The following is a 57634-nucleotide window of genomic DNA, read 5'->3' as shown; positions in this document are numbered from 1 at the left end:
ACAAGATCACTTTAAACGCTGTCTGTCAGGTGCAAGTCCGACAGGCTGCTAGGGCAAAGAATTGGTTGAACTGGTAACCGAGGCCAGCACCGTAGAGATCATTCGAATCGTCGAACTCTCCACCATGCGCTTTATAACCACCGTAGCTACCCTTGATGTACGGGCCGGCTTCATCGCGGTCGGGGGAGCCTTGAGCAAACGCCGCGGGAGCTGCGAATACGCTGGCAGACAATACAGTTGCACAAGCAATGCGAGCTTTATAGTTCATAGCGCTTCATCCTCACTGGTTAAAATCCAATCGTCATTGCATTCTCGGAGAAGCTGAATTGATTCGTTCAGCGCCCTGAATTGCATGGATCTACCCTAAGTGCCTAAACGCATAAACTTAAGTTAAAACCGCACTACATTCTGTTCACTATTTCTTAATTATTTTCGAGGCTAAGCCAATAAAACAAAAATACATCAAACACCTACAAACTTAACAAATACACGGAAAAACGGTTTGAGACGTCAAGCCTGTAGGGGTTTTCCATAACAGCCAAAGAGGCATGAAAGACTATTTTGCGAGCGTTTCATGGGCGGGAGCGCCCGTCGTTTTATTCAAATCGTCCGTTTTCGGGGACGTGGAGCCAGCGGACTGACGCATCATCGACATACCGCCTTGAAGCAACAATTCTTTTAACCGTGGATCACTCTGTTCTGCCACCCCCGCTGCGAAAGCCAATGCGGCCGCTTCCAGTGGGTTACGGGCAATCAGCGAGCGCAACACAGCAACGGGCGACTCGGAACCCGAGCCTGATTCACTTTTTTGAGTACTTCGCGAGGTTCTGGCAGTACGGGTCATGCGGTAGAAAAATAGCGCCAGCAAACACAGGCATGCCAGCCCCGTGATGGCCATAGCGCCTGGCTCGCCCACGAGGGGCGCCAAGGCTAGAGTCGCTGAACCGGCCAACATATAAAAGCCGGTAATCAGCAGCGCCGTAAGCAAGACCATCGCCAGCATCACTCCAATAATAGCTGCAATTGCCTTACGAATAGCGCCTTTGATAGCTGCAGAATCTGGCAACATCAGCGATCGAGCATCTTGCCTACAATAACGCCGGCCAGGAACATGAGGATAATACTAAGAAACGGCCTTTCCTCAATTTTGTGCTCCACACTCTCCACGCCTTTCGATCCAGCTTCAGTGGCACGAGTAAATACTTCATCGCCACGCTTGCGCAGCTGATCCAATACCGAGCGAGTTTCGCGGCTGATCTCGTCTTTCAAGCTATTGGCGCGATCCTTCTGACCTTCCGCGACTGATTTTGTCAGCGCCGCAATGTCGTCGCGCAGCACCTGAAGATCCTCTTTAACATTGGCATAATCGCCTTGTGCTGTTTGCTTATCCATGGCCTGTCTCCTGAACGAATCACTTATATTTTTATTGAAAACGGCCCGCGGGGCCATTTTCTGATCACAACCAATAAGGCTGCTCACAAATTACTCTAGCACACACATGAAAATCCGTAACTGTACACGGATGCCGCAGGCACCCGAATTGCTGCATCAGGGCCTCTGCCCTGATAATTCTGGCTCGTCGTTTCGCACACGCAAAAAGCTTGCGAAACGCGGCAGGCCGGTTGCCGTGAGTCCGTAGTATTTGAAGGTTATACGAGTTCCTGGTGCGGGTGGCCGGGCACGCAGCTCATCACTGAATCCTGTTCCTATCCGAAAGCGACGCCCGCTCGGAAGTTCTACCCGTAAGGCGCCCATCATCCCCTGAAGACGGCCTTTTCCATCTAAGTGTTCAACCACCACCGCTTCTGCATCCTCAAAGGTTTTTACCTTCAACAGGTCGTCGGATCGGCCTGCCTCATAACGGCTTCCTCGCCGTTTGAGCATCAACCCTTCACCTCCTTCAGCGACCAACTTATCCAGTCGAACCATCAGCGCGGAGTGAGACGTGGCGGGCTCCTGCTCTACAAGTTTCAGGTAACGGGAATCCGTGCTTTCTACCAAGGCCTTCAGCTGCCCGTACCGTTCGTGAAACGGCCCCGAAGCTGGCAAATCGAAGGCATGAAACTGGATATCACGCCACTCGCGATCGACCGGTATCCGTTTGCGCACAGCCCCGGAAAGCTCTGCGAAGCGCTGGCGCCCCATCCATAGCTCCCCATCAAGAGGTATGGATGGAAAGCCTTCAACAAACCAGTTCGGCGCCTCATAAATATTGCCGTTGCGAGATAAAAACCTTTGGCCGTCCCAGTAGGCCCTTACGCCATCAAACTTCTCACTGACCCAATAGCCTTTCAGTCCAATGCCTTGCTGGTAGGTATTGGCAAGGGGCACCGGGGGCTGACTGGCATGGCCGGGCCGGGCTGCGGCCAACAGCAAGCCCAGCAGCACAGCCGGTAGCAATACCCTGAAAGCAATACCTCCGGATTTATCCAGCATCTGCCATCTCCTGCCGCCAACAAACGGGTTATTCAGTACAGGCTACGGGGAATTCGGTATCCCGATAGCAGCTGTTGGGTGAATGGGTTGGTATTGCTGGCCGCGTGTAGGCGGTAACGCATCTCGCCGTCATCAACCTGAAAACGCACATCCACCGCGCTGCCGCTGACACCGGTTATGTCGGCTTTGTCCAGCAACCGGAACAGCGCCCAAGGGCCGCTCTGGGAAATGCTGCGCGGCGAGCGGTTTACTTGCACCGGAACCAGTGTTATCCGGCTTTCAACCGTGTCTCTCAGGGTGTTGGGCCATACCAATGGAATACTCTGGCGGGGGCCGTGACTGAACTCCACCAACTGGCCATCCAGGTTCACAACGCTGCGGCGCTTGTTAGAAGACAAGTTTAGGGGCTCTAGGGCAAACTCCACATCCAGCGCGCCGCCGCGAGTGAAGTAAGCGCTGCGAATTTTATCGGCGTTACCCAGAGCCGCCAGCACATCCCGACGCACCAGGCCGGCCCGACGGGCATCCCCCACCTGTTCCGGATGATCCTCCAGAAACAGTTTCAGGTTCTCTTCATAGAACGTATCCAATACGCCACCCGGCGCAAAAAAACGCTCAAAATCCTGCAGGGCGACATCGCGGCCGGCATTGGCATTAAACGGATAGTGCCTGGCCAGATTTTGCTGGAAAGGCTGATAAACTTCTCGATACCACTCCCGTTCAAGCTGCGCCACAGCTTGATCCAGCAGCACACGCCAGCTTTCCGTTGCCAATCGGTTGAGCAGCCGGTTAAGGGGCTCGGGTTGGTGGCCTGCCATCCGTTGTAGGGTGAAAATCGGGTCAGCACCCTGCAACCCCATTCTCGCTCGAGCCGCACCAAGAGCTGCCTTACCCTTGTCTGGCGACTCTTGAATAGTGCGCATGTATTCGTGCAGGTCGCTCACCACCAACATAACTTGTTCTAACCCGGTAGGTTGATCTTCGTGCTTGCGGGTAAGCTGATTGAGATCCGTAAACTGTCGTTCTATGTTCTGCAGCATGCGGAAGTGGGCAGATTGCTCAAGCAGTTCCCGAGCTGCTGAGTTATCCCCTTCAGCGCCGGGTATCAGTTGCGTATTTCGGCGAACCTGCCCAAGCAACTGCGCAAGCGGCTCATGGCCACCGGTAAGGCTCTCCAGTATGCGAACCCCGTGGTTCAAATCCTCAAACTGTTGAATATCGACCCGGCTCAAAGCTGTGCGCCAGGCGTTGGCATAGTGCTCGGCATAAAGGTTTTGCAAGCTGGCTTGCAGCTGGGCTTCATCGGCTTTGCTGAAGTCCACATTATCTCTGCGCCCGAGTACCCAGGCGTCTACCAGGGCCAGTTCTGTCACCGTGGCAGATTTGCGCAGAAACCACTTCTCCAGGCCGTCCCGGGTCAGCAGTGCAGGAATGCTCAAAGGATCCGACAATGGCTGGTCGGCGTCTTCTCCTTTGTGCCCTCCGGCAGGCTCACCGTATTGATCCACACGTACAAAGACGTTGCTGAACGCCGGGCCAGATGTACGAGCCAGATCGGTTGGCTGGCTGAACTCCCGGCCGGCCTCTATTTCCAAATCCCGATACACACGATCTGGAGTCGACATCCGCCCCAGCTCATGCTGCGACCACTGCACGCTGCTTTTGAATGGTGCAAGCGCCATATCTGCAGTTACGTCACCGCTGCCTGCCTGATCAGCCAAGTCGGTATAAGCCATGGCATAGTCAAGATGCGCCAAAAGTCTTTGCTGGACATCGCGCTGGCCCGGAAAGGCTCGCTGCCAGTATTCGCTCATGTAGGTGGTTACAATATCGTTGCGCCGGCCACTGGCATCGTAGAGCATTCTCAGCACACGCAGGTGTTCAAGCCGCTCCGGGCTGTTGTCCGGCGCGCGGCTCATGTCACCCATCACACCGAACATCAGTGCTGGCAAGTATTGGTAGGCCAGCATATCCAGATAGGACGCTTCCACTTCCGGCCCAACTTTGTGTCCCTGGTACAGCCCCATGTCACTGAGCAGCGTCCACTGTTTTCGATGATCCCCAAACGCCAGCGTGGCCTGGCGTAGCTGATCCAGTGGTTCAAGCAGATTACGGCCAGTGGTATCCGGCTCGTAACCTACCGGTTGCCAGTTATCGATGAAGCTTTGCACCCGTGTTTCAACCGAGGCGGCCGCGTCGGCGTTCTGAATAAAGTAGTGCTGCCAGCCTGAGGTCATGCCCGCGCCCGCACACACGGCAACGACGGCGGCGATTGCCACCCGGCGCTGACGGCCACGCACAACCCGGCGGTTGTCCCCTGCAAGCCCAGCTTCGGGATAGATAATCCCGGGGAACAACGATTGGGTAAACAAGTTTGTAGACTGACCCGTGCGCTGGGCCGGCTGAATTGGGCCGGATACTTGATAATGGTTGGCAGCGGCAGAGACAAAGGCATCTTCCGGCACGCCTTCTTGCACAACAGAGGTAAAGTAAGTACCGCGAACCAGGGCGGGCGTGGAGAAAGCATCCGCTGACAGCAGGCTGCTCAAAAAGGTCTCAAGCACCGGCTTCATGCCGGCGAGCTGGCGCGTAAATGAGTAGGCAGCCGCTCTGTCTTCAGCGTCCCGGGTGCTGGCAAGTACGCAAGGCAAACGCTCATTCAGCCGTGTGACCATCTCGCTCAAGCGCGCTGAGAATTCATTTAGCCAGTCATCGTTATCTAGCTGGCCTTCCAGCTGGAAGGTAAACCCAAGAGCCTGCTCTTTCTCTTGCTTACTGAAAGTACGAACAAACGGCCCAAAGCCATAAAGCAGATCCATTTTGGTAAAGGACACATACACCGGAAGACGCGAGCCTATCTGCTCCATCAGCTCTCTAAGACGCGTTCGCAGTAGAATGGCATGAGCCTCGCGCTGTTCTTCGCTGGCTGTGCTCAACTTCGCCAGGTCCACCGCAAGAATTACTCCGTTGAGAGGGCGCTGGGGGCGACTGCACTCAAGCCAATGGATGAAGTGCGCCCAGAGCCGCTGCTGTATTTCCCCTGCAGCTCCTTGGCTTTGGCTTAGTAGTTCGCCATCGGGATCAATCAATACGCCGTTATCGCCTATCCACCAATCGAACCCAAACGGGTTTCGATCCGCACGATTATTGCGAGTAACGTTGGTTAGGGTATACGTCTGCCCGGAACGCTGGATAAGGCTGGTTTTTCCCGCATCTTCCAGCCCCATGACCAGGTACCAAGGTAAACGATACACACCCCGACGTCCGGGCAGGTTGTTCTTCAGCGCGGCAAGTTGGCGGTCCAGCAACCGCTGCTGCCGCCGTTCCATAGGCAAAACCGGGTCTTCCTGCTCTTGCTGCTCTTCGGCTTTAGACGCATTAACCTTGCCTAAACGGCGAGCCAACACGGTGCCCCAGATCATGGCGACCAACAACACAACACCCAACGTAACCAGCGCCCGCATTTGCCAAGCCGCCAGCGGGAATGCTCCGCCAATCTCCCACTTTGGCCCAAGCCACCAGGTGGCAACCAACAGCGCGACTAAACCCAAGGCTAGGGTATAGGGTGCCGCGTTTCGAACGTATGGCAGTAGCCAGCGGCCGATAAGTAAAGCTTTTCTCCACATGGTATCCATTCCTGCTGTTTATCCGTAATCAGTCAGTATTTCGACTGGTTGGCTCGCTAATCTGGTTTTGACACTGCGGGCTATGAGCCCTCAGGCCAGTCGTTCAAGTTGTTTCAGTAAAGCCGGCTCCCAGTCTTCAATCGCCCGTCCACCTACCTGCTGCTGCAGATCCTGAATCTGCTGGGTGGCCAGACTGACCAAACCGATGTCTTTCATCAAACGTGCCGAGGCCAGACGCCAATAGAATTGCTCCCGGGGCTCACGGGCTTCCCCCAACCCCTCTTCCAAAATCTGCATCGCAGGTGCCAGACCTTTCTGGCCAACCAGCTCTCGAGCCGTGTTATAAGCCTGCTCCCAAGGGCTGGCACTGCCGCCAGCTTGCCCAGATGTAGATGCCGACCAGAGCCAACCCTGTGCGTCTGGGGACAGAAATGGGGTGCCATCGTTAAAGGTCAGTTCCGTTAATTGAGGCAGTCTTTCTACAAATTCATCAACGGCGGCGCGAATGGCCTCAGCGCAGCTTTCGCATCCCAAAGCCGAGGCCACGCTGGCACTGAGCCAGTGGCCATCTAGCCAGAACGGGCTTACTGAAAGACTCTGTTCAATGCGTTGCCACAGTGCTGGATCCGGCGACTTTTCCAAGGCTTCACGGTATTCCGCCACTCGATCCGCACTGACTGCCGCCAGATCGGAGCGCTTACCATCCCGGGTTGGCGGCACCGATGTTATGCTCTGCCAGATGGCATACCGGCGAATCTGGTAACCCAGTGGACGCTCCGGCTCGGTTCCAGTCAGCATATCTGCCACTTTTAACAGGCTCTGGCGGGTAGCCCGCTCATTACCTGGATCTAGTGTAAGGGCACCGAGCGATGAACTGGCTGACGTTGCCGAAGGCGCTGCGCTTGCCCGAGCACTATCACCTACCGCTTCGGAATAACTGGCAGACGGCGCCTCTGAGCCTTTACCTGTGCTGGCGCCGGCTTCTTGGGGCTGGGGTAGTTTTTCAACTGAACGCTTTAGATCCGCCAGTGCGTCGTCGGGCAATTCTCTTTCTTGCGCCTGGGCCTGGAGTTTTATCAGTATCTCAAGGCAGAAACTGCGGCCATCCCCCACGCTGGCATCGAAGGATATTCCCGCAACGCCCTTGCTTGCGCGCTGAAGCATTTGAGTAAACATCATTTTGCGCGCACGTTTGCCTTTATCACCGGGGTACGGCCAGCCTTCTTCCCACCAGGTTTCCAGCACCCGGTTCAGCAGGTAAATCGACAGTGCAAAACGCTCACCGTCACCACCACGCTGCAGAGCAATCAGAAGGAAACCAAGAACTTTCAGATCCTTGCTGCGGGCAGACAGAATTTTCAGGGATTCGCTCTCAACTTTGCCCCAGTCAATCTCGGTATGGGCAAGCGAGCCGATTTTCATGATTTCGTCTTCAAGGAACGCGAGGGCGTCGTCCTCTCCCAACCCGTGACCTGTGGCTGACTCGCCGTCCAATGGCGTGATGACCTGTTCAACGTAAGGATGCTGTTCGATAACCTGCATAGTTCTGTCCTTGCTTGTTCGCTGCCCAACTACCAGCCGCAACGCTCGCGAAGCGGACGAATGGCATTTTGAAAACCCGTTAAGTCGAACAACAAGCCGTCGATGCGGCTGCTTTCGGAGTAAACACGGATATCGGTTCCCTGCCCTATCTCTTTGACCGCTCGAATAGCCGGCAAACCGCGCCCGATGCTAAGCACATAACCGTTATCACGCACTCTCCAGGCGCTTTGGCCCGTTGCCTCAGTGGTTCCAAGCGCAAGATTTACACGTTCGGCATCCAGTGGTTCAGGTAGCATCAGGGTAAGTTCGGTGATGTTGTTGTGACACTGCAGAGCCAGCAAAGGCCGGGGCGGCTGTGCGCCCAGCGCCGACACTGTGATCAAAAGACCAGCGGCCTGCCCGGTATCGCGGTAGCCAACACCGCCCGCAACGGGCGCAGCTTCTACTTGTGCGTAGGCCTCACGCCAGCGCCCTGAGCGCGTTAACACCCGTAATCCAGAGTCTGTCTCGGTACTGGTTTCCGGCTCTGCCAAAGGCGTACCGAATACTTCATCAAAACAGGCCAACCGCTCTAGGCGTTGGGTTTCAACGGTGCATCGCCGAGCGTCGTCCAACGGCCCTGCCTGAACTGACGCGCACACAGCTGTCAGGCTCAACGCCACTGCGCCTATGGCCAGTGAAACGATTTTCGAATACCTCATGCTTCGGCTACCTGATACTTCAGACACTTATGGGCAAGCGTGCGCTTTGGTAGGCCAAGGCTCTCCGCAGCTTGGGCGCGGTTGCCGCCGTATTGGCGCAAACGGTCCCGGATAACGGCGGCCTCAAACGCTTGGGCGGCTGCTTTGAGATCGCGGATATTGTCTGCTTCGGGTGCAATGGGGGTGCCTGGGCAATCCGATACAGTAACCGGCGTCTCTGGGCCGCCCTGCTCCGAAAAGAAATCTGTAAGCCTGAGCGCTTCTGGTTGAATGTCATCTCCGGCCGGGGTCTGCAAGCAAGCCAACTCGATGATGTTACGCAACTCCCGGGCATTGCCGGGAAAGTCATAGCTTAAGAACGTTCGCAGAGCATGGCTGCTGATACCCAGTGGCCCGGTGCCTTCGCGCTCGGTATATAGGCGAATGAAGTGGCGGCTGAGAGATTCAAGGTCGTCCAACCGTTCACGTAGAGGCGTGACGTGTAACGGAAACTGGCCCAGGCGATAAAACAGATCCTGGCGGAAACTACCGTCTTTGATGCTCTGGTGAAGAGGCTGGTGGGTAGCTGCAACCAATCGGAAATCAGAATGCTGCTCCTGGCGGGCGCCAAGGGGCCGAAACTCGCGGCTTTCCAGAACCCGCAACAGTTTGGACTGCAGGGCCAGGGGCATGTCGCCGATTTCGTCCAAAAAGAGCGTGCCGCCATCAGCTTGAGCCAAAAGCCCTTCTTTGGCTTGATCGGCGCCGGAAAACGCGCCTTTGGTATGGCCGAAGAGTTCGCTTTCCAGAAGACTGTCTGGAATGGCGGCACAGTTGACCACGACCATGGGGCCTTCGGCGCGGTCCGAGAGTTCGTGAATGCCTCGGGCAACTACGTCTTTGCCGCAGCCGGTTTCGCCCTGAACCAGCACGGACAGCTGGCTGCCAGCGGCACGGACAACCTGAGCCCGCAGTTTGGTCATGGTTTCTGAGGGGCCGACGAGGGTTTGAGCCAGTATTTCGCAACGTTTGCGAACAGTTTCTGCATCATGCAAGTTGTCTAGGGAGCGTTTGAGTAGGCGGCGCTGCCAGACCTGGTCGCGGCTTTGCAGTTGCGATACCCACTGATGCGTGAGCAGTTGCAGTAAGCCGCAATACAGGGGTTGAGCGGTTATGCCACTCCAGTCGGATTCGTCCCGGCAGAGTACGAGTATGCCGAGGGTTCGGCCGTCGTCGCCACGAAGAGGCTCGAGCCACAGGGATTTTGGCCGGTCACTGGCTTCGATCAGACTTTGGAATCCTGGGTGATCGAGGCGGTAGCTGGCGGCGCGGGTGAGTTCGCGGGCTTTGCCAGTTTGCAGCAGGTGGGCGAAGGGGTGGCTGAAGTCGCCACAGTCGAATTCGCCGGGCTCGGGCAGGTCGCTGCAGTGCAGTGTGCGGCCACTAAGATCGAGTTCCAGTGCCCAACAGCGGGTTAGGCCGAAGGCGTTTTCCAGCTGTGTTGTGGCGGTTTTCAGCAAATCCGGCAGTGTTGTTTGATGGGTCAGTGCGACCGCAAGTTCAATGCCGGTGTGCAGTTCCATCTGCATCCGTCCCATTTTTTTCTTCCCAGTATTGTTAAAACGGAGATTGCCATTCGCGCACCCTGCGGGGCGGCTACGCTAGGTTTCAGTTACCCTCAGATCACAATGCCTGAAAACTTATTTTCGGAAACGCCCAGCGTTACCTGTGTAACCGGCTCTTTCGCGGCCAACTTTTCCAGCAGCGCTAGCGAGATCGGCGGCAGCAATTCGCCTTCAATGATCGATTCCAGCATTCGCGCACCATTTTCACTACGCGTTGCGCGGCTTCGGATGGCTTCAACCAGGCCGTCTTCCATAACCACTTCTGTGTGGTAGCGGTCGCGAATCTGGTCGGCCAGGCGCTCCAGTTTGTCGCCGACGATGCGGTTTAGGGTGTCTTCGCCCAGTGGCAAGAACGGCACCACTTCCATTCGGGCCAGCAGGGCTGGTTTGAAGAAGTCGGCCAGTTCCGGGTATAGGGCTTCTTCGATTTTCTCAGGTTGTTCGGCGTGGTGGACGATGGTCTGATAGCCGAGATTGGAGGTCAGGAAAAAGACGATGTTTTTGCAGTCGATTAATCGGCCTTCTCCGTCTGCCAACTCGCCTTTGTCGAAGGCTTGGTAGAATAGGTTAAGCACTTCCGGGTGGGCTTTTTCTACTTCGTCCAGCAGCACCACGGAGTAGGGTTTTTGGCGGATGGCTTCGGTGAGAATGCCGCCTTCGCCATAACCAACGTAGCCAGGTGGTGAGCCGATCAGGCGGGAGACGGTGTGTTTCTCCTGATACTCGGACATGTTGATGGTGGTGAGAAACTGGCGGCCGCCGTAGAGCAGGTCTGCCAGCTGTACAACAGTTTCAGTTTTGCCTACGCCGCTAGGGCCAACCAGCAGGAAGGCGCCCATAGGGCGACCGGGGCGGCGAAGGTCTGCGCGAGCGGTGAGCAGGTGCTGGTGCAGGCAATCAATGGCGGTGTTTTGGCCTTTGATGTGGGCTTGCAGGTACGATGGCAAGTGGGTGATTTTTTGCAGTTCGTCGGTGGTCATGCTGTTGACGGGGATGCCGGTCCAATCAGCGATAACTTCGGCAATCTGGCGGGCGTCTACCCGGGCGTGCACCAATGGCTCGTCGGCCTGCAACTCGGTCAGTTCCTGCTCGATGGCAGCGGCTTCGCTTTGTAAGTCTGGATGCTCTTCCAGGCCAAACGCTTCTGTCGTGCTTTCGCTTTCGGCCATTGCGTCGTCGACCTCTGCAGGGTTCAGCAGCTGCTCCCGAACCTCAACCAAGCGCGCAACCAGGTCACGCTGGGCATTCCAGCTCTGTTCCAGCTCCGCAGCCTGCTCGTTCAATTCGGCGATGCGCTGTTGCAGTTCGGTTTCCCGGTCGGCATCGACGTTCTGGCCGAGGGTGTGCTCGCGACTGAGCAGTTCCTGCTCCATGGAGAGCTGGTGCAGTTCGCTGCGTACGTGGCTAAGCCGGCGTGGCGGAGTGCTCAGGTTTAGGCTAACCCGGGCACAAGCCGTATCCAGCACGTCGATGGCTTTATCCGGAAGCTGCCGACCAGCCAGGTAGCGGGCAGACATTTCGGAGGCGGCTTTCAGGGCGCTGTCGGCGATGAGTACTTGGTGAGATTTTTCATACACGGTGCGCAGGCCACGAAGAATGTGCACAGCCTGTGCCGGGCTGGGTTCGTCCAGCGCCACTGGCTGGAAGCGGCGGCTGAGGGCCGGGTCTTTCTCAAAGTATTTTTTATACTCGCGCCAAGTTGTGGCAGCGATGGTGCGCAGCTCGCCACGGGCCAGTGCGGGCTTGAGCAGGTTGGCAGCATCCGACCCGCCTTCACTATTGCCGGCGCCAATCAAAGTATGGGCTTCGTCGATGAACAGAATAATAGGGGTGGCTGAGCCTTTCACCGCCTCTATAACACCTTTTAAGCGCTTCTCGAACTCGCCTTTTACCGAGGCGCCGGCCTGCAGTGCGCCCATGTCCAGAGTCCAGAGTTCTACTTTTTTAAGGCGTTCGGGCACCTCGCCGTTAACGATGCGCAAGGCCAGGCCTTCCACTACGGCGCTTTTGCCAACGCCGGCATCCCCCACCACGATTGGGTTGTTTTTGCGCCGGCGGCAGAGGATATCAATCATCTGATCGATTTCAGCATCACGGCACACCACCGGGTCCAACTTTCCGGCACGGGCCAGCGCGGTAAAATCGGTAGCGTAGCGTTTGAGCGGATCCATATCCGCCTCGGCCTGGGGTGCACCTGTTTCGCCCTGCGCCATTTTCGGGCGTTCGGCAGAACCGGCGGTCATGGTGTCAAACTGACGGCGCAGGTGCTCCCGGTTAATATCCCGGAGTTGCTGGCTAACCTGTAGCATGAGGTAGCGGTCGGCGTTCATCAACAAGGCCAGGAATACAGCGCCGGAGCGCAAATCCTGATGGCCTAGCTCGGTGGAAGCCAGCAGCCAGGCGTCCTGCAGCAGGTCGATCAGCAGCGGCGAAAAAGATGGATACGGCTCTGCGGTCTGCAGTTCACCGTTCAGGCTTTCACCAACAAGCGGCTGAAATTCTTGATGGTTAATTCCGGCTTGCTCCAGAATCTGGCGCACGTCAGAAAATGGCGTTTCCAGTAATTTGAACAACAGGTGGGCCGGGGTGATTTCTGCTCCCTGGCGGCTGATACACAGGGCCGCAGAGGCTTCCAGCCCGTTGCGACAAATGTCGTTGAGGCGCCCGATCAGCGCCGGCAGTTCTACCCGAATCACAGTGATATCCTTATTTCGGTAGTTGTTCCAATACGCTGAGCACATCCCTGATGCGTTCTTCCAGCGCTATGTTGTAAAGACTGTAAATTCCCGCCATGGCCACCAAAAATAGCCCGGCAATACCCCAGATCGGCAGGCCGCTACGCAGGCGATTACGCGCCGGCGTTACATTAATGAGCGCATCTGCCAGGGGTTCCTGATCTTGGCCTACCTCGAGTGACAGGAGTTGCTCATGAAGCCCACGCAGAATCTGCTCGTACTCATCGCGGCCGTTTTCCATTACTTTGTAACGGCCTTCAAAGCCCAGGCACAGACACAGGTAGATAAACGCCAGCATGTCCTTGTAGCGCGCCGGCTCCTGCTCCATGCGCGCGAGAATGGCAAATACCTTCTCGCCACCCCAGGTTTCGTTGTGAAAGCGCGACAGCAACGAGTGCTGCGACCAGACACTGTGGGCGCCCCAATCCGTACCCAGCACCGCTTCATCAATGAAGGCACAAAGCACATAGCGATACGCCACCACCGTCGGGCGTTCGTAACCCTGCTCGATCAACTCGCGATCTATAGCCGCCACCTCGTCCACTACCTGTTGATAGAGGCTTTCAACGGCGCGATAATCCGCCAGCCGACGAATTCGAATCACCAGCCCAAGCAAGGGCGTGGCGGCGTCGATCAGGCGATTGTCTTCCAACCCCCGTAGCTGGAACTGCTCATTGCCAAAGTCGCTGTCGGAAAGACCGCTTTGGGTAGGCTCATCAGCAAACAACAAGTCACTGAATGCACTGCCGCCGGAATGACTGCTGCCATTGGGTAAATCCATTACCGGTGCATCTGTCATGGTTTAGCTCCTGATTGCCCAGAACTGCATTTCCAGCCCTGGAAAACTACCCGCTACGTGAAAGGCAAAACCGCTGGCGTTGTCGAGCATTTGCCAGGCCTGGCTTTGATCGTCCAGCCGGAAGTACACAAACCCGGCATGATACGGCAACTGGCGCGGAGCCACGGGCAGAGCCGACAGCGGAATACCCGGCAGTTGCAGGCTGATGAGATCGCGGATTTTTTCTACCGAGGCCACTTTGCACTGCTGGGTGAACTGCTTGCGCAGATCGTCCAGCGGCATGTCGGCCTTGACCGCCAGAATAAATTCGGCGCCCTGAATCAGCTGGCCGTCTTGCACCGGTGCGACGGTCAGACCGTACTGGCGCTGCTGCAGTTGAATAGCCAATGCGCGGGGCTCCAGTACCGTGCTGAGAGATTGCCGCAAGACCTGCATCAAAGGTGTAAAGCAGTCTTCGGGCAGGTCGTGATCGTAGGCCAGGTATTCCCGGGGCAAACGGCCTTCATCTGTGAAGGTCACCAACTCACCGCAAAGTTCCAACAAAGCCTCGTAGAGTCGTTCCGGGTGCAATTGCCGTAAGCGGGCCAAGTGCATAAACCTCGGGTGGGCCCGGTTAAGCATCTGCAACAGCATGAAATCCGCCACATCGGCAACGCCGCCTTGCCCAGGCGCGCCAACACGTTCCGCAATATTGCGGGCACGTTCGCGCATCAGGCCCGCCATTTCGCCGACGAATCTCTGCAACCTAGGCGCGGAGCGAACGCTGAGCATGGTCGGCATAAAGTTGGGATCCATCACCAGGCTGCCATCCGGGCGCTTTTCCAGAATCCGGCCAATGGCCAGTGCGGCATAGGCGCTGCGGTCATCCCGCTCCAGCATCAGGCGTGGCGCTACACGGGCCACGTCGATGGTGTGGGCGTCGCCATCAATGGAATGCAGGTCTCGGATTTCCTCACTCTGGGCCCGAAACCTTCCTGCCATCGACGTATCTGGCCACTCAACTTCTGCCAGACTGTCGCTGCCTAAAGGCAGAGCCAAGTACACAACCTGGTTGGCCACCGACGCGTCGGCGATTTCCAGGGGCTCTGGCATCACGTCGTCCTGGGGTAAATTGAAGCGGGTACCATCGGGAAACAGCCCACTGGCTCGTACCAGCCCCACGCGCCCGAAGCTTAGGTACTCCGCATTCAATTCCAGATCGCTGAAGCCATACAGGTAATCCGAAACGGCCAGGGACCGTTCATTAATCTGGTGCTCCAGGTACCGCTGCTGCTGTTGGAAGTGCTGGGGCTTGATAAACAAACCATCACTCCAAACGACTCGATTTGTAACTGCCATCAGGTTTCTTCCGACCGCTTGAGTTGCACTTCTCTATCCCGCAGATTCACCAGCAAATGATAGCGACCCCCGACCGGATCCACTCTGACCACTTTCTTCCACTGGGACATGTTCGGGTAGGCGTAGAACGCAATCACGCCGATGAACCGGGTGTCTTTACTGATCTCGAACGGTTCCACAAACTTGAACTGGTTGGGCACGAGGGTGTAATCACTGTGATCGATATAATTCCGACCCAGAGACGCCTTCAGGTCGTTCAATAGCTGGTCGAAATCACCTGCCATCAGCAATGAACTGTCACGCATTTCAATAATCTGAAAGGCAATGGGCGTGGGTGCCAGAGACTCGTTCGGGTTCACGCCTGGCTCAGCAACCATGGTCAGATCCACCCGGCTGGGAAGATCCTCGGCATAGCCCACAGGAATGTCCGGATCCCAGAGCACTTTCGCGGTCTTGGTCACGGCGTTATAGGGCGTGCTGCACCCCGCAAGCACAAGTACCATCGCCAGCAAACTCCATTTGCAGATGTTCACAACACGTTCTCCCTTTGTAGTTGGCGCAGATGTTGGTCGTAAGCCTGATCGAACACCTCTTGGAACAGACGCTCAAAGCCCTGCTGACGACTCGATTTCAATTCCCGGTAATAGTGCTGGTACATGTCCCAGGCCCAGCGGCCTTCGTCTTCATTCTGCTGCAAGCCACGGCGGTAGCCATGAAAGCGACGGAGTAATGCTTCTGGTGAAAACGCGTGGAGAATGGCTTCCAGTGCTTCGCTGATGGCCTCACCAGTGGCCCGCTGGTGGTGATTCAAGCTCTGCAGGCTTTCCTGCACGGCGGCGGGCGCCGACAAGTGCACTGGGCTGCGCTGGCTGGCGAACAACGTTTGAACAGTTTCTTCGTAATCGCCGCCAAGGCGCAACGGGTTGTCCTCAATGGGCTGCAACCGGGTGCGCAACGCCTGATGCCGGCTATCTTCCCCCTGGTGTAGAGTCAGCAACCCTTCTATCGCCGCCTTGAGCGTTTGCCCGGCCTCTTCCAGAAACAACTGCATGCCATCACTGTCAGCAAAGTGAAGCCCGGCTTCCATGCCCTGCATCAACGGGGTGGCACTGATGTGTTTGCGGCTTTTATCGCTCGAGTGGTCATTCTTCTCACCAGATCCCTGATCCAGTGCACTGGTATTGATCTGCGACATCCTGTCTCTCTCTCCTTTTCTTACTGGAAGACCCATCGCAACGTCGCGACTTTCACGGTATTCATCTGTTACGTCGGTTTCAGCCGCAAACCAGGTCCGCTCGCTTGCCATCAGCGTGCTTTCTTCCTGATCAGCACGGGGTGGCTCACTCCGCCAGTGCAACATGGGATCCGTGCTGACAGTTTCTGCCGCTGTTGGCGCCAGCCCCTCCAGAGGCTCAGTGAGCTGCAGATCGCTATCTCCCCCGGCCCCCCGGCTCAGTTCGCCTTCTGCCACATCCACCAGCCGTCTATCTTCTGCAGCCTCTCGATGCTCCAGCTCCGGATCAGCCGGTACGGCTGACAGCGCTCCTGCTAATAATTCTGCCCGTATGCGGTAACGGCCAATGCTGACGGTATCGCCCTGGTTCAGCCGTGCCCGGCGACCACGCCCCACCGGCTGGGTGGCGCTGTTAATGTAGGTTCGGCCACTGCGATCGATCAGACAGAAGCCGCCATCAAGAAGCCGGATTTCTGCATGCCCAGGAACGGCACCGGTGCGGTGTGCCGCCAGTTGCCAGGTATCGTTCTCGGCGGTGCCGATGGAGCCACCTTGCAAGCCAAAACTGTGCTCAATGCTGGCGCCACTGCGTGTGGTGCCAGGATTGGTAACCGTTAGCTTCAGTTTGATTATCTGCCGCTCTTCCATGATGTTGGTCCTTTTCCCTGTTAACGGCGTATTTGAATTCGAACGGCCGGCCGACACGGGGATTTCTCCGGCGTCACAAATGAGTTCCAACCCAAACGCACATCTTCTCCCAGCTGCATTGGGCGAATATCCTGTGCCCGCATCTGCAGCTCTAGGTCATAGGCCAGCTGCTCGCGAGTGGCAAACTCAACCAGTTTCACCAAGCGCTGGTGATCCTGTCCGTTGGGTAGAAAATCCGCGAAACGCTGACGGCTCAGGTTACGAATCCGCAGGATAAACTTGCCGCTGCGATCGCGAACCTGAGAGCCAACCAACGTGTCATTTCCCAGCGTAGCGTTGCTCTGGCCAAGACGTGTTTGCTGATCGACGCCAATAGCTACCTTGCGCAAAACCCACTGTTCGATGCTGACATCGTCCAGATCGAAACAGTGACCCACGATGCCACTGACCACTTCCGGAGAGCGGCTGCGGCCAGCCATCAACCCGGAATACGCCAGCATCTTTGACCAGTTAACCGGCGTAGCTTCGCGCAACCGGCTATCGCCAAGGCCTACAAGCGCGTATATAAGATCGGAAAAGCCATCCGAAGCGCCGGGGCGAAAACGCACGTAATAGCGGTATTTGCGCCACGACCGGTGAAACAAAGTGACCAGCCGGTGATTAAAAAAATCCAGAAAGTGCCGACGTATCCCGAGATCCTGGCCGGCCTCCCAAGCAAGATCCTCAAGGTAATAGCCGGGCAGCGGCGACTGTGAACCGTGCAGACCCAGAAAGCTGACTTCCATCTGATAAGGCGCATGTTCGTGCTCTGGCGACAACGCAGAAACCACATCACTACCGGGAAATCCCAACCCTGCCGATGCAGAAAACCGGATGCGCTCCCGCTGAGGCTGATCGTCCCGACCACGTTCCTGATCATCACCGTGGTGACGGTGAATCAGGTCCACCAGCTGAAAAAAACTGTATCTCCGCGCATTACCCAGAACGGGTTGCAGGCCGGCTACATCAGCGGCTGCTGACCTTGCTGTAACGTCCATGTATACCGTTCCTGGTTGTCTGTATTCACCACTTCCAGTTGGTGAAATGCGTTGATACTGGCATAAAGTGCAAAGAACTGGCTAAGCACTGTTCCGAACAGGTACAAATCGCCTTCTGAGGCAAAAGCCTGCTGATCCAGCTTCATCACCGAGCGAATGCCCCGCACCGGCAGCCCCCGAATCATCTTGTCTACCGGGTTGGTTTCAATGGCGCTGATACCGGCAAGGCGCTTTTGGGACACCCGCTCAGCCTGGCGATCCACCAATGCTCGGAAGTCATACACCCGCAATACCGTGCGCAGAGCATCCACATCCAGCATGGAGAGGTAGTTCAGCGAAAGATTGGAGATCAGCGTCCACAACAAACTGCCATCAAGGGTCGGCCGCAACGTAGCAGTAGGACGAGTGATATTGCTGAATGACGCAAACGCCGGCGTGGTCTCTGTTGCCATGCATACTTCCCCGACCGCCAGCTGCTGAGGTAATTGCCGGTTGGTGCAGGTCATGGTCAATGAAATCGCTTCCTGACGATCCATGCAGTCAGACTCATCCCCACGAACAAATGACATGTAGTGGTCAAACCCATCGCCCCGAACACTGTCCCGGGCCCGCACCCGGTAATACAGCGCCGTGCGACCACGATCTCGCTCAACCTCATGCTGAAAGCTCTCAAACGCGGTATAAATTCGACGCTCACCCCGCCCGGAACGGCCCTCCAACCAGCCTTCAACCTGCTCAATACTAAACACTTCAAAATGATCCGGTGACCGGCTGGATGCCAGAACCCGGTACTCCGTCTGCCGCCCATTAAGATCTACCGGCTCACCCTCGTGGGTAAACAGATTCACAGCGGGCGTGCAGTAAAGCTGCATATTGTCAGCCCGAATTCGCGCATCTGGCGGCAAAATTCGGCTGAAATGGAAACGTAAGCTGACCTCATCCGCCTGAATCGCCGGCAGTCGATTCCCTAGTCCAGCAATATCCACGAACCGGAATGCTTCTGGAAAACTCAGGTATTCCTGCAAAATTCGATACCCTGGATACGCATTCTTGGGATAAGGCAACAAAGCCTCATCGTTGGCAAATCCGACGGGTTTCAACATGGAAGTCGGTAAACTATAGACCGTCTCCCCAACAACCAACTCCATACGGCTAAGGTAATGATTCAGCCAAAGGTAGAGCGTTTCCGCAGTATGGTTATCGCCACCCAAGTAGAAGCGCAGATTATCCAGACCAAGAGCGCTCAATGGTTGATCTGTATGCAGTGCCAGATCCACGGTCATCGACGACACTTCCCGTGAATGCTCTGCAGAGGCGTCGGCTACGCTGATCGGAAACACATCTACTGCCCGGCAAGTGCGAAACCTGCATTGAGTCTGGCGAGTAGCATCACCTAACGGCCGGCTCTTGATCTCCGTATGCCGATCAACCGTCTGCCGTTCACTGATCGCATGTAACTGTGGGTCAAACCGCATAATCGTGCAGCTCGGAACTGGTCGGAGATAGTTTGGCCAAAGCATGTTCAACAAAGAGTGCGTCAGCTCTGGAAACTCGTCCTCAACCTTCTCGCGAAGCTTCCCGGTTAAAAACGCAAAGCCTTCTAATAAACGCTCAACGTCCGGGTCTGTGCTTTGTTCTGACAAGAATCGCGTCAGCTGCGGATGCGCCTCCGCAAACTCGCGCCCCTGCAATCGCAAAAAGCTTAGTTCGTCCCTGTAAAATCGGTTTAACTTCATACAACTACCGCATCCTTGGGAGTATGAGCCGGTCGGTATACTTTTCTTCCGGGAAAAAACAACTCGCTGTGCTCAGACATTTTTTTCCCTGCAGAAAAGCATCCCCACCGGCTCCTTCCATCCTTGGTGTTCGCTGATCTTTTTCGTTACATCACTCGGTAGTAACGTTTGTCATCTAGTAATAAATCTATTGTCGTTTTGTCGTCTTTTGAGCCTACGTTCAGGTATACCGTTACCTGGAAACGCAACTGCAATGGGTCTGGGCCCTGGGGTAATGCCAACACATCGACCCGCTTCACTCTGGGCTCGTACTTTTCAATGCACTGCCGGATCGCGCTTCGGATCTGGATACTCAGATCGTAGGTGCCCAAGGTCGCATCGTTGAAATCCAGCAACCCCAGTTCCGGCACACAAGCACTATTACCGGGATGGGCATTGAGCAGGCGAACCAGGTGACGTTTGATGGAACTCACCACATGGGTCACTTCGCCCATGCCCTGCCCTGCTGGATCGGCAGCCTGTTCCAGTCGTTCGAACAGGCTGCCTCCCATGTTTTGTGGGCTTCCACTGAGCACGGGTTAATCCTTGTCCAGACGGCCCACAAGTGACAACTCGAAGTTTGCCCCCATGTATTTGAAGTGGGGGCGCACAGCCAGGGACACCTGGTACCAGCCTGGATCGCCTTCTACATCGGAAACCGTTACCTGAGCAGCGCGCAGCGGGCGACGGCTGCGTACTTCGGCCGGTGGGTTTTCCTGGTCGGCTACGTATTGGCGAATCCAGGTATTTAGCTCGCGCTCCAGATCCTGACGCTCTTTCCAAGAGCCGATCTGCTCGCGCTGCAGCACCTTGATATAGTGGGCCAGACGGTTAACAATCATCATGTAAGGCAGCTGGGTGCCCAACTTGTAGTTGGTCTCTGCCTCTTTGCCTTCCTTGGTGTTCGGGAACTGCTTGGGCTTCTGGACGGAGTTGGCAGAGAAGAAAGCGGCGTTGTCACTGCCCTTACGCATGGTGAGCGAGATAAAACCTTCGTCTGCCATTTCATATTCGCGACGATCGGTGATCAACACTTCGGTCGGAATCTTGGCTTCCAGCTGGCCGAAAGAATCGAACAGGTGAACCGGCAGGTCTTCAACCGCGCCACCACTTTGTGGGCCAATAATATTCGGGCACCAGCGGTATTTGGCAAAGCTTTCAGTTAAACGGGTAGCTAGCAGATAGGCGGTGTTACCCCATAGGTAGTGCTCGTGGTCGCCCGATACTTCTTCTTTGTAGTTAAAGCTGCTTATCGGGTTCTCGGTGGGGTCGTAGGGCACCCGCAGCAGGAAACGTGGCGACGCAAGGCCCAGGTAACGGGCGTCTTCGGATTCCCGAAGTGAGCGCCACTTGGCGTATTTCGGCCCCTCAAAAACGGCTTTCAGTTCCTTGATGGCCGGCAACTCCTGGTAGCTGTCTACGCCAAAGAACGACGGCGCAACAGAAGACAGGAAGGGCGCGTGGGCCATGGCACCCACAGATGAAACATACTGCAGCAGCTTCATATCTGGGGTAGACGGAGTAAAGGCATAGTTGCCCACAACGGCACCTACGGGCTCACCGCCAAACTGGCCATATTCGGTAGAGTAAATGTGCTTGTAGAAACCGGTCTGGGTAACATCGGGAGCAAACTCGAAGTCTTCCAGCAATTCGGTTTTGGTGGCGTGCAGGATATCCACCTTGATGTTCTCACGGAAATCCGTGCGATCAACCATCAGCTTGAGGCCACGCCAGGATGATTCCAATTCCTGCAGCTTGGGCGCGTGCAGGATTTCATCCATCTGAGCGCTGATTTTTCGATCCAGCTCGACCACCATCTGGTCGACCAGTGCCTTGTTGACCGGCTGGCCTTTTTCATCGCTTTTCAGCAGGTTAGCGATAAACGTTGCAACGCCTTTACGGGCCACATCGTAGCCCTCATCGGCCGGTGCCATGCGGCTATTGGCCATAACCTGGTCAAGCAACGAGCCTTCCATTGCGGATTCGGAGGCAGCAGATTGCTGCGCAGCAGTATCAGACATACCACATCCCTTCAGTACGTGATTGATATTGGGTGTTGTGCACCGCACTCAAGCGGTGGCTTTGATTACTCGCCGTCTGTAGCTAATTCCAACTCAGACAACAGCGTTTCCCGGGCTTCGTCGTTATCCAACAGTTCCTGTAGCTTGGATCGGAACGAAGGCACATTACCCAGCGGCCCCTTTAGAGCAACCAGAGCTTCCCGCAATTCAATCAGCTGTTTCAATTCGGGAACCTGACGGGCAATGCTGTCGGGCGAGAAATCATCCAATGTCTGGAATTCGAGGTTTACCGGCAGTTCGTCGGCTGTCTCTTCCAACTGGTTGGATACGGCGGTGGAAAGCGTGAGGCCCGCTTCTTTCATGACAGAACGGAAGTTGTTCTTGTCGACAGAAATAGCCTTACGTTCTTCGATGGGGGTTTCTTCGGCGTGTCCCTTGAAATCACCCACTACGAACATCTTCAGCGGCAGCTCGGTTTCGGCCTGCTGATCTCCGGTGGCGGGGACATATTTGATATTGATGCGCTCTTTCGGCGCGACAGAACCGTCTTTAGACGACATGGCTTGCTCCCTGTGCAAATCATTTGCAGTTGTTCAATCCTTGGCGCATACCCTCCTGGTACGCAACGGCAAAACTGTACACAGATAGATCTGGTTTCTCAAGCAAAAACTGGCCAGCCCAGCATCAAATTGTGCGGGCAGGCAAACTTTTGCCAAAGCTTTTATGTTTGTGGGTAGCCTGTGTGGATGCCTGCACCTTACAGGCGATAGTAACCGTAGAATCGGTCAATGACGGCGAGCAGCACCGTGGCTATACTCCTGCAAACCCTAGTAAAACTGCACAGCAATATCACAGTAACCAAGGAGGAAATTGACATGAGTGACTTGAAAACCAAATTCGACGAGGCAGTAAACCACATTAAGACGGCGGAAGGTGACTTCAAACCCTCCAACGAAATGAAGCTGGAATTCTACGCTCTTTACAAGCAGGGCACTGAAGGCGATGTGTCGGGCAAGCGCCCAGGCATGATGGATTTTGTTGGTCGCGCCAAGTATGACGCCTGGGAAAAGTACGAAGGCATGTCCAAAGACGACGCCATGCAGCAGTATATCGACAAGCTTGACGCTCTCAAGTAAACCGTTTTGCTGTCTGATCCCGGACGTAGACCCTAGGGGAGCGGCCAAGTCCTCTCCCCTTTTTTGTCGGCTCTTCGCTAAAACATTTTCCTGATGGCGTATATAGCTCAGTCAGCCGAGACAGAGCTTCGACGGGCCCAAGTTGGAATTGCCCGAGTCATGGCTGAGCTGTCAGCCTGAAAAGATCAATGAAATCCTGCGCGACAGCAGTATCGCCATCCACGCCGATAACCTCCTTCGCGTTCAACTGCTCCAGAGGAGCCGCGCCATAGACGGCCATTGCCAGTGAGTTGCCATTACCTGATAGCACAAAGGGCGCATCTGGTCGTGTAACCGAGACGGTATGTAACCGACCGGCTTGCAGTCTCATCTCGAACGCTTCGCTGCCAAAGTCAAAGCCCGCCACTGCCTCGCGCCCCTCGGCACAGTCACGCATCAGGTTCACGCCCATGGATATCATCAACGCTGAGGGGCTGATAAAGCGCGTCGGGTCATGACCTGGTACTGTCAGCGCCCAACGGTCACCGATCAGGTTTAGAGCATGCGAGGCGAGATGACTTATTACACTGGTGTAATCGCAGCGGTTCCGACTGCGAATAAAGACACATATATTGAGCATGTGGAGGCCGCCTGGCCGCTTTTCAAAGCCTATGGTGCAACCCGCATGGTTGAGACTTGGGGCGATGACGTGCCCCAGGGCAAGGTCACTGATTTCTATGGCGCAGTGAAAGCCAAGGATGATGAAACCATCGTATTTTCGTGGATTGAATGGCCTGACAAAGCGACCGCGGACGCCTCCTGGCAAAAAATGGAAAACGACCCGGCGATGAAAGAGATGCCAGAAATGCCTTTCGACGGCATGCGCATGGTATGGGGCGGATTCGAGCCGGTCTTCGACTCGGAGGCAGGATGCTGACGCAGGACTCAGGATGGCTGAAACCAACTGAGTTATCAGGCGATCAGGACTGCGGGCGGTACGGTTCACCACGGCCCCATTGAGGTGCCTGGCCCCGCCTATATCGCCGTTGCCCAAGACCCGAAAGGCACGTGGTTTTCTGTGGTTGGGGGGGCATCCCAATGATGCTGCAAACCCGGGCGCGAAAGCCCGGACTTGCTACGACTTGCCCCGGTCAGTCCTTCAACTCGGGAAAATCGGCTTCAGCATAGGCATATTCGCCGTGATCACTGCCGGCAGCGTGGGCGCGTAGCTCAACACGCCGAATTTTGCCCGAGATGGTCTTAGGCAACTCGGCGAATTCCAGCTCTCGAATCCGCATGTACGGCGCCATGCGCTCACGGGTGAACACGAACAGCGCCTTGGCCGCCTCCGGTCCTGGCTCGTAGTCGCGGCGCAGCACGATATAGGCCTTGGGCACACTCAGCCGCATCTCGTCGGGTGCCGGCACGACAGCGGCCTCTGCCACAGATTCGTGCTCGATGAGAATGGACTCGAGCTCGAACGGGCTAACGCGATAATCCGAGCTCTTGAACACGTCGTCGGCGCGGCCGACGTACCAGTAATAGCCATCGCCGTCGCGGCTGGCCACATCGCCGGTGCGATAAAAGCCGTCGTGCAGCGCTTGAGCCATGCGTTCGGGATCATCACGGTATTCCTGCATCAGGCCCAGCGGACGCTGGTTGCGCACATCTATGGCAATCTCGCCTTCGTCCTGCTCCTGATCGCGGGCATCGAGCAACGCAATTTTGTAGCCCGGCAGCGGCCGGCCCATGGAGCCGGATTTCATTTTCTGGGCGGGCGGATTGCCGATCTGGGCCGTGGTCTCGGTCTGGCCATAGCCGTCCCGAATCCTGAGACCCCAGAGCTTCTCGACCCGCGTAATCACTTCCGGGTTGAGCGGTTCACCCGCACCCACCAGGCTCTTGAGCTTTACATCATAGGCCGACAGATCCTCCTGTATGAGCATGCGCCAAACAGTGGGCGGTGCGCACAGAGAGGTCACGCCCTTATCGGCGATAACTTTCAACGTAGCGGGCGCATCGAAGCGCGGCTGGCGATAAACAAACACCGTGCAGCCGGCGTCCCAGGGCGCGAACAGATTCGACCAGGCGTGTTTGGCCCAGCCGGGCGAACTGATATTGAAATGGATATCGTCCGGCTCCAGGCCGAGCCAGTACATGGTCGACAGAGAGCCCACGGGGTAGCTCTGATGTGTGTGCAGCACGAGCTTGGGCAAGGAGGTGGTGCCCGAAGTAAAGTACAGCAGCATCGGGTCGGTGGCGTGGGTTACGCCCTCCGGCTCAAACTCGACAGATGAATCATACGCCGCCTCGTAGCCAATCCACTGCCCGCTGGGCTCACCGACGACGATACAGGCCCGTTCGCCGGCTACACCCTCAAATTTGGCGACATGCTCGTCGGCGGCAAGAATATGGGTGACACCGCCGCGCGCCAACCGGTCGCCAAGATCCTTCTGCGATAACAGCGTGCTGGCCGGAATAACGACAGCACCTAGCTTGATCGCAGCCAGCATGGTTTCCCAGAGTTCGCTGACGTTATCGAGCATGATTAACAGGGTGTCGCCCCGCCCAAGCCCATGGTCGCGTAGGAAATTCGCTACTTGGTTGGAACGCTGTCGCATCTGTTCAAAGCTGTAAAGGTACTCGCTGCCGTCAGCATCCGCCAGCCAGAGCGCGATCTTGTCGTTGCCATTCGCGTAATCATCGAACCAGTCGAGCGCCCAGTTAAACCGGCCTAGTTCGGGCCATTTGAAGGCCTCGTAGGCGCGGTCGTAGTCTTCGCGCAGATCCAGCAACTGCTGGCGAGCGGCCTTGAATGCGTCTGCCGAGTGCATCGCTTTCTCCCTTCTTGCAGTCAGCGGCTCAAGATCGGCCGCCGTGTTTTTTGGAACCGTGGCTAGCTGTTCAGCACAGCGGCGTCGACACGCCGTTCTAGAGGCTGGCACCCATCGTCACATTTATAGGGTGTCAATCTCGTTATGACACAACAGGCTCACTTTCTCAAACTGCGGAACAAAACGACAAGTTCTCGCTCAAGTGGGGTTAACGACCCGTCATATTCACATTGAGCGTTTCATAAGTGCGGTTTTCCGGCGGGCGGATCACGTAGTTGCTGCTATGGGTCTGCCCAGGAATAGATTTTGGCGTACTAAAGCGGAACTGTACTGGTATTTCTGAGCGCCCAAGATCTGTGCGACCATCACCAGGTTGCAGGGCCAGAGGATCCAGATAAAAATCATCGTTGCCTGCTGGCTGCACCGGGACGCCTTCAGCTGGAGCGGCTAAGCCACCCTCGATCACTGTATTCGACAGAGCATCTTCGGCAATGGAGCGAAACTGGATGGTTTCCAGCGTTGAGCGTTGTTCAATCTCAAACACCGGGTTCTCGCCAGAATGAGTCTGTGCGCTGGCCGATCCTGCTACCATAACTAGAACGGCTACAGGGATAAGTCTAAAACGTATCAATTCAGACGATCCGGCAATACGATGCAAGACATTCATGGCGTCCATCCTGATTTGGGACACGCTTTCTCCGAAAGGTGTCAATTTTTGATCAGTCTATCGCCAAGCTTGTCGTGTTTCTCAGTTGATTGACCGTTTTGTGACAACTTTCACTGGTGTGAATGATCAAATCGTTAGATACACGCCCTGAACTTTGAACTTGCGCAGGTTTTAATAGCCCACCTTCTTTGCAATAACAGGAGCAGCCTTGAAAACACCACTCATTACCAGGCAGGGCTACGATGACCTGCAAAAAGAACACGATGAACTCTGGCGATTCGAGCGCCCTGAGGTCACGAAAAAAGTTACATGGGCCGCCAGCCTGGGCGATCGCAGTGAAAACGCTGATTACCAGTACAACAAGAAACGGCTTCGGGAAATCGATCGTCGGGTGCGCTATCTGAGGCGTTGCCTAGACAAACTCAAGGTGGTTGAGCATCACCCTGAGCAAGAAGGGAAGGTTTTTTTCGGGGCTTGGGTAGAAGTTGAGAACGATGAAGAGAAAACTCTGAAGTTCAAAATCGTGGGCTACGATGAGATATTCAGCCGCAACGATTATATTTCCATCGATTCCCCAATGGCCCGGGCATTGCTAAAAAAAGAAGTGGGCGATGAAGCCGAGGTATGCACCGACTCTGGGTCGATCACCTGGTATATCAATACCATTGAATACGTTAAGTAGTATTATTCAGGCATAAAAAAACCCCGTAAAAACGGGGCAAGGCTAGCGCTGTGCTGGAGGAAGAAGCAAGCGGCTATTGATGCTTGCTTCAATCTACAATATCTATTATCCACACTCAGTGTTACCGCGCCCTTGCCAATGAATTACCTTTTAGTCAGGGTGTATCCTTGAGCTTGGGGGCGGGAAATTAGGTTGTACACTCTAGGGAACGTCGATAGTTTTCACCCATCAAACCTTATATCCGTTCCCAGCTATGGAGATAGCAGAATGAACACTCAAAAGTTCCTGAACATGGCCTTTGAAGGCGTTGATGCCTTAGGCTATCGCCTCGACCAAATGGGGATTACTGCAAAGCTCAACCGCCACAACATTGCGGCCTTTCTAATGGCCGAGCAGAAGCACCTTGAAGGCGAGTGGGACAGCATTCAGGTTCGCATGAACCTTCGTCGCTCGCAGCTTGAGCAGATTACCCAGCAAATTGAAACCCGAACAGGCGCCTTGATTGCGCCGGTGAAGACACAGGTCAATCGGTTCCGCCCGAGCCACTAAGGCTCAGGCACAACGGGTTTTTGTGATGCCGGTGAGTCATCGCTGGCCGTTTCGCTTGCCTGCCCCGTTTGGGTGGCCCTGATGCGTTTACGTACCCGGGTGGGGGCTGGCATTCGTACTGCTACTGTTAAGCCTGGCGGCTCTTCCTCGTAGGTATTGCTAAGAACGATCCGCCCTTTATGAATCCCCGCGACCGCATTCACCAAACTAAGGCCCAACCCATTGCCGGGAAGAGAGCGACTCTTGCCAACCCGATAGAAGCGCTGAAATACCTGATCCTTTTCCTCATCAGGAATGCCAATGCCGCTGTCTCTAACCTCGAAAACAGCCTCTTCGCCTTCCTTTCGGACGCCCACACCAATTGTGCCATGTTCGGGCGTGTATTTGATCGCATTATCAATCAGGTTACTGATCATCTGAAATAACAGGTCCCGATCGCCCTCAATGATGACACCGGCCTCAAGGGATTGCTCAAACGTCTGCTCTTTGTCTTCCGACACTGCCTCATAAAGCTCACACGCATCGGATACCAGTTCGTCCAAGGATACCCGCTTCATATCAGACGAGCTGCCTTTGGTCTCAAGACGCGCGATACGCAATAGCGCGTTAAAGGTCGCCAGCAGCTGATCCGCTTCCGCAACGGCGCGACCAGCCTGCTCGCGAGCTTCGTCGTTGTCGACGGACATCAACGTATTTTCAAGTTGGTTCCGCAACCGCGTAAGGGGTGTACGGAGGTCGTGGGCAATGCTGTCAGACACATGCCGGATACCTTCCATCAGGTACACAATTCGGTCCAGCATCTGGTTCAGGTTTTCCGCCAGCTGATCGAAATCATCCTCGGTACCACGGGTGGGTATACGTAAGGAGAGGTGTCCGTTCATAATTCGTCGGGAGGTGGTGTTGATAATTTCGATGCGGCGGGTTGTACTTCGGCTCATTAAAAACCCGCCAAGCAGCGCCAGCGCGAGGGTGATCCCCATACCCCAATTGATGGCGGTTTCAATAACCCGCTTGAGGGCAGTGAGCTCGTCAACATCGCGCCCAACAAGAAGCCTCAAACCACCCTGAACCTCGAAAATACGGGCGCGGGCGAGGCGCTCTGGGCCAGTCCAACCCACAGCGGAGCTGAGCGTGAAGTTTATCCAGCCACTTTCTGAGCGGGAACCTTCTGGCCAGGTTTCGACATTGCCGGCTAGCTTAAGAAAGTCTTCGGTGGTCAGCAGATAAATGGTTTTTGCATTGGGATCGCGGGCAACCCGCTCACGAATAATCGTGATCAGGCCGTTTACGCCACGTCCTCGGTACTGTTCCGCTAGCCCGGCGATCTCTGCTTCAATGGTTTCGTCGGTTTGAGCGGTCATAAAACCCGCTGTACGCCAATAAATAAAGGCCAGTAATAAAAATACCGAGGTGGCAAACACCACCATGTACAGCAGGGCAAGCTGGAAGGACGATGTCCTGAGCTGGCTAAGCAGTTTCACGTAGCATGTACCCTGCACCACGTATGGTTTGCAGTAAGGGTGTCTCGAACTCCTTGTCGATCTTTGCTCGAAGACGGCTAATGTGCACGTCGATTACGTTGGTCTGGGGATCAAAATGATAGTCCCAAACTTTTTCTAGCAGCATGGTCCGAGTAACCACTTGGCCGGCGTTGCGCATCAAATATTCCAGCAGCCGGAATTCCCGGGGCTGAACATCAATATTCTGGCCTGAGCGCTTCACGGTTCGGGCTAGCAGGTCCATTTCCAGATCCGCCACCCTCAGCACGGTTTCGGTTTCCGCAGACTGGCGGTTCCGGCGTACCAACGATTCAATTCGTGCAAGTAACTCGGTAAAGGAGAAAGGCTTGGTCAGGTAGTCATCACCGCCGCCTCGCAGTCCTTCAACGCGATCATCTACATCACCCAAAGCACTCAAAATCAGAACCGGTACTTGGTTGCCCGTAGCGCGAACGGTTTTGATGATCGACAGACCGTCCATACCCGGAAGCATGCGATCGACAATCATGATGTCGTAATCTTCACTGGCGGCCATCATCATGCCATCTTTGCCATCGGCAGCATGATCGACCACGAAGTCTGATTCTTTCAGCCCTTTTACAAGATAGTTTGCTACGTCCTGATCATCTTCGATTACCAGTGCTTTCACCGGATCCCCTCCCAATAACGGATTACATTAACAACAGAGTACGAATAACTCGGGACACCGGCCAGTTACGATCCTGTAAGAGGGTGTCGCAAACGGCGACGGTCAGCCACAAACAAAAACGCCACCAACCTAAACGGTGGTGGCGTTTCAAGACGTCCCGACGAATACCTGGTTCAGGCAGCTTCTGCCATCTGTAACCGGATTTTCTTCATGGCATTCTTCTCCAGCTGGCGAATACGCTCGGCAGATATGCCGTACCTATCGGCCAACTGATGAAGCGTTGCCTTGTTTTCAGACAGCCAGCGCTCACGCAGAATATCTTGGCTGCGCTCATCCAGCGTGCCCAGAGCCTGCATCAGACGGCCCTTGGAACTTTCAGTCCAGTTCGCGTTTTCAAGCTGAACAGCTGGGTCGTTGCGATGATCTTCCAAGTAATACGCCGGTGCTTTGTAGGCGTTATCGTCGTCATCATCCATCGGGCCATCAAAGGCAGTATCATGGGAAGACAAACGCCCTTCCATTTCCCGCACAACCTTTGGCTCGACACCCAAATCTGCAGCCACAGCATTAAGCTCTTCGTGACTCAGCCACGCCAGCTTTTTCTTCTGGCTACGCAAATTAAAGAACAGTTTACGCTGGGACTTGGTGGTCGCCACTTTCACAATGCGCCAGTTGCGCAATATGAACTCGTGAATCTCCGCCTTGATCCAGTGCACAGCAAACGATACCAGCCGCACACCGTATTCTGGATTAAAGCGTTTAACGGCCTTCATCAGGCCCACATTGCCTTCTTGAATCAGGTCAGCCTGCGCCAACCCATAACCTGAATAGCTGCGGGCAATATGAATAACGAAACGCAGGTGAGACAGCACCAACTGGCGGGCCGCGTCTACGTTTTCTTCGTAGTGAAGGCGTTCGGCCAGTTCCCGCTCTTCATCCACGGTCAATACCGGAATGCGGCTCGCGGCCTGTATATAAGCCTCAAGATTGGCGCCCGGAACCAGTTTTTCAATGAGCTGTAAACTCGTACCCATGCTTTAACCTCCGAACTTAGCAGCCGCAAATATAACGGATAAAGATTAGACTGCCAAGAACCTATAAAGTTCCAAAAACTTCCCAGTAAAACGTTTTAAATCAACAAAATGGGAAATTCGCCCTGACTGTTTCTACATAAGAAGCTACCCTGAAACCCGCTTCCGTTTCAATACGGTTTTACCGTAACTTGGACCATCATCCGCCAGCAATTTCTCCCGGCTCAATATCATCCAAATGGCGCTTTACCGCAACCCAGGCGCCAAGCCAGCCTAGCAGCATCGCGACAATAATCAATGCGAAGGCACCGTCGATACTCAGCCCGTTGAGCGAAAAGTCACTGCGATACAGCTCAGCCAGGCGCACAACCGGCCCGCTCAACCACCACAGGGAAAGCTGCAGTAGTATCCAGGCTACAACCCCGCCGCCCAAGCCAAACCAGGCGCCCGTGTACAAAAACGGCCGGCGCACAAAGGCATCTGTACCGCCCACCAATTTAGCCACCAATATTTCATCACGACGGCTTTCAATCGACAATCTTACGGTGTTGCCAATAACCAGCACTACGGCCGCGGCCAACAGTATAGCCAGTGCCCACACAGCCCGTGCCAGCAGGTCGGTCATGGCATTGAGGCGTTGCAGCCAGCCGAGATCAATCTGAACCCGCTCGACGCTCTCCATGCCTTCAATAAATGTGACCAGCCCTGCCACGCCCTCTGCAGATCGTGCATTCTCTTCAGGGGTGATCAGCAAGGTGTGAGGCAAAGGATTTTCGTCCAGGTAATCCAGCGCGTCATCCAAGCCTGAGGAGGCCCGAAATTCTACCAGTGCCTGGTCACGGTCAATCAATTCCAGCTCCGTTACACGGCCGTCGGCCTCAATTTCACTGGCCAATTCCCGGGTTTGCTCGAGGCTGGTGCTCAATTTCATGTAAGCCGTCACCCGGGCGCTGCTCTCCCAGCCGGCACTTACACCCTGAAGGCTGGTTAACAGAAGCAGTAACGCAATGGGCAACGATAGAGCAACGCCCATGACAGCCCAAGTCATCAGGCTTGCCACAGGCGTTCGCCACATCCGGCCAGCGCTGTCACGAGCGACTTTTCGGTGATGGACAAAATAGGACTCGGCCTGTTCGCGCCAAGGCGACCGGGCGACTTTGGCTCCCCGTGCAGGATCAGGCTTACGAGATCGGGAAGATGGGTCAGCGGCCACGGGCGCCTCCCTGCAGAGGCGTACTGCCAGCAATCAAATTACCGTGATCCAGAGTCAATGTGCGCCGATCCATTTCGTTGATCAGCGCAAGGTCGTGACTGGCGATCAGCACAGTGACTCCTACTTGGCTAAACTGAGCAAACAGATTCATTATGTCTGCCGACAGCTCCGGATCCAGGTTACCCGTAGGCTCATCCGCCAACAGCAGCGGCGGCTTATTCACCACTGCACGGGCAATGCCTACCCTCTGCTGCTCACCGCCGGAGAGCTGTAGTGGGTTCATTTTCTCCTTTTTGAGCAAGCCAACCTTATCCAGCGCCGCTCGCACCCGCCGTCCTACATCACGAGGAGAGGCGCCCATCACTTCCAGCGGCATCGCAACGTTATCGAACACTGTACGATCAAACAGCAGCTGGTGGTTTTGGAACACCACACCGACATGCCGACGGATGTAAGGAATCTGGCGCCTTGGCAGGCTATTGAGAACCTGACCGCCAACGACCACTTCGCCAGCACTGGGGCGCTCCATCACCATGATCAATTTCAGCAGAGTACTTTTGCCCGCACCAGAATGGCCGGTGAGAAACGCCAACTCACCACGACCCAAGCGAAAATTCACCTGGCGCAGTGCGGTATGGTCACTGTCATATCGCTTGGTAACCTGACGAAATTCAATCATGACGGGCTACTGCTCCACAAAGCCGGGCTATTCAGCAAACAAGGCATCCACAAAGGTTTCGGCGTCAAAGGTGCGCAGATCATCAACCTGCTCACCAACGCCGATAAAACGGATAGGTAACTGCAACTGGCGGGCAATAGCAAACACGATACCGCCTTTCGCTGTGCCGTCCAGTTTCGTTAAGGTAATGCCACTTACGCCAACCGCCTGCTGGAAAACCTGAGCTTGGCTCAGGGCATTCTGCCCCGTGCCGGCATCCAGCACTAGCATCACTTCGTGGGGGGCACTGTCGTCAAGTTTTTTCATGACCCGGACAACTTTTTCCAACTCGCCCATCAAGTTGTCTTTGTTCTGCAATCGGCCGGCGGTATCGGCGATCACGACATCCACGCCACGAGATTTGCCTGATTGAATCGCGTCAAAAATCACCGACGCGCTGTCGGCACCTGAATGTTGGGCCACAACCGGAACGTTATTGCGTTCGCCCCAGACTTGCAGTTGCTCCACTGCCGCGGCACGGAACGTATCACCTGCCGCCAACATTACAGACTTGCCTTCACTCTGGAACTTCTTGGTGAGTTTTCCAATGGTGGTCGTTTTACCTACGCCATTTACACCCACCATCAAGATCACGTACGGCTTGGCTTCGGTATCAACGACCAGAGGCTTGGTGGCGTCCTTGAGCAGGCCACGTAGCTCATCACGTAACGCCTTACGCAGTGCCTCGCCATCTTTAAGCTGATTGCGCTCAAGTTTGTCGGTGAGAGATTCAATGATTTCCGACGTAGCGGTTACGCCTACATCTGCCATCAGCAGTGTGGTTTCAATTTCTTCCAGCAAGTCTTCGTCAATCTTCTTACCGACGGAGAACAGATCCGCCATGCCGCCAGTCAAACTTGCACGGGTTTTGCCCAGGCCCTGCTTGATACGCTCAAAAACACTGATCTGAAGCTCTGGCTCTGGCTCTGGCTCTGGAATGGTTTCTGGCCGCGGCACTGGCGCCACATCCGGCTCAGGAGTTGCCGGCGATTCTACTGTTTCAGGTATAGTCTCGGGGGCGGCTTCTGCCGCTTCTTTCTCGACCGGTGGCGTGGGCGCAGGACCTTTTACAGCCTCTGGTTTGCGCTGGGGCACAGGCTTTGGCCGCGGCACACGACGGCGGTTGCTGGCAATATCCAGAACAAATACGAGTACAAGAAGGGCCAGAAGGCCGACTGAAATCCACTCTGCCATCATAAAGTCATACCATCAGTGTGAATGGGCGGGATAAATAAAGCGCACATTCTAGCAGACTGTCCCCGGGAAGTGAGGATGGCGTGGATTATCATGGAAGACCCAGTTTCCGCTAAGATATGCCACGCACAGCGAACCTAATCCGTTTCCGGAGCCAACAACATGCCCCGCAGAAAACCCGCAGGCCAGCACCTTTCAAATAAACCACCCAAGGAACCAGGCCAAAGCAAGGGAACTGCCGGCGAACTGCGCATTATTGGTGGCGACTGGCGTAGCCGAAAGCTCCGCTTTCCAGACGCAGGCGGCGTACGCCCTACCCCAGCTCGCACACGGGAAACCCTGTTTAATTGGCTTTCATTTCATTTGGCAGGAAGCGACTGCCTTGATTTGTTTTCCGGCTCCGGCGCACTTGGGCTGGAAGCACTTTCCAGGGGCGCGGCCCAGGCCACGCTTGTGGATAACAGCGCCGCTCTGACAACCGCACTGCGAGGCAATCTTAGGCTGCTTGGTGCCGAATCCGGCACGGTGGTGTGCACCGGTGCAGATGCCTACCTCAGCCAACGTACACGACAACCGTTTGATATTGTCTTTATGGATCCGCCGTTTCGACAAGGCTGGCTAGCCACACTGTTTCCGCTGCTGGATGTCCAGGGCTGGGTAAAGCCCGGCGGCTGGGTCTATGTTGAGCATGAAAGTGAAATATCTGCACCAGCTACACCTTCCAGCTGGCAACTGCACCGCCAGAAAAGCGCGGGACAGGTCACCTATTGCTTATACCGGGTCGCACACCTAAGTGCCGGCGAAAATACTCAAGAGCCAAAATAAAGAAGGAGTGACAAAAAACCCGCGCGAGCGGGCTTTTGCAAAACAAATGGGTCGTGAAATTTGGCTCAGGCCGCGGGACGCAGAGAGTAAGCTCGTAAATGGGCCGCAAACTCTTCCAGATACCGGATGCCGCTAGCCTCTGCTTCTTTGCACCACTCCATTAGAGCTTGCAGTTTATCCTGGGGCTTTAGCCCTCGCTGGCGCCAAAGGGCCTGCAACTCATGGCTCTTCTCATAAATTTGGCGCAAAACGGCATTGCTCTCCAGAACCGACTCCAACGTTTCCTTTTCCCGTGGCTTTATCAGCGTGACTTCCCGCGAGAGAAGCTGCTTAAGCTTGCGATACCGGGGGCGAATTTCATCATTCATAAGATTCTTTTGCTGACGCAAAACCGGCTCCGTCACCCGCTTGCGGTATTGGCGCATAATATCAAAGCGGTTGTTAGCGATGGCTTGCACGGTTTCCACATCCATTTCCAGCTTGCCCGGCACATAGTGAACAATTGGGCGATACCCTTTAGGTTTAGCAAGTCCAAACAGCTGGAACAGACGAATGTAACCCCAACCGATATCCACTTCATACCAACGCCGCGAGAGCTTGGATGAGTTCGGGTAGGTGTGGTGATTGTTATGCAGCTCTTCACCGCCGACCAGTATCCCCCAAGGAGAAATATTGTGGGCATTGTCGGCACACTCAAAGTTACGGTAGCCCATCCAGTGGCCAACGCCGTTTACTACACCGGCCGCCCAAAAAGGAATCCAAACCATCTGCACAGCCCAAATCCAAATACCATGAACACCAAACAGTGCTAAGTTAATGACCGCCATAAGCGTAATGCCCAGCGTTCTGTAGCGGCTGTATACTTTGCGCTCCACCCAGTCTTCCGGCGTACGCTGGCCGTAGCGCTCAAGGTTCTCTGCGGTGGCCGATGAGGCATATAGCTCTGCGCCTTCAAATAGAACCTTCTTTATGCCAAGCACCACCGGGCTGTGCGGGTCCTCTTCGGTTTCACACTTGGCGTGATGCTTACGGTGGATCGCAGTCCACTCTTTGGTATTCTGTGCTGTCGTCAGCCACAACCAAAAGCGGAAAAAGTGCTTCAGTGCAGGGTGCAAATCCAGTGAGTTGTGAGCCGAATGACGGTGCAAGTAAAGCGTCACACTAACAATAGTGATGTGGGTCATACCCAGTGTCACTAGAATGAGCTGCATCACAGACAGGTCAAGAAGACCGTTAAACCACATAGTTGTTCCTCAAATCAAAATCTATGGCGACCGTAAAACCGCCGGCAACCATACTTTAGCGTACAGGTGTTAGCCAGAACAACAGGCTTTGGAGGCAAATTTGTTACTGTTCACGTTTACCGAACAATATGCCCCAACAGACTTAACCGGAGACCAACTGCGTGCCCGAATTACCCGAGGTTGAAACAACAAGACGCGGTGTTGCGCCATACTGCGAAGGACAAACCGTTGCCCGAGTTAAGGTTCGCAATGGCAACCTGCGCTGGCCGGTGCCCGAGGATCTGGCCGCACAGATGGAAGGCCAAGTTATCCGAACCGTAGACCGGCGCGCAAAATACCTATTTCTAAATTTGGATCATGGCACCGCCATTGTTCATTTGGGCATGTCCGGCAGCCTTCGTGTGGTCACTGACGACACGCCGGAACAAAAACACGACCACATAGACCTGGTTCTGCATTCCGGCATTATTTTGCGCTTTAATGATCCCCGGCGATTTGGCTGCTGGCTATGGGCTGATTCCGCAGCAACGCACCCGCTGATTGCCAGCCTCGGCCCAGAACCACTGTCGGCAGAGTTCAACGGCCGGATGCTCTTCCAGCTGTCTCGAAACAAAAGCACTCCGATAAAATCCTTTATCATGGACAACCACGTGGTTGTGGGAGTGGGCAACATCTACGCCAATGAGGCCTTGTTCAAGGCTGGCATTCACCCCAGGCGCAAAGCTGGACGTATCAGCTTCGACCGCTATAAGCGCCTTGTAGAAGCCACTCAGGAAACCCTAAGCGCCGCCATCTTAATGGGCGGCACTACTTTACGGGACTTCGTGAACAGCGACGGCAAACCGGGCTATTTCGCCCAGTCCCTCCTGGTATACGGCCGAGCCGGGGAGCCTTGTCCTGAGTGCGAAACGCCGCTGAAAGAAATTCGCATGAGCGGTAGATCCACGGTGTACTGCCCCCGGTGTCAACGCTAGCTCTGGGTAACGCTTTGGCCTAACCGCACCGAAATTGCGCGGACATGCACAATTCGCAACGAAAATTCGTTTGAAAATACGTAAATATGATTCATAGTTAACAGAGAATTAATACCCGAGGGTTACAATAAGGTTCGATTTTCCCGATACGAACCCGGCACTGGATGCGTACAGCCAGGTAACAACGGGGCCCAAAAGTTCAGGAGACAGATAATGACCCGCAATATTTCACGCACCCTGGTAGCCACTGTAGCAGCTTGCCTACTGGCTTTTTCATCCCTGGGCCACGCACGCGCGATTGATGAAAGCCCGTCTGCGCTGGCTATGGCAGGTGATGCGGTGTTTGTTCGCCCGGTGCTGCTGGCGACCACCATTGTCGGAAGCGCCGTATATCTGGTGTCCTTGCCATTCTCTTTGCTTGGCGGCAATGCAGAGGAAGCGGGAGAAGTCCTGGTTGTTGGTCCGGCGAAAGCAACCTTCGTTCGGTGCCTGGGTTGCACCAAATCTGGCCGGAAGCCCAAAACAGTCGAACAGTCCGGAAATTAACCCCCCCGACTGCAGCCCTCCCCTGCACACTATCCGTAATATTCCGGCTTGCCTCCGGCCGGAATCTGCGTCAGCCTGACGAAAATTTCTCAGGCTGTTTTTATTTATGATCAACTGGACGTCTCTCGAAACCGTGTTCCTGGACATGGACGGAACACTGCTTGATCTGCATTTTGACAACCACTTCTGGCTGGAACACCTGCCCAAGCGCTATGCGGAGCAGTACGGCCTGCACCCTAGTGAAGCCAAAGACAAACTGATCGGCATGATCATGGCCGAGAAAGGTACCCTTAACTGGTATTGCACCGATTACTGGAGCGAACGGCTGGCCATGGATATCACCGGCCTCAAGTCCGAAGTCGGCGATCGCATTGGCTACCGCCCACATGTGGCAGACTTTCTGCAAGCACTCAAAACAACCGGCTTACAATCGGTGATTGTAACCAATTGCCACCCGGACCCCTTGGAACTGAAGCTGCAACGCACAGGCCTCGACCGTTTTGTGGATGGCATTGTTTCCAGCCATCAGCTGGGCAAACCGAAAGAAGACACCGAATTCTGGCAAGACTTGCATCAACTGGCCCCCTATAAGGCCACTGCCACACTGATGGTTGATGACAGCTTCCCTGTGCTGGAAAGCGCCAAATCTGCTGGAATAGCACAGTGCTTGGGCATTCTCGCGCCGGACAGCAAGCAAACCGCTCGGCAAACACACCCCGAGATACCTTGCGTACATCACTTTGATGAGATCCTAACCGCCATTCACCACCAACGACCCCTGCCATCTGTGGGCTGAGAGCGTTATAATTTGGGTATACGCCCACTAGGTGAGGAGAGATGGCGGCATCCACGTCGGACGATCTACAGGTCAGGCTCGATAAATGGCTCTGGGCAGCGCGCTTTTACAAAACACGCGCCCTGGCTAAAGAAGCGGTTGAAGGCGGCAAGGTTCACTACAACAGCCAACGTTGCAAGCCCGGCCGACTGGTTCAGCTGGGCGCCACACTCACGCTACGCTTGGGCTGGCAGGAAAAAATTGTAGTCGTCGACGACATAAGCGAACGCCGACGCGGCGCGCCTGAGGCTCAGAAGCTTTATCACGAAACCGAAGACAGCCTAAAGAAGCGGGAAGATCTCTCATGGCAGCGTAAAACCATGCAAGCCGCGCAGTTGCCGCCCGCAAGACGGCCTTCCAAGAAAGATCGCCGCGACATTCAGCGATTCCGTGACCAGAACGGCATCTAGGCAAGACTGCCCTGCCGTCACCCACCGATACAAGCACCCAGTTTTCAGGAGAATCAGCATGGCATCCCGGGATCAATTCCAGCGTTTTATATTTGAACACAGCCAGGTGCGCGGAGCCTGGGTGCAGCTTGACGAAAGCTACCGGGAAATCACCAGCCAGGCGCCTTACCCAGAATCCATTCGCGACCTGCTTGGCGAGGCGCTTGTGGCCAGCATTGTGATGAGCAGCAGTCTAAAGTTTGAAGGCACCTTGTCCATTCAGGCACAGGGCGAAGGCCCCTTGCGGACACTGATGGCAGAGTGCAGCCATGATCGAAAAATTCGCGGCCTGGCGAGATTTGATGAGCACGCGGTAAGCGAAGAAAGCTTTCACAACCTGCTGGGCGAAGGGCGCATGGCCATTACTATCACGCCCAATCAGGGCACCCGCTATCAGGGCGTTGTTCCCCGGGAACGTGACAGCCTCGCAGGGTGCCTTGAAGAATATTTCGAGCGCTCAGAACAGATTCCCACTAGCCTATTTTTGTTTTCCAGTGAAAACGGTGCCGCTGGCCTGATGCTTCAGCGCCTTCCCGGAGCTACCGAACAAGATGATGCACTTTGGGAGCGGGTCAATCATCTGGCGCGCACGGTAGAAGCCGGCGAACTACTGGAGCTAGACAGCGAAACCCTACTACACCGCCTGTTCCACGAAGAAACCGTGCGTCTGTTTGACGCCGAAACCGTAGAGTTTCAATGCAGCTGTTCAGAGGAAAGAACCCTTGGCGCACTAGAAAGTATTGGCAAAGAAGAGTGCTATAGCATTCTAGAAGAGCAAGGCTCCATCGAGATGGATTGCCAGTTCTGCCATGCACACTATCGCTTCGATAGGAATGATATTGATCAGCTTTTCGCTGGCCATACGCTACACTAGAGAAGGTAATGAATTCGCTCGGAGACCAGCAGTCACGCGGCCTCCGGCACAGTCGTTTTTTATCGGCGCCTCTGGCATAATAGCGCGCCTGAATTGACCCGATTGTTCAGTTTTCCGTCAATGTTCGGGGGACGGCCTGAACAGTCACGAAGACATCCCGAGGGCGAGGTCGAAGTGAGCAACACTTATAATGATCTGAGTACAGCAAAGCTGGTAGAGCAGGCACTGGCGCGTAACGAAGGCCAACTGGCTTCTAACGGTTCATTGGTGGTAAAGACCGGTGAACGTACCGGCCGATCCCCTATGGATCGTTTTATCGTCGAAGAACCCAGCACCTCCGACGACATCCATTGGGGGCCAATCAACCGTCCGATTGACGGCGACAAATTCGACGCCCTGTGGGATCGCGTAGAAGCCTATATTGCTGAACAAGACAGCTTTGTTTCGCTGGTTCATGTCGGCTCCGACCCTGAGCACTATCTGCCGGTCAAAATGACCACCGAGACCGCCTGGCAGAACCTGTTTGGCCGCAACCTGTTCATTCGCCCGGACAACTATAACCAGGCAGACAAACAGGAATGGCAAATTCTGAACGCCGCCAATTTTGAATGTGTGCCAGAGCGCGACGGCACCAACAGCGATGGCTGCGTGATGATTAATTTTGCTCGACGCAAAGTACTTTTGGCGGGCATGCGGTACGCCGGTGAAATGAAAAAAGCCATGTTCTCTGTGCAGAACTTCCTGCTGCCGGAAAAAGACGTACTGCCAATGCACTGCTCTGCCAACGTAGGCGAAGATGGCGAAACCTGCCTGTTCTTCGGCCTCTCTGGCACCGGCAAAACCACCCTCTCAGCCGACCCACACCGCTTTTTAATTGGTGACGACGAGCATGGCTGGGGCCCTGGTACTGTCTTCAACATAGAAGGCGGTTGCTATGCCAAGTGCATCGACTTGAGCAAGAAGAACGAGCCGATTATATGGGACGCTATCCGCTTCGGCGCTATTGTTGAAAACGTAACCATAAATCCGGAAAGCCGCGAGCCAGATTACAACGACGTGTCTCTCACCGAAAACTCCCGTTGTGCCTACCCGCTTGAGCATGTAGAAAAGCGTGTGCTTGAAAACCGTGCAGGCGAACCGTCCCACGTCGTATTCCTGACCTGCGACATGACCGGCGTATTGCCTCCCGTGTCTATCCTGAGCCGTGAAGGCGCTGCCTATCACTTCCTGAGTGGCTACACGGCACTGGTTGGCTCCACGGAAATGGGCTCGTCGTCCAAACTTAAATCCACCTTTTCTACCTGCTTTGGTGCACCGTTCTTCCCACGCCCGGCAGGCGTGTACGCCGAACTGCTGATGAAGCGCATTGACGAGTACGGCAGCAAGGTCTTCCTGGTGAACACAGGCTGGACCGGCGGCTCCTACGGCGAAGGCACCCGCTTCAGCATCCCAACGACCCGCGCCATTATCAGTGGTATTCAGAACGGCGATCTGGACGATGTTGAAACCGAGCATCTGCCTACCCTCAACGTAGACGTTCCCAAGCAGGTACCGGGTGTTGACACTAAGCTCCTGAATCCCCGCAATACTTGGGCCAGCGCAGAAGCCTACGACAAGAAAGCGGCAGAACTGATTAGCCAGTTCGTGGAAAATTTCAAGAAATTTGATGTTTCCGATGCCATCGTAGCGGCAGGCCCAAAGCTCTGAGCCAGCAGCTAGCTTCAAAAAAGCGCCCTGCGAAAGCACGGCGCTTTTTTTGTATCAAAACCAAATATTCTCACACCCCTCCAGGGCCGCCGTTAGTCACTCAGCCACGAATTCTTGCTGCTTTCTATAAACTAGCGAATCGCTAGCCTCTAATTTTAGGTCTATGCTTTTCCAACAGCTATGCGCGCATGCTGCCAGGTAACCTGGCTCTGCGAGCCGGTATTTTGAGGGAGCCAAAGTGACTGACGATAAAGATGTGACCGTTTTTTACGATGAGCGGGTTCTCGCTCATTATCCGGACACTAACGTCGATTTCCTGCCAGGGCGGCTAGACAAGCGAGTTCGAGCCATACTGTCAGGTCTGAACGTACAGTGGAAGTACCCGGAACACCCCGGCCGGTTGACCGCAATTATGGAGCTGTTGGCCCGCGAGCCTATTCCCGGCGTGCGGATTGCAACAGGGCAGAAGGCAACCCGCAAACAGCTAGCACGGGTTCACACCACCTCGTTTCTGGATCATATTTATGCTCTGCGCAGCCAAAGTGCGTGGCTGGATGTGGACACCACAGCTGTTTCACCCGGCAGCGTTGAAGCTGCAGAAGTTGCTGCGGGTACGGCCATCGCCGCAGTTGAAGCGGTTGTGAAAGGTGAAAGTCGAAGCGCTTTTGCGGTTGTTCGCCCGCCGGGGCATCACGCCGAGCCTACCCGTGCAAGGGGTTTTTGCCTATTCAACAACGTAGCCGTGGCAGCCGCCCACGCCCAAGCTGCGCTGGGATGTGAGCGAGTGTTGATTGTTGACTGGGACGCCCACCACGGCAACGGCACCCAGGATATCTTCTGGGCAGATCCGGATGTGCTGTTTTTCGATATTCACAGGGCGTCACCTTTTTACCCAGGTAGTGGTCTGTTGACAGACATAGGTGCGGGGCTGGGGGAAGGCACCATCGTGAACGTGCCCATGGCTGGCGGTGCGGGCGATGCTGCGTACCTCAAAGCAATGCGGGAAATTCTCGTACCTGCAGCGGATTTCTTTAAACCCGACCTGGTTCTGGTTTCTGCTGGCTTTGACGCACACTCGTTTGATCTGGCCCTCAACGTAACGTATGAGGGCTTTGCCGCAATGACCAACGTGCTCCAGCAGATTGCGGATAAGCACTGCCATGGCCGCTTGGCCATGGTTCTTGAGGGTGGCTACAACACGGAATCCCTATCTAAGAGCGTACACGCTGTACTGGCCGTGTTAGCTGGCGCAGAGCCGCCAGAGCCGAAGGTCTGCGGTATCGAGGAAGTCGATGCTGCCATCGACTTCCACAAGGACGCCTTCAAACCCGAGTGATGCCGATCAGGCGTAGAACAGCAGAGGTACAAACGCCACCAGCACCAGCGAAATACCCATGGCAATCAGTGGCATGATGATACGCTCGTGGCGCTGATAGAAGGTTCCGCCCTCCTCTAGAGCGGCCTGCACCTCGGCTTCACCCACCACCTGTCGTGTCAGGAGGTGGTTTAGTGCAACCGGTGGGCTCAGGTAGCCCAGTTCAAACGCCACCAAAGTCACCATCCAGAAGTGAATAGGATGAATACCGCTAGAATAGGCAATGGTTGCCACGGTTGCAGTGACAAGAATAACGGCGCCGAAAGCATCCATGATCATTCCGAGAATCACCAAAATTACTACCATCAATACCATGGCGGACCAGGCACTATCGAACGACTGAGGGAAAGCCTGCATGATCTCAGAGCGTTCAATCACCCCTCCAATGCTCACCGACAGACCCAGCAGCAGTAGTAACGCGCCAATCTCCGCCGTAGTGTCGTTAGTAGCCCCGCGCACACTGCGCTCCAGACCCTGGTGGTTTACCTCACCAGACGCTCGGCCCTTTCGGTTTTTAAAGCTAACGTGCTCATACAATAGGATGGACATCATGATAACCGGCAGCAAACGCGGCGCCGAAAACTCATCCATACGAACATCCAGTGCATAGCGATAGAGCAGAACAACACCAACGATCACCAAGATATAAGGAATCAATGATCGGAAAGCCTGAATCGTGGCCGGCAACGCCTCGGAAACCGACGCCAGATTAAATTTACTTTGTCGGTTTACGGTGAGCGTAACCGTGGTAAACATAAGTGCAGTGAGCACAAACACCCAGATACCCCAACCAAATAGATCGTCTGTGGTCACTTCACGGTTGAGGTAGGCGATAACAACAACCAGCAAGCAGGGACGCAACACCACACCAAGGGAACCCGACATGGCGGTGGCTGCAAGCGCCAGTTGTCGACGGGCACCTGCAGCACGGAGCTCGCTATAGATAACGGCACCGGCGGCAATAACAAAAATACCTGAAGCACCGGTATAAGCGGTTGGCACTGCGGCCACCAGCACTGCAACCACAGCCAGCATTTCTGGTGGCATACGCCAGGGGCGGAACAGGTTGAACACCAACGTGGCCAGGCGGGTCTGTTTCAGCATCATGCCCACCCAAACATATAGGCCCACGTTCAAGAACATATCCGCCAACTCCATCATCTTGCCTAGATAGATACCAATGCCCGAGGAATGGCCAATCAAAGCAAAATAGGTTCCAGAGATCAGACACATTACGGTGTACAAGGGCACCGCGAGGAAGGCTTTGTTCAAGCTACCGCCTGGGGCAAGATCTGCCGGCACGCGAATCAGCCGATAGAGACTGGCGAGAGTAAGGCACGCAAACCCGGTAACCCAGAAATTGTGGAGTAACAGGTCTTCCGAGGACATCGTTGTATCTGCGCCCAGACTGGATTGGCGAAAGATCAGGCTGGAGCCAAACAGCATCGCGTTGGCAACAGTCTGGAGTGTGAGAGAAACGGTGTAGTCCAAACGGGTTTCCATGGCGCGCATGGCAATATGATGGCGAGTCAGGGTTGCAGTGACCGCGCACAGCATAACCAGCAACACCAGAATGTAGCGCTGGGACCCGAGGCCAAAGGCAATCAAATCGGCAATAAACAGCTCTACCGCACGATACGCTTTAACGCCCGGTGCTAGCTTGTCCTGGAGATTGTCATAGCTTTGATGGGAAGCTTTGCAGTCGGCTACGGAGCGCTCAATAGCAAGCCGGACATCTGCAGGATCTTTTTCCTGGGCGCCCAACAGCGCGGCCATAGGGTCATCGTCAGCTGGCCCTTGGGCCAGCTCGTGCGCCACAGCGGCTTCAATATTCCGCTCTGGATTGCAGGTTGGCGCAACCGGGTCCATGCGCAGCTTGTAATAACCACTCCAGAGCTGCTCGCCGCCCCGCAGCATTTGATTGTGGATGTCGCTGCTTGTGGAAAAAAGAACCACAGACAACAATAGCAAGCAAACAGGCAGCGAAGAAAACCACTCAAGACCGCTACGACGAAAACCACCCTTGAACATAGCTATACACTCTGGAACATTGACGGATTACAGCAGACCATCCAGGTCCATGGTTTCGACTTCTTTCTTCTGGTCGTCCCAGAAAGTTCCCAGCTGGCCCAGCGGCGTACGGTGGCCGGTGTGCTCTACCCACAAGCGATCAGAAATTGCGACGACAATATTGGTCGCCATGGCATCCACAAAAGCCCAGTCTTCGTTGGCAGGGCGAACATCAAGTGACTCTGCGTGTTGACGAACCACTGCCTTCACCTTTGCCTCATCGCCTTTATTGGTCGCGGCAATTGCATGGAATACATGGCTAAGGCGAACACCTGCCTCTTCGCCTTGGCGATCGGCCGCCGCCAGTCGCTCAAACGCATCTTCACCTTCGGGTAGCGCGCCGGGCATCATAGACCAAACTGTCGCCTTAAGCGCCACAGGTGCGCCCCACCACTTATCGTTGTCCAGGCAGCTTGCCGCCCGAGCCACAACAGAACCTACGTTCTTGGGAACACCAATGGACGAGGTCGACTGGATCTCTGAATTAAGCGCCTGCAGGCCTGAAAGCAAACCAGCAAGGTAAATAAACTCGCCCATGTCGTCGTCAAAGCTCGGGCACTCGCCTGTGCCAGGCTCACCATAAAAAGCATTGTGGTGTTGCCAGGATTTGAGATAGCGCTTAGATGCGAGGGCGTATGAACGCTTCTGACGAATCATTGCATCTTCAGCTGCATTACCCTTTCCTTCATACAAGGCTGCCAGTGCTGCCAACTCATGCTCACGACCCTGCTCTTCGGCACAACCGCCAGCGGAAAGGTAAAGCATTACGGCCAACTGATCCGGCTCGCTGGTCACGCGGCCAAAGGACATAAGCAACGGCGCTGTCGCCTCGCTCATGGCGCACCCCATAGCCAAATCACCACTTTGCATCAGGTAGGGTATGGTGTGCTCGCGGGAAAATCCTTGCATCACGTTACCGGTGGTCTTGTAGACCATGTGGTTGACTGCGCCGCAACCGGACAAAAACGTCCCCAGGGCCAGCGCCAAAAGTAACTTACTAAAATACATCATATTTTTGTGCCTTCTAAAGGTTTTGTATTGTTATTCTGATCGCGCAGTCATTGCGCCCTGCTGCCTTCGAGTTTGCACAAAGCGCCGCGAGCCACTATAGATTTAGGCAACCGTATGCCCGTCAGGCTGCGGCTCCGATAGACAAAAACAAAAAGGAACACCCGATGCGCAAACCTGAGCTCGCGGCGGCTATCGCCGACCGCACTGACCTCACCCGCGACAAAGCCAGCGAAATAATTACCGCCATTACGGATCAGATCTCGGCTGCTGCTGCACGGGGTGAAGACATCACCCTAATCGGCTTCGGCACTTTCTCTATTCGCGAGCGCGAAGCACGGGATGGCAGAAATCCTCAAACCGGGGCCCCCATTCGCATTTCCGCCAGCAAAACCGTCGGTTTCAAAGCAGGCAAAGCCCTCAAAGACGCGTTCCGTTAAACCTGCCCAGCGTCAGCTACTGATAAAACGTGGAAAGACCCTACCCTTCGCACAGGAGGGTCTCTTTCAATATCAACCGGTTTATCAGGAAGCACACTCAGAGCGAGATGCATCCACGCGACAGCGAATGGCCTTCATCAGCTTAATCGCCCGCTCGTCATAAACCCCGTCATCGAGCAATGAAAGGCGCACTTTGCGCAGCATTTTGTCGTACTCTGCAACGTCTTCCTGAGGCAGAGTCATCCAAACGCTTTCTGGCACTTCGGCTTCTGCTTGGGCGATGATTTCATAAGCTTCATCGAGGCGCTTGATGGCTTCATCACGCACCATCTGGCCTGCAGATTCGGGGAAACGGTCGCGGTGGATGATGACCTGAAAATTCATATACGCCAGAGCATATTTCAGCACTGCGCCATTGGGCTGAACGCCTTTGTACAATTCCAGCGGCGTATAAGCCACAGCCGGCGCATAGGCAAGATCCACACTGCCGTTGTTGAACTTGCCGGCAAAGTTGGCGGAGTTGGAGCCGACCACCGATGCACCTACATGGCGGACCATGCGAACGGATGCCTGATCGTAATCGAGGGTCGCAATACGCTTACCCTGAAGTTTTTGAACAGAATTGATGTTGCGATCACGGGTATGCAGATATATCGCCCCCCCAGGGAATACACCGGCGACCTCGTAAGGGCCATCTGTCAGCAATGGGCGAGCGTTAGGCTGGCTGAGGGTGTTGTAGAGCAGACGCATTTCTTCTTCACCGGGTACGGCGCCCATGGCTTCAAGGCTTCCGGTGAACTTATTGAATTCACGGGCACGAGTACCGGTAAGCAGCACAGCATCACACTGTCCCGCCTTGAAATCTTCGGCGGCGACCTTTTCATCGGTGTAGGCGCTCAAATTAAGCTTGATGCCACTTTTTAGAGCAACGGGCTGGAACGTTTTAGTAATCGCAAACAACGGTCCGTTGGCACCAACCGGATCAAACACGCAAAAGCGCCGTTCCAGAATATCAGAGCTGGCTTCGGTCTCTGCCTGGGCATGGCCCAGCGAGGGGAGAGCAAGACTGGCGCACAGAGCGGCAGCCAAGACCACCCGTTGCGGGAAGGTTACTGATTTCACGGGATGACTCCTGAATTTTTGTTATCTGGCCGAAGTGGTTATCGTGTTACCTGTCGGGCCACGTATTGTTGCACCAACGGTATGCCAGCAGACACAAGAATACGTTGGCACAGGTGCCTTCTTTCAAGCGTTTTTAAGCAACATGCGGGATTATGTGATGGTGTCGACAGAGGTTAGCTAACCTCTGCCGCATTTTTAATCTGACTTTCGGGCCTCAGGCGCTCGCCCAAACCTCCCTTCCCTCTACCAACGTAAGTCGCACTACGCCTGGCAATGATTGCCCTAGCACAGGTGCATGATGACCCGCCGAAATCAGCGACTGATTGTTTGGCGTCCAATTCGCATCAGGATCAAACACGCAAAGATCGGCTATATCATCTTGACCAACCGAAGCGATCCGTCCGATCACCGATGCCGGGCCAGACGTAAGCCCCCGAGCCAACTCAGCAAGCGTTAACTCACCCCGGTGCACCAATCCAAGACCCAACGAGAGCACGCTCTCTATACTGGATAGCCCCGGCTCAGTATCTGGCAAAGGCGCCTGCTTGGCCGCACTTTCGTGGGGCAAATGCTGGCTTACGATGGCATCAATCACACCGTCACGCACGCCCGCCACCAATGCCTTACGATCGGCCTCAGAACGCAGCGGCGGGCGCAGATGAAAGCGACTGTCAAAGCCCGCCAGCGCGTCTTCAGTAAAGACAAGTTGATGCATGGCCACATCAGCGGTCACAGCAATACCCCGACGCCGAGCGTCAGCAATCATTTCAACACTGCGACCACAGGAAAGCTGGCTCAAGTGCAGCCGTACACCGGTTTCTTCCGCCAGCAACAGCATTTCCATAACGGATGCGGTCTCTGCCACTTCTGGAATCCCGAGCAGACCAAGCCGTGACGTTACGAGGCCGTCATGGGCGTAGCCATCCGCCGCTAACGACTGATTCTCAGGGCGCAACATTACGGTTAGGCCGAACGTTTGAGCGTATGCCATGCAGCGGCGAAGTACTCGGGCACTGCGCACCCCGCGGGAACCGTTGCCCATGGCAATACAGCCGGCGGCGGTAAGCCCTGCCATATCACTAAGCATTTCCCCATCCAGGCCACGGGTCACCGCGCCCACGGGCAACACCCGAATAGACGAACTTGCCGCTGCGCCATCACGGATCAGATGGGTGACGGCCCGGGAATCATTGACCGGCGACGTTTCGGGAGACACACACACGGTTGTGAAACCGCCCCGGGCTGCAGCTCGGGTCTCAGAAGCTATGTTGCCCTTCTGGCCATTCCCCGGCTCCCGCAGATTGCAGTACAAATCTACAAACCCCGGAGCAATCACGCACCCTTTGGCATCAAATGTCTGATCGGCATCGGTTTTTTCCGCGGCTTCACCTGTGGCGTCAATACGCCCGTTGCGAATCAATAGCGCAAGGTTCGGCGTGTCACCACCATGACCGTCCAACAAACGGCCGCCCGTAATTTTAAGGCTGGCGTTAAGGGATTGCTCGTTGCCGCTCATGCCGGGCCCCTCTCATTCAATTCACTCAGTTTTTGCTGACGCTCTGCCACCTGCCCACCCATAGCCATGGACATCACCGCCATGCGAATAGCAATACCATTTGTTACTTGGTTCAGAATGACTGATTGCGGGCCATCCGCCACGGCGGATTCAATTTCTACGCCACGGTTAATCGGGCCTGGGTGCATGACAATGCATTCCGGATGCGCCAGCGCCAGCTTCTCCTGGCTCAATCCGTAAAGCCGGTAAAACTCACGCTCACTTGGCAACAGAGCGCCTTCCATACGCTCTTTTTGCAAGCGCAGCATGATTACCACATCCAGATCCTTCATGCCTTTGGCCATATCGTACTCCACGGTGCAGCCAAGACTTTCCACATCTTTAGGTAGCAACGTGCCGGGCGCGATCACTCGTATCTGCTCGGCACCTAATTCATTCAAGGCGCGGATCTGGGACCGAGCTACTCGTGAATGCAGGATATCGCCCACGATGGCGACCTTCAGGCCTTCAAATCCACCTTTGTGTTGGCGAATGGTCAGCATATCCAGCATGGCCTGGGTGGGGTGAGCGTGACGGCCGTCACCGGCGTTGATAATGGCAACACCAGGGGTCACGTTTTCAGCAATAAAGTGTGGCGCGCCACTTTGAGCATGGCGCACCACAAACATGTCGCTGGCCATGGCCTCGAGATTCAGAAGGGTATCTGATAGAGACTCACCTTTGGACGTGGCCGAAGTGTTGATATCCAGATTAAGCACATCTGCAGAAAGCCGCTTGGCGGCAAGTTCAAACGTGCTGCGGGTGCGGGTACTGGGCTCAAAGAACAGGTTGACCACCGTTCGCCCCCTTAACAGGGGTACTTTTTTGATGGTCCGCTCACCCACTTCAATAAAGGAATCTGCAGTATCGAGGATATCGGTCAGCAGCTCCCTGCCTAGTCCATCGAGAGTCAGAAAATGCCGCAACTGGCCGTCCCGGGTTAGCTGCAAATGTTTGGGGGAAGGTACGTTTGCGGTCATGATTTGCCTGCTATCGGGTTCGGGAGTTTACTGTCCGGTTTCCTGGAGTTCGATCCGGAGCGGATCTGGGCCGCGAAGCTTTACACGCTGCCGTGCATTGAGTACCAATGACTGACCAGCCACATCGGGCTGAATGGGCAGCTCGCGGGCGCCCAGATCGATCAAAGTACCAAGTATAATACTGGCTGGACGACCATAATCGAACAACTCATTCATTGCGGCGCGGATGGTCCGACCACTCATGATGACATCGTCAATCAGGATAATATCCCGGCCCTCGGTATCAAAAGGCAGGCTTGAGGGCGTCACTTTGGGGTTCAGGCCAATCCGGCTAAAGTCATCCCGGTAAAAAGAGATATCCAGTTCACCAAACGGCTCTTCAATACCCAGGCGCTTGCCAAGAATCTCCGCCACCCAAACTCCGCCTGTTCGAATGCCAATCAGTACCGGCGACTCAATGCCGCGCTCTGCAAGCAGGCTACGCAGTCCCGTTTCCAGCTCATCCATCAGCTGGTCTATATCACGCAATGCGCTCATTACATCCTCGCTTTTTTATTCTGTTTGCAGCCGACACCAGGTTTCCAGTATCAGCACCGCTGCCCGATCATCCACGCCGTGGCGACCAAAATCCCGGTTGCCGCCGGCGGCTATAACGTCGCCTTTGGCTTCGTAGCTGGTCAGGCGCTCATCTACCATTTCTATCGGCACATGAAAGCGTCCATGCAGGCGCTTACCGAATTTTCGGGCACGGCCACACATATCGCTTTCGCTGTCATCCATATTCAGGGGCAGGCCTACCAGCACCAGATCCGGCTGCCACTCCGCCAGCAGCTTCTCGAGCTGACTCCAGTCCGGCGCTCCGTTGTCGGCGGAAACCATAGCTAGAGGCTGGCCCGTGCCAAGCATTTCCTGGCCGGTAGCCACGCCAATGCGGCGCAGACCAAAATCGAATGCCATAACGCTACGGCGGCCGGCTTTAAGCATGCCCCACCGTATCACTGAGTTGGGTAAGGTCTATTCCGATCAGTTTCAAAACGGCGTCGTAACGTTCAGCCCAAGGTGTTCTGAATAGAATATCGTTGGTTGCGGGGCAGGTCAGCCAAGCGTTACTCCCCAACTCGTCTTCTAGCTGGCCCTCACCCCAGCCTGAGTACCCCAGCGCCATCAAAAACTCTTCCGGCCCTTCGTTGTAGCCAATACCGGCGAGTATGTCACGGGAGGTAGTCAGCATAACGTCGTCGGCGACCTTGGCGGTATTCTGCCAATCTGCGCCCGGAGAATGCAAAACAAAGCCACGTTCTTGCTCAACCGGACCGCCGCTGAATACGGGCAAATCAAGTTCACCACCTTGGAGGTCCAACTGCTCCAGAATTTCCCCAAGATGGATGTCTAGCGGCTGGTTGATCATCAACCCAAGTGCGCCATCCTCGGAGTGTTCGCAGAGGTAAATAACAGCACCATGGAACCGGGGATCAGCCAAATAGGGCGAAGCCACCAAAAAGTGGTGCCTCAAGCTGTGAGGAGAGTGTTTCGATGCTGTCATCCGGATGTCAGCCCCCGTTGCTGGAAGGACCAGGTACGTATGATTTCTAGCTCGTCTACGTCTTTGCGCATCTCATCTGGAAAGGGGGCAAAGGGTGCCGCCATCCTCACAATGCGTATCGCCGCGTCATCGAGCAACGTGCTTCCTGACGAGTGCAGAATAGCCACTTCCTTGATTGTGCCATCTTTCTTCATGGATACCAGCATTCGCAGGGTGCCATACACACCGGCACGGCGGGCCTCAGTCGGGTAATTAATATTACCAACCCGCGTCACTTTGCCAACCCAGTTCTGTACATACCAGGCATTGGTCGACTTTAGAGTGGAGGCAGCGGTTACCCGCATCACCCGAGGTTTTCGTGCGTAAGCTTGCTGCTGGGCATCGAAACGAGCTTCAAGGCTGGCGATCTCCAGGCTGCGCTCCATCAAACTTTTCTTTTCTTTTACCGGTAAAGGCTCGTCTTCCGGCTTCGTGCGCTGCTCCGGTTGCTGAACCTGCCGGCGCGACTGGCTTTGCGTCTGCACGACCGACTGTTCCTGGCGGCGAACCGGCTCGGTTTGCGCTTGTGGCTCGGGCTGTACCTGGGCCACTTCCGGCTGACTCATTTCGGAAGGCTGGGGTGTGGTCATTTCCCGGGGCTCATCCTCGGTACCACTGCCTTGCTGGCTGGTCTGGGCCAGGAAGTCCGCTTTCTCCGGTGCCCGCTCATCGTCAAACTGCGACAGGGTGATTTCCATGGTTTGAGCAGAAGAGCGTGGCGACTCAGGCGCAAAGGTAATTCCCAGCACCACAACCGCATGCACCGCCAGTGCCATAAATAGCGTGAAGGAAAATCGGTCGAAGTCGCTTACCTGCCCCATAACTCCCCGTCAGCCCCGGCCTAGTCGCTTCGCGACAGCGTCCATCAAAAGACCTGAAATGTCGGTTCCGAAGGCGGTGTCCAACTCACGGATACAGGTTGGGCTGGTCACGTTAATTTCGGTCAAGTAGTCACCAATAACATCCAAACCCACAAACATCAGGCCTTTTTCTTTGATAACCGGCGCTACCCGGGCGCAGATCTCACGGTCACGAGCCGTAAGCTCACGGCCTTCGCCCCGGCCTCCGGCCGCCAGATTGCCGCGATTCTCGCCTTGTGAAGGAATTCGCGCAAGAGAGTAAGGCACGGCCTCGCCCTCAATCATCAGAATGCGTTTGTCGCCGTCGCTGATTTCGGGTATGTACTTCTGGGCCATGGCTTGGTGAGTGCCATAATTGGTCAGAGTTTCAATAATTACGCCCAGGTTGAAGTCGTTTTCCTTAATGCGGAAGATGGAGTGGCCACCCATTCCGTCTACCGGCTTCATGATGACGTCGCCGTGCTCAGCGTAGAACTCCCGGAAACGCTTCGCCGACCGACTCACCAGCAACGGCGGCGTAAGGTCTTCAAATTGGGTAGCGAACAGCTTTTCGTTGCAGTCCCGCAAGGTTGCGGCTGGGTTAACCACCAGAGCACCCTGCTGTTCAGCCGATTCAAGAATATAGGTAGCAATTAAGAACTCGCGATCCACCGGTGGATCTTTACGCATCAAAATGACGTCGAGATCGCCCAACGCACGATCCCTGGCCTCACCGTAGCTATACCAGTTCTCAGGATCCATGTGGACCGTCAGGCTGCGCGTGTGGGCCATGGCTTTGCCGCCGTCCATATACAGGTCTGGCAACTCCATGTACTCGATTTCCCAACCACGGTTTTGGGCTGCCAGCAACATCGCTAATGAACTGTCTTTTTTGAAATGGATATCCTCAATCGGATCCATCACGATCCCGAGTCGAACTGTCATAATGTCTCTTAAACTCCTGAGGGGTAAAAACACGAACCGGTCTGCAGAGTGAACCAGACAATAAGTGCTATGCTGAGAAACCAGATGGTATTGTACCCGAGCTGTGATTGCATCCGGAGAAATCCTTGGTCAATTACGTGATGCTTCAAGCAAAAGTACATTTGGTCACAAAGTAATACTTTTTATCGGGCCACCGATAATCTATAAATGATCAGGGTTTATAGAAGAACCTTAAGGTTTATGTTAAAACCCTCGTTTGAAAACAATGACAGTCGCTGAGCGCAAGGCACCTGGATAATGGATGACAACTTCGAGAACTTGAAGATCATGGTGATCGACGACAGTAAAACCATCCGTCGCACCGCAGAAACTCTCCTGAAAAAAGTTGGTTGTGAGGTTATCACTGCAACGGACGGTTTTGACGCTCTGGCCAAAATTGCAGATTCACAGCCGGACATCATTTTTGTAGATATCATGATGCCCCGCCTGGACGGTTATCAGACTTGCGCGCTCATAAAGAACAACTCCTCTTTCAAAAAGACGCCGGTCATCATGCTGTCAAGCAAGGACGGGCTGTTCGATAAGGCCAAGGGCCGCATCGTCGGCTCGGATCAGTACTTGACCAAACCGTTCAGCAAGGATGAGCTGCTCAATACGATTCGTCACTACGTACCCGTGACGCCACAGTAAACCCTGCTGACACTAAAGAACCATCGAGGAACCAATGGCTCGCATTCTGATTGTTGACGACTCTCCTACCGAGGTTAAGAAAATCTCTACCATTTTGGAAAAGCACAAACACGAAGTGCTTACCGCCGACAATGGCGCAGATGGTGTTGCTAAGGCCCGCGCCGAGACCCCAGACCTGGTGCTCATGGATGTGGTTATGCCTGGCCTTAACGGCTTTCAGGCAACCCGCCAACTGACCCGAGCTCCGGAGACGGCTTCCATCCCCGTGATCATTGTCACGACTAAGGATCAGGAAACTGACCGCGTATGGGGCACTCGCCAAGGCGCCAAAGGGTACCTGGTAAAGCCGGTTAACGAAGACGACCTGATCAAAACAATCAACAGTCTGATTGCCTGATCCCTAACCGTGGAGTAAGCATGTCCGCCCAGGCCGCCCCTTTTGCCGTTCTGACGGATATCGCCCAACGCAGCCGCGCTATGGCTGCGGGCTTGCCGGAACAACAAGAAGCCGTAGAACTGTGGAACGGCATCGGCTTCGTTCTTGCGGGTGAGCGCTATGTAGCTCCCATGGGTGAGGTCACTGAAATACTGCACGTCCCCCGGTTTACACATATTCCGGGAGTACGGCCGTTTTTGATGGGCGCCGCCAACGTACGTGGTCGCCTTCTTCCCTTGGTAGATCTTGCCGGCTTTTTTGACATTCCTCGCTCGTCCCGCAGCCAGCGGGAACGGCGGGTTCTGGTTATTGAGCGGGGCGATGTATTCAGTGGTTTGGTTGTCGATACCGTGCTGGGCATGCAGTACTTTGCATCCGACAGTTTTAAGGCAGCACCGGCTGGTGTGCCTGAAAACGTTCAACCGTTTGTCGCCGGCGGTTATGAACGAAACGAAGAAGTCTGGAAAGTGTTTTCTGCCGTCGACTTGCTCGATGATGACCGCTTTCTTGACGTCGCACAGTGGTAGGGGTGACGACAGTGGCAGGACAAACACCCTGACTGCCTGAAACCTGACTAAAAACAACTTGCCAAATTCTTGAAGAGGCCGGGAGCCAGAAAATGAAAAACAGAGCCGGAAGAATCGGTACGGGACAGGGAGGTAACAAGCTTGTTGCCGGCCTGATCACCTCACTGATCGCACTCACCGTCCTGCTCGTTGTGGTCCTGTTTATTATCAACAGGGACAGCCAGAACGACCAGGAATACATTGCCAACGCCGCTGAACTTAGGGTGCTGTCACAGGAAATTGCGAAAAACGCAACTGAGGCCGCCGGCGGTACCGCCGAGGCATTTAACCAGCTGCGCCGCTCCCGTGATGAATTCCAGCAGCTTTGGGGCAACGTGACTGAAGGCAACCCGGAAACCGGCCTGCCACCTAGTGAACTAGCCCGCAAAGGCGGCGTTCAGCAGCACTGGAACACGGTACGCGAGAACGCCGACAGCATTCTATCCACTCAGGACGCCGTGCTCGGCCTACACGAAGTAGCGCGCACCCTGAACGAAACCATTCCCCAGCTTCAGGTTGAATACGACGATATCGTACAAATCCTGCTGGATAACGATGCGCCGGCAGAACAAATTGCACTGGCACAACGTCAGTCCCTGCTGGCAGAGCGTATTGTACGCTCAGTGAACAACGTACTCTCCGGCGACGAAGACGCCGTCATTGCCGCTGACCGATTTGGCCGTGACGCCAGCCTGTTTGGTCGGGTACTTGAAGGCCAGCTTAACGGCAACCCAGCCATGGGCATCTCCAAAGTTGACGACGAAGATGCCATTTACGGCCTTGAAGCGGTTGACGAGCTGTTCGAGTTTGTCTCCCAGAACGTAGACGCGATCCTTGAAGCCTCTCCCGACCTCTTCAAGGTACGTACTGCGGCTAGCGACATTTTCCAAAACTCCGAGATTCTACTTTCCGAACTGTCTGTTCTCGCTGAAAGCTTCCGTGCCCAAAGCGGCTCACGGCTTGTTAGCCCGACCCTGGCCTTTATTATCCTGGCGGCCATGGTTGCCATGGTTGTGTTTATCGGCCTTGCTCTATACCGGGAAGCCCAAGCGCGTCTGGCAACCACTCAGGAACAGAATGAGCAGAACCAGAACGCGATTCTGCGCCTGCTGGACGAACTGGCCGACCTGGCTGATGGTGACTTGACCACTGAAGCCACGGTCACCGAAGATTTCACCGGTGCCATTGCTGACTCTATCAACTACGCGATCGACCAGATGCGCGGGCTGGTACAGGCTATTCGTGGCACAGCGGTACGAGTGGCATCAGCGGCGCAGGAAACCCAGTCTACAGCCATGCACCTGGCCGATGCTTCCGAGCACCAGGCCCAGGAAATTGCTGGCGCATCTGCCGCTGTAAACGAAATGGCTGTCTCTATCGACCAGGTATCTTCAAACGCTGCGGAATCTTCTGCGGTTGCGGAGCGCTCGGTTGCCATCGCCAAGAAAGGCGCGGAAGTGGTACAGAACACCATCCGCGGCATGGACAACATCCGTGAGCAGATCCAGGAAACCTCCAAGCGGATCAAACGACTGGGTGAGTCTTCCCAGGAGATCGGTGACATCGTATCCCTGATCAACGACATTGCCGATCAAACCAACATTCTGTCCTTGAACGCGGCTATCCAGGCCTCTATGGCCGGCGATGCAGGCCGAGGCTTTGCGGTCGTTGCGGACGAGGTTCAGCGCCTTGCTGAACGTTCCTCTGCGGCAACCAAGCAGATTGAAGCCCTGGTTAAGACGATCCAGTCTGACACCAACGAAGCTGTTATCTCCATGGAACACACTACCGCCGAGGTAGTACGTGGCGCACGTTTGGCACAAGACGCGGGTATCGCCCTCGAGGAAATCGAGAACGTATCCATGAGTCTTGCGGAGTTGATCCAGAACATCTCCAACGCCGCACGCCAGCAGTCGTCTTCAGCGGCACACATTTCCAACACGATGAACGTTATCCAGGAAATTACGTCCCAGACATCTTCCGGTACCAACGCGACCGCTAAGTCTATCGGGAACCTGGCGGAAATGGCCTCCGAGCTTCGGTCCTCCGTTGCCGGCTTCACGTTGCCTGAAGAGGACCTGGCAGACCACGAAGAAGAGGAAGACAGCAACGTGCCAGTGGTGGGTTGATCCACAACCGGGGGCTAATGGCGGTTTATGTCTAAGCTTCACAACAACCCGTCATCTGCCAAGAGTGCTTGGTTTCTGCGCCGTCTCCCTGAGATGGACGAGGCGCAGTTCGACCAGTGGCAGGTGCTGTTGGAGCACCGTACAGGCATGACACTGCCGGCAGAGCGCCGCTCGTTTCTGGAAACCAATCTGGCCATCCGGATGCGAGAAATAGGCTGCAGCAGTTATCAAGCCTACTACGAGGCAATTGTCTCGGGGCCGGATGCCATACGAGAATGGTCAACACTGGTTGATCGGCTAACGGTACAGGAAACGCGCTTTTTTCGGGATCCTGACGCTTTTCGCTTGGTTGCCGACTATGTTCTCACGCGGCCAAGAGAACAGTTCCGTAAGCGGCCTATTGAAGCTTGGAGCGTTGGATGTTCCACCGGTGAGGAGCCTTACACTCTCGCCATGGTGCTGAACCAGTGCATGAGCCAACTGGCTCTGCAGCCGTTGTATGGCGTGACCGGCTCGGATATCAGTAAGCCAGTCATTGAGAAGGCCCAGGCTGGCCAATTCAGTGCCCGCAAGCTGCTGGGCATGGAAGAAGACATGAAAACCCGGTACTTCCGCCCGGCCGAGCGGAACACCGTAGAAATTGTAGATGGCATCCGGGAACGGGTCTGCTTTACCAGACTGAATGTGCTGGATCTGGATAAAGCACCCATGCACGGGATGAATATTATTTTCTGCCAGAATTTGCTGATTTATTTCCGTCGCTGGCGCAGGCGGGACATTGTCAGGCGACTTGCAG

Annotated in this window: 56 protein-coding genes; 18 read left to right on the top strand and 38 right to left on the bottom strand. The window is 55.2% G+C overall.

From position 1 onward, the window contains the following. Positions 1 to 25 precede the first annotated feature (25 nt). The 18 genes from ACTH3S_RS05400 to tssB all read right to left on the bottom strand — a co-directional run bounded on the left by ACTH3S_RS05400 (position 26) and on the right by tssB (position 22056). Positions 26 to 268 carry a hypothetical protein gene (locus tag ACTH3S_RS05400; RefSeq protein ID WP_441808002.1) on the bottom strand — a complete coding sequence of 81 codons (243 nt, stop codon included), beginning with the start codon at positions 266 to 268 and terminating at the stop codon, positions 26 to 28. Between the two features lie 288 nt (positions 269 to 556). Continuing rightward, positions 557 to 1069, bottom strand: coding sequence for a hypothetical protein (locus ACTH3S_RS05395; protein ID WP_441808001.1), 513 nt, complete (start codon positions 1067 to 1069; stop codon positions 557 to 559). Further along, a complete protein-coding gene (locus ACTH3S_RS05390) occupies positions 1069 to 1392 on the bottom strand; it encodes a DUF883 family protein (protein WP_441808000.1) in 324 nt (107 codons plus the stop codon). The genes ACTH3S_RS05395 and ACTH3S_RS05390 overlap by 1 nt, the downstream gene beginning before the upstream one ends. Before the next feature lie 156 nt (positions 1393 to 1548). Further along, positions 1549 to 2436: a DNA ligase gene (locus tag ACTH3S_RS05385; RefSeq protein ID WP_441807999.1), complete on the bottom strand. Its 888-nt coding sequence runs from the start codon at positions 2434 to 2436 to the stop codon at positions 1549 to 1551. Positions 2437 to 2468: 32 nt separating this feature from the next. Further along, complete coding sequence (gene tssM, locus ACTH3S_RS05380) at positions 2469 to 6071, bottom strand: type VI secretion system membrane subunit TssM (protein WP_441807998.1); 3603 nt, start codon at positions 6069 to 6071, stop codon at positions 2469 to 2471. Positions 6072 to 6152: 81 nt separating this feature from the next. Then, positions 6153 to 7604: a type VI secretion system protein TssA gene (gene tssA / locus ACTH3S_RS05375; RefSeq protein WP_441807997.1), complete on the bottom strand. Its 1452-nt coding sequence runs from the start codon at positions 7602 to 7604 to the stop codon at positions 6153 to 6155. 29 nt (positions 7605 to 7633) lie between these two features. Continuing rightward, positions 7634 to 8305, bottom strand: a complete 672-nt coding sequence (vasI, locus tag ACTH3S_RS05370; RefSeq protein ID WP_441807996.1) for a type VI secretion system-associated protein VasI — start codon at positions 8303 to 8305, stop codon at positions 7634 to 7636. Further along, the gene (locus ACTH3S_RS05365) at positions 8302 to 9873 is read right to left on the bottom strand and encodes a sigma-54-dependent Fis family transcriptional regulator (RefSeq protein ID WP_441808004.1); all 1572 of its coding nucleotides are present in this window, start codon (positions 9871 to 9873) and stop codon (positions 8302 to 8304) included. Before ACTH3S_RS05365 ends, vasI begins: the two co-directional genes overlap by 4 nt. A gap of 89 nt (positions 9874 to 9962) precedes the next feature. Then, on the bottom strand, positions 9963 to 12650 hold the full coding sequence (gene tssH, locus ACTH3S_RS05360) for a type VI secretion system ATPase TssH (protein WP_441807995.1): 2688 nt from the start codon (positions 12648 to 12650) through the stop codon (positions 9963 to 9965). Beyond that, positions 12616 to 13443 carry a type IVB secretion system protein IcmH/DotU gene (gene icmH / locus ACTH3S_RS05355; protein ID WP_441807994.1) on the bottom strand — a complete coding sequence of 276 codons (828 nt, stop codon included), beginning with the start codon at positions 13441 to 13443 and terminating at the stop codon, positions 12616 to 12618. Before icmH ends, tssH begins: the two co-directional genes overlap by 35 nt. A gap of 3 nt (positions 13444 to 13446) precedes the next feature. After that, the gene (gene tssK, locus ACTH3S_RS05350; protein WP_441807993.1) at positions 13447 to 14781 is read right to left on the bottom strand and encodes a type VI secretion system baseplate subunit TssK; all 1335 of its coding nucleotides are present in this window, start codon (positions 14779 to 14781) and stop codon (positions 13447 to 13449) included. Then, positions 14781 to 15314 carry a type VI secretion system lipoprotein TssJ gene (gene tssJ / locus ACTH3S_RS05345; protein ID WP_441807992.1) on the bottom strand — a complete coding sequence of 178 codons (534 nt, stop codon included), beginning with the start codon at positions 15312 to 15314 and terminating at the stop codon, positions 14781 to 14783. The genes tssK and tssJ overlap by 1 nt, the downstream gene beginning before the upstream one ends. Next, positions 15311 to 16663: a type VI secretion system-associated FHA domain protein TagH gene (gene tagH / locus ACTH3S_RS05340; protein ID WP_441807991.1), complete on the bottom strand. Its 1353-nt coding sequence runs from the start codon at positions 16661 to 16663 to the stop codon at positions 15311 to 15313. The genes tssJ and tagH overlap by 4 nt, the downstream gene beginning before the upstream one ends. A 20-nt stretch (positions 16664 to 16683) precedes the next feature. Further along, on the bottom strand, positions 16684 to 17700 hold the full coding sequence (gene tssG, locus ACTH3S_RS05335) for a type VI secretion system baseplate subunit TssG (RefSeq protein ID WP_441807990.1): 1017 nt from the start codon (positions 17698 to 17700) through the stop codon (positions 16684 to 16686). Continuing rightward, positions 17664 to 19436: a type VI secretion system baseplate subunit TssF gene (gene tssF / locus ACTH3S_RS05330; RefSeq protein ID WP_441807989.1), complete on the bottom strand. Its 1773-nt coding sequence runs from the start codon at positions 19434 to 19436 to the stop codon at positions 17664 to 17666. Before tssF ends, tssG begins: the two co-directional genes overlap by 37 nt. Before the next feature lie 146 nt (positions 19437 to 19582). After that, entirely contained in the window at positions 19583 to 19987 is a 405-nt protein-coding gene (gene tssE / locus ACTH3S_RS05325; protein WP_441808003.1) for a type VI secretion system baseplate subunit TssE, read from the bottom strand. 27 nt (positions 19988 to 20014) lie between these two features. Further along, on the bottom strand, positions 20015 to 21496 hold the full coding sequence (gene tssC / locus ACTH3S_RS05320; RefSeq protein ID WP_441807988.1) for a type VI secretion system contractile sheath large subunit: 1482 nt from the start codon (positions 21494 to 21496) through the stop codon (positions 20015 to 20017). 65 nt (positions 21497 to 21561) lie between these two features. Then, entirely contained in the window at positions 21562 to 22056 is a 495-nt protein-coding gene (gene tssB / locus ACTH3S_RS05315; protein WP_441807987.1) for a type VI secretion system contractile sheath small subunit, read from the bottom strand. Between the two features lie 315 nt (positions 22057 to 22371). Between tssB and ACTH3S_RS05310 the strand changes: the two genes are divergently transcribed. After that, positions 22372 to 22632: an acyl-CoA-binding protein gene (locus ACTH3S_RS05310; RefSeq protein ID WP_441807986.1), complete on the top strand. Its 261-nt coding sequence runs from the start codon at positions 22372 to 22374 to the stop codon at positions 22630 to 22632. A gap of 157 nt (positions 22633 to 22789) precedes the next feature. Here the strand turns inward: ACTH3S_RS05310 and ACTH3S_RS05305 are convergent, their stop codons facing one another. After that, positions 22790 to 23251 carry a hypothetical protein gene (locus ACTH3S_RS05305; RefSeq protein WP_441808005.1) on the bottom strand — a complete coding sequence of 154 codons (462 nt, stop codon included), beginning with the start codon at positions 23249 to 23251 and terminating at the stop codon, positions 22790 to 22792. On the opposite strand from ACTH3S_RS05305, the gene ACTH3S_RS05300 reads away from it, so the two are divergent. Next, positions 23186 to 23548 (top strand): DUF1428 domain-containing protein, encoded by a 363-nt coding sequence (locus ACTH3S_RS05300; protein WP_441807985.1) that lies wholly within the window; start codon positions 23186 to 23188, stop codon positions 23546 to 23548. The genes ACTH3S_RS05305 and ACTH3S_RS05300 overlap by 66 nt on opposite strands. A 214-nt stretch (positions 23549 to 23762) precedes the next feature. On the opposite strand, the gene ACTH3S_RS05295 is transcribed toward ACTH3S_RS05300, so the two are convergent. Together ACTH3S_RS05295 and ACTH3S_RS05290 are read right to left on the bottom strand one after the other, a co-directional pair. Next, the gene (locus ACTH3S_RS05295) at positions 23763 to 25445 is read right to left on the bottom strand and encodes an AMP-binding protein (protein ID WP_441807984.1); all 1683 of its coding nucleotides are present in this window, start codon (positions 25443 to 25445) and stop codon (positions 23763 to 23765) included. Between the two features lie 208 nt (positions 25446 to 25653). Next, positions 25654 to 26112, bottom strand: coding sequence for a hypothetical protein (locus ACTH3S_RS05290; protein ID WP_441807983.1), 459 nt, complete (start codon positions 26110 to 26112; stop codon positions 25654 to 25656). Between the two features lie 208 nt (positions 26113 to 26320). Here ACTH3S_RS05290 and greB point away from each other — a divergent pair, with 208 nt between their 5' ends. After that, a complete protein-coding gene (gene greB, locus ACTH3S_RS05285) occupies positions 26321 to 26794 on the top strand; it encodes a transcription elongation factor GreB (RefSeq protein WP_441807982.1) in 474 nt (157 codons plus the stop codon). A 267-nt stretch (positions 26795 to 27061) separates the two neighbouring features. After that, positions 27062 to 27343, top strand: a complete 282-nt coding sequence (locus tag ACTH3S_RS05280; protein ID WP_441807981.1) for a hypothetical protein — start codon at positions 27062 to 27064, stop codon at positions 27341 to 27343. Here ACTH3S_RS05280 and ACTH3S_RS05275 read toward each other — a convergent pair. The 6 genes from ACTH3S_RS05275 to ftsY all read right to left on the bottom strand — a co-directional run bounded on the left by ACTH3S_RS05275 (position 27340) and on the right by ftsY (position 33650). Next, positions 27340 to 28824, bottom strand: coding sequence for an ATP-binding protein (locus ACTH3S_RS05275; RefSeq protein WP_441807980.1), 1485 nt, complete (start codon positions 28822 to 28824; stop codon positions 27340 to 27342). The genes ACTH3S_RS05280 and ACTH3S_RS05275 overlap by 4 nt on opposite strands. Next, positions 28811 to 29491, bottom strand: a complete 681-nt coding sequence (locus ACTH3S_RS05270; protein WP_071268369.1) for a winged helix-turn-helix domain-containing protein — start codon at positions 29489 to 29491, stop codon at positions 28811 to 28813. The genes ACTH3S_RS05275 and ACTH3S_RS05270 overlap by 14 nt, the downstream gene beginning before the upstream one ends. A gap of 173 nt (positions 29492 to 29664) precedes the next feature. Further along, positions 29665 to 30525 (bottom strand): RNA polymerase sigma factor RpoH, encoded by an 861-nt coding sequence (gene rpoH / locus ACTH3S_RS05265; RefSeq protein ID WP_441807979.1) that lies wholly within the window; start codon positions 30523 to 30525, stop codon positions 29665 to 29667. A gap of 196 nt (positions 30526 to 30721) precedes the next feature. Then, positions 30722 to 31735 (bottom strand): permease-like cell division protein FtsX, encoded by a 1014-nt coding sequence (gene ftsX / locus ACTH3S_RS05260; RefSeq protein WP_441807978.1) that lies wholly within the window; start codon positions 31733 to 31735, stop codon positions 30722 to 30724. Then, on the bottom strand, positions 31725 to 32414 hold the full coding sequence (gene ftsE, locus ACTH3S_RS05255; protein ID WP_441807977.1) for a cell division ATP-binding protein FtsE: 690 nt from the start codon (positions 32412 to 32414) through the stop codon (positions 31725 to 31727). The genes ftsX and ftsE overlap by 11 nt, the downstream gene beginning before the upstream one ends. Positions 32415 to 32441: 27 nt before the next feature. Beyond that, the gene (ftsY, locus tag ACTH3S_RS05250; RefSeq protein WP_441807976.1) at positions 32442 to 33650 is read right to left on the bottom strand and encodes a signal recognition particle-docking protein FtsY; all 1209 of its coding nucleotides are present in this window, start codon (positions 33648 to 33650) and stop codon (positions 32442 to 32444) included. A gap of 159 nt (positions 33651 to 33809) precedes the next feature. Here ftsY and rsmD point away from each other — a divergent pair, with 159 nt between their 5' ends. Further along, positions 33810 to 34472 carry a 16S rRNA (guanine(966)-N(2))-methyltransferase RsmD gene (gene rsmD, locus ACTH3S_RS05245; protein ID WP_441807975.1) on the top strand — a complete coding sequence of 221 codons (663 nt, stop codon included), beginning with the start codon at positions 33810 to 33812 and terminating at the stop codon, positions 34470 to 34472. Between the two features lie 65 nt (positions 34473 to 34537). Here rsmD and ACTH3S_RS05240 read toward each other — a convergent pair whose 3' ends face one another. Beyond that, on the bottom strand, positions 34538 to 35716 hold the full coding sequence (locus tag ACTH3S_RS05240; RefSeq protein WP_441807974.1) for a DesA family fatty acid desaturase: 1179 nt from the start codon (positions 35714 to 35716) through the stop codon (positions 34538 to 34540). Positions 35717 to 35877: 161 nt separating this feature from the next. Between ACTH3S_RS05240 and mutM the strand changes: the two genes are divergently transcribed. The 7 genes from mutM (at position 35878) to ACTH3S_RS05205 (ending at position 42437) form a co-directional block, all read left to right on the top strand. Continuing rightward, entirely contained in the window at positions 35878 to 36690 is an 813-nt protein-coding gene (gene mutM / locus ACTH3S_RS05235; RefSeq protein WP_441807973.1) for a bifunctional DNA-formamidopyrimidine glycosylase/DNA-(apurinic or apyrimidinic site) lyase, read from the top strand. Between the two features lie 213 nt (positions 36691 to 36903). Continuing rightward, on the top strand, positions 36904 to 37236 hold the full coding sequence (locus ACTH3S_RS05230) for a hypothetical protein (protein ID WP_441807972.1): 333 nt from the start codon (positions 36904 to 36906) through the stop codon (positions 37234 to 37236). A 106-nt stretch (positions 37237 to 37342) separates the two neighbouring features. Beyond that, positions 37343 to 38032: a GMP/IMP nucleotidase gene (yrfG, locus tag ACTH3S_RS05225; RefSeq protein WP_441807971.1), complete on the top strand. Its 690-nt coding sequence runs from the start codon at positions 37343 to 37345 to the stop codon at positions 38030 to 38032. Positions 38033 to 38073: 41 nt separating this feature from the next. Continuing rightward, complete coding sequence (gene hslR / locus ACTH3S_RS05220) at positions 38074 to 38481, top strand: ribosome-associated heat shock protein Hsp15 (protein WP_441807970.1); 408 nt, start codon at positions 38074 to 38076, stop codon at positions 38479 to 38481. Between the two features lie 58 nt (positions 38482 to 38539). Continuing rightward, complete coding sequence (gene hslO, locus ACTH3S_RS05215; protein WP_441807969.1) at positions 38540 to 39394, top strand: Hsp33 family molecular chaperone HslO; 855 nt, start codon at positions 38540 to 38542, stop codon at positions 39392 to 39394. A 174-nt stretch (positions 39395 to 39568) separates the two neighbouring features. Continuing rightward, positions 39569 to 41101, top strand: coding sequence for a phosphoenolpyruvate carboxykinase (locus ACTH3S_RS05210; RefSeq protein WP_441807968.1), 1533 nt, complete (start codon positions 39569 to 39571; stop codon positions 41099 to 41101). Positions 41102 to 41339: 238 nt separating this feature from the next. Then, the gene (locus ACTH3S_RS05205; protein ID WP_441807967.1) at positions 41340 to 42437 is read left to right on the top strand and encodes a histone deacetylase family protein; all 1098 of its coding nucleotides are present in this window, start codon (positions 41340 to 41342) and stop codon (positions 42435 to 42437) included. A gap of 6 nt (positions 42438 to 42443) precedes the next feature. Here the strand turns inward: ACTH3S_RS05205 and ACTH3S_RS05200 are convergent, their stop codons facing one another. Further along, positions 42444 to 44507, bottom strand: coding sequence for a TRAP transporter large permease subunit (locus ACTH3S_RS05200; protein ID WP_441807966.1), 2064 nt, complete (start codon positions 44505 to 44507; stop codon positions 42444 to 42446). Positions 44508 to 44534: 27 nt separating this feature from the next. Continuing rightward, positions 44535 to 45557 carry a hypothetical protein gene (locus tag ACTH3S_RS05195; protein WP_441807965.1) on the bottom strand — a complete coding sequence of 341 codons (1023 nt, stop codon included), beginning with the start codon at positions 45555 to 45557 and terminating at the stop codon, positions 44535 to 44537. Positions 45558 to 45721: 164 nt separating this feature from the next. Between ACTH3S_RS05195 and ACTH3S_RS05190 the strand changes: the two genes are divergently transcribed. Next, positions 45722 to 45994, top strand: coding sequence for an HU family DNA-binding protein (locus ACTH3S_RS05190; RefSeq protein ID WP_441807964.1), 273 nt, complete (start codon positions 45722 to 45724; stop codon positions 45992 to 45994). Between the two features lie 84 nt (positions 45995 to 46078). Here ACTH3S_RS05190 and ACTH3S_RS05185 read toward each other — a convergent pair whose 3' ends face one another. From ACTH3S_RS05185 to gshB, 8 genes are all read right to left on the bottom strand, one after another. Continuing rightward, the gene (locus tag ACTH3S_RS05185) at positions 46079 to 47116 is read right to left on the bottom strand and encodes a putative solute-binding protein (protein WP_441807963.1); all 1038 of its coding nucleotides are present in this window, start codon (positions 47114 to 47116) and stop codon (positions 46079 to 46081) included. Between the two features lie 214 nt (positions 47117 to 47330). Then, the gene (locus ACTH3S_RS05180) at positions 47331 to 48632 is read right to left on the bottom strand and encodes a dihydroorotase (protein ID WP_441807962.1); all 1302 of its coding nucleotides are present in this window, start codon (positions 48630 to 48632) and stop codon (positions 47331 to 47333) included. Next, positions 48629 to 49651 carry an aspartate carbamoyltransferase catalytic subunit gene (locus ACTH3S_RS05175; RefSeq protein WP_441807961.1) on the bottom strand — a complete coding sequence of 341 codons (1023 nt, stop codon included), beginning with the start codon at positions 49649 to 49651 and terminating at the stop codon, positions 48629 to 48631. The genes ACTH3S_RS05180 and ACTH3S_RS05175 overlap by 4 nt, the downstream gene beginning before the upstream one ends. 27 nt (positions 49652 to 49678) lie before the next feature. Beyond that, entirely contained in the window at positions 49679 to 50188 is a 510-nt protein-coding gene (gene pyrR, locus ACTH3S_RS05170) for a bifunctional pyr operon transcriptional regulator/uracil phosphoribosyltransferase PyrR (protein ID WP_441807960.1), read from the bottom strand. 15 nt (positions 50189 to 50203) lie between these two features. Beyond that, entirely contained in the window at positions 50204 to 50635 is a 432-nt protein-coding gene (ruvX, locus tag ACTH3S_RS05165) for a Holliday junction resolvase RuvX (RefSeq protein ID WP_441807959.1), read from the bottom strand. Continuing rightward, positions 50628 to 51194 carry a YqgE/AlgH family protein gene (locus ACTH3S_RS05160; RefSeq protein WP_441807958.1) on the bottom strand — a complete coding sequence of 189 codons (567 nt, stop codon included), beginning with the start codon at positions 51192 to 51194 and terminating at the stop codon, positions 50628 to 50630. The genes ruvX and ACTH3S_RS05160 overlap by 8 nt, the downstream gene beginning before the upstream one ends. Next, a complete protein-coding gene (locus tag ACTH3S_RS05155) occupies positions 51191 to 52054 on the bottom strand; it encodes a TonB family protein (protein ID WP_441807957.1) in 864 nt (287 codons plus the stop codon). Before ACTH3S_RS05155 ends, ACTH3S_RS05160 begins: the two co-directional genes overlap by 4 nt. Positions 52055 to 52063: 9 nt before the next feature. After that, entirely contained in the window at positions 52064 to 53017 is a 954-nt protein-coding gene (gshB, locus tag ACTH3S_RS05150; RefSeq protein WP_441807956.1) for a glutathione synthase, read from the bottom strand. 297 nt (positions 53018 to 53314) lie between these two features. Between gshB and pilG the strand changes: the two genes are divergently transcribed. The 5 genes from pilG to ACTH3S_RS05125 form a co-directional block, all read left to right on the top strand. Next, positions 53315 to 53707 carry a twitching motility response regulator PilG gene (pilG, locus tag ACTH3S_RS05145; RefSeq protein ID WP_441807955.1) on the top strand — a complete coding sequence of 131 codons (393 nt, stop codon included), beginning with the start codon at positions 53315 to 53317 and terminating at the stop codon, positions 53705 to 53707. A 34-nt stretch (positions 53708 to 53741) separates the two neighbouring features. Then, entirely contained in the window at positions 53742 to 54104 is a 363-nt protein-coding gene (gene pilH / locus ACTH3S_RS05140; RefSeq protein ID WP_088558729.1) for a twitching motility response regulator PilH, read from the top strand. A gap of 20 nt (positions 54105 to 54124) precedes the next feature. Continuing rightward, entirely contained in the window at positions 54125 to 54670 is a 546-nt protein-coding gene (locus tag ACTH3S_RS05135; protein WP_441807954.1) for a chemotaxis protein CheW, read from the top strand. A 92-nt stretch (positions 54671 to 54762) separates the two neighbouring features. Further along, a complete protein-coding gene (locus tag ACTH3S_RS05130) occupies positions 54763 to 56838 on the top strand; it encodes a methyl-accepting chemotaxis protein (protein WP_441807953.1) in 2076 nt (691 codons plus the stop codon). Positions 56839 to 56865: 27 nt separating this feature from the next. Beyond that, the coding region (locus ACTH3S_RS05125; RefSeq protein WP_441807952.1) for a CheR family methyltransferase at positions 56866 to 57634 on the top strand (769 nt) is incomplete at its 3' end.

The sequence above is a fragment of the Marinobacter sp. genome (genome assembly GCF_052094685.1).
Lineage (GTDB): Bacteria > Pseudomonadota > Gammaproteobacteria > Pseudomonadales > Oleiphilaceae > Marinobacter.
This window is presented reverse-complemented; position numbering and strand designations above follow the sequence as displayed.

Bases quoted from the DNA above. Each gene is read 5' to 3' on its own strand.
- ACTH3S_RS05190 (WP_441807964.1), top strand. From the start codon at position 45,722: ATGCGCAAACCTGAGCTCGCGGCGGCTATCGCCGACCGCACTGACCTC.
- ACTH3S_RS05135 (WP_441807954.1), top strand. From the start codon at position 54,125: ATGTCCGCCCAGGCCGCCCCTTTTGCCGTTCTGACGGATATCGCCCAA.
- ACTH3S_RS05295 (WP_441807984.1), bottom strand. From the start codon at position 25,445: ATGCACTCGGCAGACGCATTCAAGGCCGCTCGCCAGCAGTTGCTGGAT.
- ACTH3S_RS05310 (WP_441807986.1), top strand. From the start codon at position 22,372: ATGAGTGACTTGAAAACCAAATTCGACGAGGCAGTAAACCACATTAAG.
- tssG (WP_441807990.1), bottom strand. From the start codon at position 17,700: ATGGACGTTACAGCAAGGTCAGCAGCCGCTGATGTAGCCGGCCTGCAA.
- ACTH3S_RS05130 (WP_441807953.1), top strand. From the start codon at position 54,763: ATGAAAAACAGAGCCGGAAGAATCGGTACGGGACAGGGAGGTAACAAG.
- gshB (WP_441807956.1), bottom strand. From the start codon at position 53,017: ATGACAGTTCGACTCGGGATCGTGATGGATCCGATTGAGGATATCCAT.
- rpoH (WP_441807979.1), bottom strand. From the start codon at position 30,525: ATGGGTACGAGTTTACAGCTCATTGAAAAACTGGTTCCGGGCGCCAAT.
- ftsY (WP_441807976.1), bottom strand. From the start codon at position 33,650: ATGATGGCAGAGTGGATTTCAGTCGGCCTTCTGGCCCTTCTTGTACTC.
- ACTH3S_RS05385 (WP_441807999.1), bottom strand. From the start codon at position 2,436: ATGCTGGATAAATCCGGAGGTATTGCTTTCAGGGTATTGCTACCGGCT.
- ACTH3S_RS05175 (WP_441807961.1), bottom strand. From the start codon at position 49,651: ATGACCGCAAACGTACCTTCCCCCAAACATTTGCAGCTAACCCGGGAC.
- ACTH3S_RS05195 (WP_441807965.1), bottom strand. From the start codon at position 45,557: ATGATGTATTTTAGTAAGTTACTTTTGGCGCTGGCCCTGGGGACGTTT.
- yrfG (WP_441807971.1), top strand. From the start codon at position 37,343: ATGATCAACTGGACGTCTCTCGAAACCGTGTTCCTGGACATGGACGGA.
- vasI (WP_441807996.1), bottom strand. From the start codon at position 8,305: ATGAGGTATTCGAAAATCGTTTCACTGGCCATAGGCGCAGTGGCGTTG.
- ftsE (WP_441807977.1), bottom strand. From the start codon at position 32,414: ATGATTGAATTTCGTCAGGTTACCAAGCGATATGACAGTGACCATACC.
- tssK (WP_441807993.1), bottom strand. From the start codon at position 14,781: ATGGCAGTTACAAATCGAGTCGTTTGGAGTGATGGTTTGTTTATCAAG.
- ACTH3S_RS05390 (WP_441808000.1), bottom strand. From the start codon at position 1,392: ATGGATAAGCAAACAGCACAAGGCGATTATGCCAATGTTAAAGAGGAT.
- ACTH3S_RS05240 (WP_441807974.1), bottom strand. From the start codon at position 35,716: ATGTGGTTTAACGGTCTTCTTGACCTGTCTGTGATGCAGCTCATTCTA.
- tssB (WP_441807987.1), bottom strand. From the start codon at position 22,056: ATGTCGTCTAAAGACGGTTCTGTCGCGCCGAAAGAGCGCATCAATATC.
- ACTH3S_RS05365 (WP_441808004.1), bottom strand. From the start codon at position 9,873: ATGCAGATGGAACTGCACACCGGCATTGAACTTGCGGTCGCACTGACC.
- ACTH3S_RS05200 (WP_441807966.1), bottom strand. From the start codon at position 44,507: ATGTTCAAGGGTGGTTTTCGTCGTAGCGGTCTTGAGTGGTTTTCTTCG.
- tssF (WP_441807989.1), bottom strand. From the start codon at position 19,436: ATGAAGTTAAACCGATTTTACAGGGACGAACTAAGCTTTTTGCGATTG.
- ACTH3S_RS05305 (WP_441808005.1), bottom strand. From the start codon at position 23,251: ATGCTCAATATATGTGTCTTTATTCGCAGTCGGAACCGCTGCGATTAC.
- ACTH3S_RS05155 (WP_441807957.1), bottom strand. From the start codon at position 52,054: ATGGGGCAGGTAAGCGACTTCGACCGATTTTCCTTCACGCTATTTATG.
- ACTH3S_RS05300 (WP_441807985.1), top strand. From the start codon at position 23,186: ATGACTTATTACACTGGTGTAATCGCAGCGGTTCCGACTGCGAATAAA.
- ACTH3S_RS05280 (WP_441807981.1), top strand. From the start codon at position 27,062: ATGAACACTCAAAAGTTCCTGAACATGGCCTTTGAAGGCGTTGATGCC.
- tssC (WP_441807988.1), bottom strand. From the start codon at position 21,496: ATGTCTGATACTGCTGCGCAGCAATCTGCTGCCTCCGAATCCGCAATG.
- tssA (WP_441807997.1), bottom strand. From the start codon at position 7,604: ATGCAGGTTATCGAACAGCATCCTTACGTTGAACAGGTCATCACGCCA.
- icmH (WP_441807994.1), bottom strand. From the start codon at position 13,443: ATGACAGATGCACCGGTAATGGATTTACCCAATGGCAGCAGTCATTCC.
- tagH (WP_441807991.1), bottom strand. From the start codon at position 16,663: ATGGAAGAGCGGCAGATAATCAAACTGAAGCTAACGGTTACCAATCCT.
- tssM (WP_441807998.1), bottom strand. From the start codon at position 6,071: ATGGATACCATGTGGAGAAAAGCTTTACTTATCGGCCGCTGGCTACTG.
- tssE (WP_441808003.1), bottom strand. From the start codon at position 19,987: ATGGGAGGCAGCCTGTTCGAACGACTGGAACAGGCTGCCGATCCAGCA.
- ACTH3S_RS05290 (WP_441807983.1), bottom strand. From the start codon at position 26,112: ATGAATGTCTTGCATCGTATTGCCGGATCGTCTGAATTGATACGTTTT.
- pyrR (WP_441807960.1), bottom strand. From the start codon at position 50,188: ATGAGCGCATTGCGTGATATAGACCAGCTGATGGATGAGCTGGAAACG.
- ACTH3S_RS05180 (WP_441807962.1), bottom strand. From the start codon at position 48,632: ATGAGCGGCAACGAGCAATCCCTTAACGCCAGCCTTAAAATTACGGGC.
- pilG (WP_441807955.1), top strand. From the start codon at position 53,315: ATGGATGACAACTTCGAGAACTTGAAGATCATGGTGATCGACGACAGT.
- ACTH3S_RS05400 (WP_441808002.1), bottom strand. From the start codon at position 268: ATGAACTATAAAGCTCGCATTGCTTGTGCAACTGTATTGTCTGCCAGC.
- pilH (WP_088558729.1), top strand. From the start codon at position 53,742: ATGGCTCGCATTCTGATTGTTGACGACTCTCCTACCGAGGTTAAGAAA.
- ACTH3S_RS05230 (WP_441807972.1), top strand. From the start codon at position 36,904: ATGACCCGCAATATTTCACGCACCCTGGTAGCCACTGTAGCAGCTTGC.
- tssH (WP_441807995.1), bottom strand. From the start codon at position 12,650: ATGTGCTCAGCGTATTGGAACAACTACCGAAATAAGGATATCACTGTG.
- hslR (WP_441807970.1), top strand. From the start codon at position 38,074: ATGGCGGCATCCACGTCGGACGATCTACAGGTCAGGCTCGATAAATGG.
- ruvX (WP_441807959.1), bottom strand. From the start codon at position 50,635: ATGCTTAAAGCCGGCCGCCGTAGCGTTATGGCATTCGATTTTGGTCTG.
- rsmD (WP_441807975.1), top strand. From the start codon at position 33,810: ATGCCCCGCAGAAAACCCGCAGGCCAGCACCTTTCAAATAAACCACCC.
- ACTH3S_RS05160 (WP_441807958.1), bottom strand. From the start codon at position 51,194: ATGACAGCATCGAAACACTCTCCTCACAGCTTGAGGCACCACTTTTTG.
- ACTH3S_RS05395 (WP_441808001.1), bottom strand. From the start codon at position 1,069: ATGTTGCCAGATTCTGCAGCTATCAAAGGCGCTATTCGTAAGGCAATT.
- hslO (WP_441807969.1), top strand. From the start codon at position 38,540: ATGGCATCCCGGGATCAATTCCAGCGTTTTATATTTGAACACAGCCAG.